Below are 57,671 nucleotides of genomic sequence, written 5' to 3'. Positions count from 1 at the left end.
ACAGGAATAGGTTTAAACATAAATCGGTAAAGCCCGTTTATCAGCTATTTTTCTTACTGCTAAATGTGTATGGATATCTTTAACACTTTTAATTCTATGTAGCTTATTAGTGAAAGCTTCATAGCCTGCTAAGTTCTTGCTAACTACCTCTAATAGATAATCGTAACGACCAGATACGATATGCGCATTAATCACTTCATCCATATCAAGCAATGCAGATTCAAAGACTTCAATTGTCTCTTCTTGATGCCTGTTGAGGCTTACTTCTACAAAAAAAGTCATGGTGATGCCAATGCGATCTTTATTTAAGTTCGCTTGGTAGTCTTCAATATAACCTTCGTCTTCTAAACGTTTTAAACGTCGAGCACAGGGGGAAGGTGACAAACCAACTTGATCAGCGAGATCTGCTATTGATATGCGTCCTTCATTTTGTAGTACTTCAAGTATGTGACGATCTATTTTATCCATGATTTTCCTTGGCTTATTAAAGCGTAAATATAGTTATTATTGATGTAATAAGTTAACAATCTTGTTTCAAGGAGGTTATTCGCCGAATAAGAGCGCCTATTTTGATTAATAATATTACTTAATAATTTAATGAATAGGAAGTTATTGAATGAACAAGTTACAACTGCTGCAGGCCAATAAAGTCAGTGATAGTGCTATATCGCCATTAACTTATGGTTATTTAGCTATGCTAGTGGTGCTATTAATTTGGTCTGGCTTCTCGTTGACGGTACGTAATATTGGCGCATCACCTCTTGCTATCGCAGATGTTGCGTTGATCCGTTTCTCTGTACCATTAGTTTTATTGGCTCCCTGGTTTATTAAGCATCTTGCAGTGATTAAAAAAGTGAGAATATCCGACTTTTTGCTTATTTTATTAGGCGGAATACCTTTCCTCTTTTTAGCTTCCTTGGGCGCAAAAATAGTCCCTACTGCCTATGTTGCAACAATACTGACCGGCACTCCGCCTTTTTTTGTGGCAATACTTTCTATGGTTTTTTATAAACAGGTTATTACTAAGCAACGATTATTTATGCTTTCTCTTATATTAATAGGAGTGCTTATTATGGTCGCTGGATTAGCGGATCAATTGTCGCTAGAAGTATTCACGGGTATTGGATTTTTATTGTGCGCTAGTTTGCTATGGTCCACTTATACGTTAGGGCTTAAACGAGCTGGCTTGAGTGCTCTTACCGTGGCCATTATTGTTTCTTATTTTTCATTCTTTATTATGCTGTTTTTAGTCTTGTCTGGTACTGTAGCAAGTAATTGGGGCTCTTTCTCACTGCAACAGGCGATGCCATTTTTATTAGTACAAGGTATTGGTGTTGGCATCGTTGCAACTATTGGTTTTTCCTATGCAGTGAGTCAATTAGGCTCGGCTAAGTCATCTATAATAGGCGCTTTATCACCCGGTATAACCTCGCTGTTAGCTGTGCCTATTTTTGATGAGCCTTTATCAATTGCTATTTTGTGTGGTATTAGCCTGACCATAACAGGTGTTATTTTATCAAATCGTGTTTAATTTTATTTAAGGTATTCAACTATGTTAGAAAACTTACCTAGCGTTCAAGGTGATCCCCTGTGGGCATTGTTACACCAATTTAATGCAGACCAACGAAATCACAAGATAGATATGCTGGTGGGCGTTTACCGTGATGAAACAGGTAAAACACCTGTTATGCAGCAAGTACAAAAAGCTGAACTTAAACTAGCAACCGCTGCACAATCAAAATCTTATAAAATGTTGGCCGGTAACCTTGAGTTTAATGATCATATGGCGAAGTTTTTATTGGGCGATGGTGCGCACTTTTCTGACCAATGCACTATTCAAACAGTTGGTGGCTCTGGCGCATTGAGAGTTATTGCTGATTTTATTAAAACACTTTCCCCCAATGCAGTGATTTGGAATACTGACCCCGGTTATTTAAACCATCGTCCTATTATGGAAGGTGCAGGTTTAACGGTTAAACCCTTTCGTTGGCAGCACAAAGGGGGGCTATTAGACATAGAAACCTGCTTTAAAGATTTAGAAAATGCTAAAGAAGGGGATATTTTGTTATTACATGCAAGTTGTCATAACCCTTCTGGCGTTGACCCTTTATTACAACAGTGGCAACAATTTATTGATTTCTGCAAAGCGAAAAAAATAATTCCTTTTATTGATATTGCTTATCAAGGTTTTGGCGATGGCCCTGATCAAGATGCAGCGGGTTTAAGACTGTTTGTTGATCAAGTTGATCTGGTCTTAGTTGCTGCAAGTTGCTCAAAGAATATGGGCCTATATTGCGAGCGTGCTGGCGTCGCAATGGTGGTCGCAAAAGATAATTCTCAGCATACAAAAATACGTATGCTATTAGAACGTATTACACGTATCAATTATTCTATGCCACCTAACCATGGCTCTGCTATTGCATCGTTATTATTTTCAGATCCTAAGCCTTGGTTGGCTGAGTTAGCTGTATGTAGAGAACGTATTAATAACTTGCGTAATGCATTAGGCAAGTTATTGGCTGAAATGGGGGCTCCCGACTCTTTCCAAGCGGTAACAAGGCAAAAAGGCATGTTTTCTTTATTGCCTTTAACAGCAGAGCAGATGATTGTGTTACGTGAAAAACATGCAATATATGGCATGTTGAATGGCAGAATTAATCTCGCAGGTTTAAAACAGGAGCAAGTTCAACATCTTGCTGACTCATTAGTTGATGTAATCAAAGATTAGGTTGATTTTACTCTAAGTGGTTAAATTAATATGATGATTAAAAAATCCCAGTGATAAACCTTATCATTGGGATTTTTTATTAGTGGGCTTTGTTCTCTATTATATGCTTTTATCATTTTCTTTAGATAAAGTTACATTATTTCTCCTGCACCAAATCGATACACGACTTTGCCTATCAGTTGCTGATGGTGGCTCTCTTCATCAGTTGTATAATAATTAACAAGGTCAGCCTGTAATGCCCATTTGGCATTTAAACGGTAATGAAGGCCGACGCCTGCGTTAAGTTGTAAATTATAACTGTCTTTATCTTCGTCCCAAATTTCTTCACCGATGCCTGCTGTAATGTAAGGGCGCAAATTAGAGTCCGTATTGAAATAATATTGACCATCAACACTAAAGGTTTCATAAGCGCTATATTGCTCAATGACTTCTTTTAATAGCTTAGAAGAAGAATAATTTAAACGCGTTGAAAAGCGTTTTGAGAAGTATAAACCTAAGGATATCTGCGCATATTTGTTATTTAACTGGCCACGTTTTCGGTCAAAGTTAAGATAACCTGTCCCAACACTTAAACCAATAATGCCGACATCAACAGGGTCTTTTGCATTGGCAAATGAGTAACGCTCACCTAGCTTACGTTTACCACTGATACCCGGTTGCGCTAAGCTATTGTCATCGCCAAACAAGTAATTTATTTCAAACATGACTTGTTTGTCCGTTTGTAAACCGCCGGGCGTACTTTGCTCTGATATTTTGACATAACCTGTACCGGCTTTGATTAAGTCTCTACCAAATAAGCGATTTACATTTCGACCTAAAGAGTCAACCGGATCTAATAAAAATAAAGCGGTATTACCTAAGTATTCACTGCCCCAAACTGTGCCGCCGCCAGCCCAAATCTCGCGCTCTGTATTAAAAGCCCATTCACCGTAAACCCATCCTAATACCGGCGTTACCACTAAATCTTGCATTGAAGGCGTTTCTGCGAATGCTTCAACACCATATTCCCAAAACACTGTAGACATTAATGCTGAGTATAAAAATGAATCCCACTGTCTATAGCCTGATTTACGTGCAGACTGATAATAAACGCCACCAAAATAAGGGTGCATAACATAATTTAAAATAGCATCATCACGGTCCCATACTGGGCCTTCTTTAACATTTTCTAGCCACTTTTCAGCGATGCTTTGGTCGTTATCACTATCCCAATTTGTCACTGATTCAGGTAATGCGGCTAATACGCCGACTACGCCTAATCCATAATAAAAGATAGAAGTAGTTTGTGACCAAAGTCGCTCTCCATCTTCACCATGTTGTGGAGAAAATAAAGACACTTGATATGGGTTATCGTAAAAATCCTGTTCAACCTTAAACTGTTCCCAAGCAGAGTTAGTAAAGGCAGGTTGGTAGTGTGTTTCTTCGTTTTTACTCAACGCTGCGCTGCTGATTGTTTGATTGCCTTGCCCATCTTGATTTAAGTTGTTTTTTAACTCAGCCCCTAATTCTTTATTTAATGGCGTTTGATCCGTTAATTTTGTCTCTAATATGTCTTCACTTATGGGCGTGTCATGAAAGTATTGTGGGATTGGCTGTAGTGCATTTTTTTCAGCTAAAGGTAATTTGCTAGATTGGAAATCAATGCGAGTTAACGGCATATCAAGCTGTTGATTATTTCCTTGTACATAATCCTCTGCATAGGCCTCTGTTATTAAAAATGGCAACACGGCAAATGGTAAATATAGAAAAGGGTTAGTCTTAATCATTGAAAATCCTTGTAGGCAACGGTGTTTTTCAAGACAGTTGCCTCTAAATTGCCTAATACAAACTAAATTTGCACCGTTGGCATATTCAATTAATTAAGCGATCTTAAGCACTGCGGGTTTGTGGGGTGGAGTATGTGACCATTATCAAGTTTTTTATCTTTTCCGCAATATTTATTGTGAGGTAGATGCTGCTAATAAAGGTGTTAGTTGCAAACGTATTTATACAAAGGTGTCGGTACATTTGGAACTGATTGTCTTGTTAATTGTCTTGTTGAGTGTCGTTAAATGTCTAGCGGGTAATTGGCGGCATGTTAGATGATGAGAATGGGATAAAAAGCGTATTTAACCTCAGTGTTGGATAATGGATGCGTGATACTCTTAAAACTCAGTCACTTAAAGCTCATTAAGTTAATATTTCAGGTCGTTGTAAGCGTAATGGTCAATATGGATGTTCAATTTCATTAACGTTACTTTTCTTTCTTCATTTGGTTTGTTTATTTATTTTGTTTGTTTATTTTTGTTAATAAGGTGCAGGTGAATACCATGACAGCAGCACGTCAGTCTATTTTCTATATCGATTTCTTACGTTTCATTGCCGCCATTGCGGTTATTATGATCCATGTGCTTGGTCCTTTTCGTTATTTATATGGTGAAATTCCTGGCAGTGATTGGTTAGCCGCCGCAGGGCTTAACAGCCTAACGCGCTGGGCTGTTCCTGTATTTATGATGATCAGTGGGGCGTTATTGTTATCATCAAAAACGTTATCATCAAAGGCATTATCACCAAAATCATTATCCCAAGACGCATCATCGCAAGAATCATTCAAATGGGGGCCTTACCTGATTAAGCGTGTCAGTAAAGTTGTTGTGCCATTTGTTGGTTGGACTGTCATCTTTGCTCTAGTTAGCGGTTATATGGTTGACGGTATTTTCACAGGAGAGTGGTCGAGTAATATTGCAATCGAGACATTAGGAAGCTCGTTGACAGAGCCTGTTTGGTACCACCTTTGGTTTTTTTACGATTTTATTCCTCTTTATTTTGTTATTCCTTTTTTGCTACCTTTACTTAAACAAGCCTCGGCTGATCATATTAAATTAGCCTTATCATGCTGGGCTATTTTATTGTTCATGCATTGGCTAAAAATAGGGGACTTTTTACAGCAAAACTTGGTGTTATATAGTGGATACCTCGTTTTAGGTTGGTATCTCTTTAATAGGGATAATCGTGATCACTTAAAATATTGGATAGCAGCGGGTTGTTTAATGCTTTTACTCAACTTTTTTGGTACTTGGTATGTCGCTACCGAAAAACAAGCGTACAGTTCATTATTTATGGGTTATAAAACCATTAATACTGCCATTATTGGTGGTATGTTATTTGTATTAGCACAAACTTATGCGCACAAAATACAAGGGCGTTTACGCGCTTTAGTGACCCTTATTTCAACTTATAGTTTGGGTATTTATTTAGTTCACCCTTTAGTATTGATCCCTATACGTAATTTAAATAATGGGGTTTATCAAGTATTTCAAAGTAACTGGATTGCGATCCCAATGCTTACCTTGTTGACCTTAGCGGCATCATTATTATTAACTATGTTGTTAGTTAAGCTGCCATTTATTAGACGTTTAGTGCCATAATAGTGCGGTAATTAAAAGCAAGGGGTGAACACTTGTTGATAAATCGCTGTATTGTCCTTCTTATACTACAATAAATACCTAAATAGAGAGTTGAGGATGGTTAAATCTATTTATTAATTTTGCCTGTTAGTAAGTGATTAATTTTCCATTCAAATTTACTGCAATTTAGTTATTAAGTAGCTAAATAGCTAGCTAGCTAAGTAACTAACTATATTGATGAAAATGGATTTTCCAGTTTTAACTCGAATAAGGGTTATCGTGTTATGAAAAAAAGTTACCCAACATGGACAGTATTCAGTGCCAGTTGTTTATTATCTTTGCCTCTTTTTGTATTTACAAATATGGCCGAGGCGGCATTTTTAGGAGAAAATAGTCGAGTATCCATTGATATGTCTTCGCGTGTTAGCAGTAACCTAGATACTCAAAATCATGCTTTTATGCATGTATTAGGTATTGATATACATAAAGTATTTAGTAGCGATACTGGAGATATCGGCACATTAATACTGCAACCGTATGTTGTAAAATTGAATAATGTTAACAACCCTCCTTTCATTTTTGATGATGGTAACGCTACAAAGCTCACATGGCGTATCGCAAACTTTAACTATACTGCTTTAAATCAAGGCAAGTTTAATATTAGATTAGGGCATTTTGAAGTACCTTTTGGACTCGAATATCAAATCGATACCAATGGCACGCTACGTCAATTAACTGCTATAGAACGAGGTATAAAAGCTGACTGGGGGGTATCGATTAATGGCATCATGCCTCGTTTTGAATATGAGGTTGCACTAACGCAAGGTTCAGGCGCTGAAATTAATAATAACGATGACTCACACTTATTTTCTGGTCGAATTGGAACACTCAGTACTAAAAATATAGTAACAGGCTTATCATGGTTAAGCGGCGACATATTAGCGGCTAATGGCGTTATTGAGCAGAAAAAAGTGGCCTTAGATCTTTCTTATTATTATTACCAATGGCGGTTTATGGCGGAATCCTCTGTTGGTAAAAAAGCAGGTAATAATGTCGCCAATGGTTTTGCTGAGGTGTTGTGGCGTACTCCCAAAGAAAACCTCTCTATCTACACTCAGTTGCGTTATCAACGTGCAGAAATAGATCATAACGTGAGTAGTGAAAGTAGTTCTGCAAGTCATTGGGTAGCTGGCGTGGAGTGGGTGAATGATCATGGTTTCGATGTTAGTGCACAATACAAGCATAAACTAAAAGAAATGAAAAATCAGAGCATTGAACCTATTTTAAGTGTGCAGCTAAGGTATAGAATGTAGTGTCACATAGTTTTAAGCGTTAAAATATTAAACAAAAAGACATTAAACGATAAGGCATTAACCCAAATAATATGAAACAGCGTAAACTTTTTACATTAATCGCCTTAATGGCGACACTGGTATTAATGAACTCTTCTGCTTATGCAGCTTTTTGTTCCTTAAGAGACCCTGTGTCTGCAATGCAAATACTCTATAAAGACGGATACCAATATCGTTCCATCGTCACGACTGTTACAGAGCAGGATAGATTAGCGGTTAAAGAAAAGTTGCCTTTTACTATTCATCAAAGTGAAGTCAGTAAACATACCCTGTACGTTCTTTATAAAGAGGGGCAACATGCTGGTTTTTTACAAGCTCGATCAGAATGGGCTAAATGGGGATTAGTTGAAATTGCATGGGGCATCAATTTAGATAGAAGCTTAAAAGGTTTCTATTTTCAACGTTGTAGAAGCTCTGAATGTAACGATATAGTCGTAGCAAGTATTAATAAACAGCTTCAAAATAAAAGTTTTAACGAACTAAAGTCATTACTGTCAGCTGATGGTGAGACACTGTCTGAAATTGGGAAAAAGACATTTAAAAAATCTCCAACTCTCGCTTTGTTAGTATTACGATCTGGATTAAAAACGTTAGCAATTACCGATATAAGTTGGGCCAGAGATATTAAAAAAATTGAAGGTAGTTAGCCTGAAGAAAAAGTAATGGCAGGTCATAAATAAATGAAAGCAATACGCAAAGTGAATGAAAAAACTAGTCTAAGTAAGTACTATAGTTAATGTAAATAATTGTAAAAATTGAAAAACGAATCAGAATAAATGAAAATACAGCTAATTGAGTGTACACACTAATTAAAGGTATTGAATGAGAATAAGAAGCTATTTAGCTATACTTGTGTTCGCCTGTTTACTCGGTGGTTACACGTTAGAGCAAGTCTTGGGGTACCACTTCAATCATGTTCAAATATTAGCCAGTAAACATACACAAAGTCTTTTACGAGCAAAAGATTTCGAACGCATTGAAAATAGCACGTCGCAATTTTTAGTCTCTACGGATTTGGTCATTGCCTCTGGCAATACTTACCTGATCTTTGGTGCAAAAAATATGGGCGATTACATCAGTACTGAATTGTCAAAAATACAAGATGCAAACCTTTCCCCTGCACTTAATGCAGAGATAAAACAAACCATTATTGCCCTCAAAAAAATTAATTCATATCTCGACACAATCGGTAAATTACCCGAAAAAGCCTTAATTGCACATTTGCAAAAGCTATTACCTGACTATGATGCTGTTAGTTTATCGTTGGTTAAAAGCATTCAGTTTATGATGTCTGAAACCAATCAGATTATTACTCAAGATGCATTGTCGTTAGAACAAGAAAAACACTTTATAAGCAATGCTAGTTGGATTGCTCGTGGAATATTTTTATTTTTAATAATCGCTACCTGGTGGTGGGCAAATAGAAAAATTTGTAATCCGTTAAACACGTTGATTGCTTCTTCACACAATGCTCTCGCTGGTAATGACTTTCAAGTTAGCGATGATGCGCCTACCGAGATCACTGAATTAAGTAATGATTTCAAGTTATTAACACAAACATTATGGCATCAAGCATCACATGACCCATTGACTGAACTTTATAATCGTCGTGCTTTTGAGCGTAATTTAAATGCTGCTATTGACCATAAAAAGAGAACATCAACGATAAATGAAGATAATCGGTTTTTATGTTTTATCGATTTAGATTATTTTAAAACCATTAACGATACGTGCGGACATGCGGTAGGTGATCAAGTCTTAGTTGATGTGGCTCGTATATTAAAACAAAAAGTGCGCAACTACGATACGGTGGCAAGATTAGGCGGAGATGAGTTTGCTATTTTGATTAATCGCTGCCCTGTAGATAAAGCACTTGAAATTGCTGAACAGATTAAACAAAGTATCAACCAGTTAACGTATCACTGGCAAGGTGAAAATTTTCAATTAAGTGCCAGCATTGGTATCGCTCCTCAAATCAATGACAGTAGTGCTACTGAGTTATTAAATTCGGCCGATATTGCCTGTGGCTTAGCAAAAAATGCTGGAAGGAACTCTGTTTATTTATACGATACTTGCGATCAAGTTTTCGCTGATAATAAGCAGAAATTATTGTCTGTGCACTACTTAAACCATGCATTAAATAACAATTTATTTATATTATACAAACAAGATATTGTGCCGCTACAGCAACAAAAAGTAGGCAAAGTCTTTGAAATATTATTAAGAATGTTAGGCAACGATGGAAAATTGTTGAGTCCTGCTTGTTTTTTACCCGTTGCTGAGCGCTATCAACTCACCGGTAAAATAGATCGTTGGGTGATTAATGCCGTATGCGACCATTTTATGGCACGTGCTGAGGAGCTTAAGTCGATTAAAACAATTGCGATTAACTTATCTGGGCACTCTTTAACTGATAATGAGTTAGAAACCTTTATTATTAATAAACTGACACAGAGCCAGATACCCGCTACGAAAATTTGCTTTGAAATCACTGAAACGGCGGCTATTAAAAATATCAATCGTGCTCGATTGTTTATGAATAATATTAAAGCGCTAGGTTGTCAGTTTTCCCTGGATGACTTTGGTAGTGGCCATTCTTCCTATGCTTATATCAAACAATTACCGACGGATAAGATTAAAATAGATGGTGCGATTGTGGCTAATATGCTCACCAACCCAATCGATTTTACCGCTGTTAAATCGATTTGCGAGATAGGCAAAGCAGCAAAACAAGAAGTTATTGCTGAGTTTGTTGAAGACTTTAGGCTGGTTGAAGCATTGACAGCATTAGGTGTAGATTATGCACAAGGTTATTATTTTGCTAGGCCGGAACCTTTAGTGGTTGTTTAAGCAGTATTCGATAAAATTGGATGTTATTACTATTGGATAATTAACAATCTTTGGTAAATTTGAGTGTTTTAAGGGAGTTGATTATACCGATTATATTAAATTAAGTGATCTAAATTTTGCGTAGGAAAAAATGACTTAGTTCAAGGCGTAAATTTAGCTAAGTCATTGTTATATTTGTGAAAGCAACAGCGAAGAAATCAGTTATTTTAACAAGTGAAATAGATCAGCTAATTAGTGTGATTGGTATTATTAAAAGGTCACACTGCACAGTGTGACCTTGTTTATAGTCAGGAGTAAAGAGTGTTAGGCTGACTTAGAAGTTGCCTGCGTTTCCTTTTCATCAGTATCCTGTGTTTCTGCGTCATCGGATTCTGAGCGATTAGACTCGTCTTGCTCAGCTTTTTTCGCTTGCTCAATTGAAGCCTGCTCCTGGCGTCGTGCTTTTTCAAGGGCACGTTGATCTGCCTCTTCTGCTTCTCGTATAGCGCGTTCTTCCGCACGTGCTTCTGCTTCTGCTTTTGCTGTAGCTTTAGCCTGTGCTTTGGCTTCACGCTCTGCTTCTTCATCTACAGCACGTTGAATTACTGCTAGATCCTGCGCTTCTTGAGGCAATAAACTAATCAACTCAATACCCACTGGATAATCAGCATCCGTTTCATTAGAAACAATCTTAATTTCGCCATCTTTAGTTAGGTATACTAATGGCATAGCCGAGTCGCCGTAACGTCTTTTAAAACGCTCAAAGGTAAAGTTTTCAGTGATGTTAGTCACCTTTAGAATACCGCCTCTTGCCATGATACTAGCAATCTTAGCGTAGGAAATGTTCTCTCCAAATAAGCTCAATCGTTTTAGATATGATTCTGATAATTGATGGCGTGCGCTGGCACTGTCAGCATTGTTCAAGCCATAAACTTTCTCTGAACCAAGTAAATCTTGGAAGTGAAAGGAAACTAATGGGTTTAATTGACGGTAAGGTGACATCACTAAGACACGACCTATACCGCTTAAATCCATATAGTTGGTCGCATGTTCTGAAGCAGGGTTACCAAAATAAACGGGAATATTTTCCATACGAGCTTTACGAATGCTATCCCAGTTATTGTCTGCTAATAGCACTTTCACATTTTTAGAGATTAAAATCGTCGCAAGTTCGCGTGAGAATTTAGAGGCACCAAACATCAGTAAACCTTCATTCGCACCTTGTTTCACTCCTAAAAATTTTGCCCATGGGCCAGCGGTTAAACTTTGAATAACCACAGTGCCAATAATAATTAAAAATACTAGCGGCACAATAGAGCTTGCACCTTCAAGGCCAACCGTTTCTAATTTAATCGCAAATAGTGATGAAATCGCTGCGGCAACAATACCACGCGGTGCAACCCAGCTGAGGAACCACTTATCCTTTGAAGAAACATTAGTACCAAGACCAGAAATCCAAATACTGAGTGGACGAGCAACAAACATCACCACCATCAGCACGCCTAATCCGCCAAAACCTAGGTCTAACATGGCGCTAGAATCAAGCCGTGCAGCAAGTAGAATAAACAGTGCTGAAATTAATAACACGGTTAATGTTTCTTTAAACTCTAAAATATCCGCAATATCAACACCACGCATGTTTGCTAGCCAAATACCCATTACAGTCACAGTTAATAATCCAGACTCTTCTTGGTAGATATTAGAGCCTACAAAAACGCCCAACATAATGGTTAATACCGCAGTATTACGCAAATAGTGTGGAAATAAGTTTTTACGAATCGATAACCCAGTTAAATAACCCGCAGCAGCGCCTAAACCAAAGCCCAGTAATAACGTATATCCCAATGCAGATAAAACATGAGAGGTAGGGTCCGCTGTTACAGCAATGTATTCAAAGACTAAAACTGCAAGTAGGGCGCCAATAGGGTCAATAACAATCCCTTCCCAACGTAAAATACTGGCTAAATTAGACTTTGGTTGTACGGTACGCAACATAGGTACAATAACCGTTGGCCCTGTTACCACTACTAGAGCGCCAAACAGCATCGCAATTGACCAATCAAAGCCTAAAATATAATGAGCCGCGGGTGCTATACAAGCCCAAGTGATAAAAGCACCGATGGTGACTAAGTGCGTGACCATTCGGCCATGCTCTTTAATTTCTTTAAAGTTAAGTGTGAGTGCGCCTTCAAAGAGGATAACAGCAACACCTAATGAAATAATCGGGAATAATAAATCCCCAAAAATAGCATCAGGATCCAAAATGCCAAGTGCTGGCCCTAATAATAAACCACATAATAATAGTGGGAGAATTGCAGGCAAACGTAATTTCCACCCGATCCATTGACACAAAAGTGACAGTACACCGATCAGTGCAAGCATGCCTGTGATGTGTTCAACCATATTCATTTCCTTTTTTTCAAACCATTGCAAATTAATTATCTACCCTGCAATGGGGGTCACGGTGATTCGTGAGCAATTTATACGTTTGGTAACTTGATTTGTACCATTTTGTTCATTAAATATTATTTACAGACTGGCAAGCTAATGAAAAATATTGCCGATACTTGTGTTCGTTCCTTTCATTCAAAAGCGTTTTTTTATTAAGTAAAAAAGCACAGTGCGACGCACTAATTATTAATCTAATTAGCAAAAATAATCAGTTATTAAATGGGAGTGTTTTTTAACTTATCTTTAAAAGTGATGTAGATGTTCAATCCAACGCTAATTAATAAAAGCCTACTATTATTTCTATCTATTAACTTTATATTACCGCTATCTCGTTATGTCTCGCTAGCGAAGTAAATAGACTTAAGTGCATCTAGCTAAGTACATCTTGTGAGATAAGGCTAGTTAATATCTATTAATAAGCATCATTATTTTTACAAAAATCATTGTTTTTTTATCATTAAATTTTGCTCTATAACATACTAATTCACGTATTGGAGCAAGTGTTTTTTTGATCTTAATCACGTTTTATCAAGGCTGTTAAATAAAACATTAATCTAATCAGTTAATTAGTTCCTTCTTCTTTGTTGGTATTTTATCCCTTTATGGTGATACTTTATTTAAAAACAAGCATTCAAAAACAAGTTGTGTTCAGCAGGGGGAGGAGTTTATAGCAAACCATTAACCAAATGACTAGAGCCTATTTGTTTATATCGAGTTGAACATATTGTGAAATGTATTGTTGAATGACTCAATAGGGCAGTGTCGATTCGGGGGATCAAGCTTTTAAATGATGTTGCAAATTGATAATCATCTGCGCAGTCGCACCCCAGATTAAATGGTTTTGATAAGCACAACAATAAGTAAAGTGACGTTGTCTATTCGCCACTAAATACTGTTTAGAAAAATTGTTGCTGTCTAATACATAAGAAAAGGGCACTTCAAAACAGACCTTGACTTCAGAGCGGTCAATGATCACTTGCTCTGTACTATTCACAAAACCAATAAAAGGTGTGACATGATAACCGCTGTTAGTAGTTAGTGAGGGTAAACTACCTACCAGTTGTATATTGTCCTGCTCAATGCCTATCTCTTCTTGAGTTTCCCTTAATGCGGTGGAAGCCAATGAATCATCACTTAACTCGTATCTTCCTCCGGGGAAACTTACTTGACCTGGGTGATGTTTAAGATGTAATGCACGTTGTGTGAAAATCATGTGTAAGCCATTTTCTCTTTGTATCAACGGCATTAATACCGCCGCTTTTTTTAATGGCTGTTGATGTTTGTTGATAGAGTGTAAGTAATGCGAAACAGGCGCACTGGACGTTGCTTGTTGTAAGATAAAACGATTGAGAAAACGTTGTCTATTCATCTCTTCCTTTTATACTCCTGCTCGTGAAACGCTTATAGTTTTTCGTTGAGTTAAAACTTATAGCTCTCTTCATTTCGTAAATAAGCAGAGCCATGTAATAAACTAAGTGATATTGCATTGTAATACAATGTTACTACTTGATTGAATCTTGATGTAGTCTAAAAGACACTGCTAGCCCTGATAAAACAAAGGCTAGCAGACAAGCTGTCGTTGAAGTTAAAACCTTTAAACTTAAAGTAGTGCGTTCAAGGCACTTTTAGTTAAGTGGTTTAACCGCTTTTTTGGCAATCAGTAAAGCACGTTTGGGTGCTGGGTGACCCTCCACTGTTTTGGTGGGATCGTTTGGATCTAAATAGTCTTCTAAAGATTCATTGGTCATCCAAGCGGTACTGCGTTGTTCGCCGGTTAATGTGTCGTTAATATCCGCAATACGAACATCTTCAAAACCACATTTTTCAACCCACAGTTTTAATGCTTTGGCGCTAGGTAAAAACCAAATATTGCGCATTTTAGCGTAACGATCAAAAGGTACTAATACATCATTTTCATCACCTTCAATCACTAAGGTTTCAAGCACTAACTCTCCGCCTTCAACCAATTGATCTTGAAGTTGTGTGATGTGATCCATTGGCGATTTTCGGTGATATAAAACGCCCATCGAAAAAACCGTATCAAAAGCTTCAAGTTTAGGTAACTCTTGAATACCTAATGGCAATAAGTGTACGTTTTGATCTTTATTCGCAAAGTGACGCACCGCTTCAAACTGACACAAAAATAACTCACTTGGGTCAATACCCACAACAAACTCAGCACCTTCGCCACGCATCCGCCACATGTGGTAACCACTGCCACAACCCACATCAAGTACATAACGATATTTAAGCGGGCTTATATGCGGTAAAACACGATCCCATTTCCAATCACTACGCCACTCCGTATCGATATGCACGCCATGAATATGAAAAGGGCCTTTACGCCACGGGTGAAACTTTTGTAATAAATTTTCTAATTTCTTGGTTTCACCTGTCGACAGCTCAGAACCATTGCCGATACGCACTTCATCTTTAAGTTCAATATGTTCGGTTTCGATCGTTGGAAATTTATTTAACACCCGTATCCAACTAGTTAATGTGCCATGGACATGGTTATTTTCCCATTCATGCAATTGTGCTGGTAACGTACGCAACCAATGGTTTAAACGGTTTTTCGCAATAATGCTGTAAAAGTTACTGAAGTCGATCATGTCAATGCCTTGCTACTGAGAATGTATTTAACGCTTATGAATTTATTTAATGCTAAGAATCGAACCAAAATTAAAATACTGATACCAAAGGTTGTTATGTTGAAATCCAGCCTGCTGTAAACGTTCGTAATGTTGTTCAACGGTATCGGAAATCAATACATTGTCGAGAGATGAGCGTTTTTGACTTATTTCTAACTCGCTATAACCATGGCTACGTTTAAAGTCTAAATGTAAATCCACTAATAGCTGGTTGCTTTTTTCGTCATCAAAAATAAATTTCTCAGACAGCACTAAAACGCCGCCAGGTAATAATCCTTGATAAATATTGGTTAATAAAGAAAGACGTTTTTCCGGCGTCAGGAATTGCAGTGTGAAATTAAGCACAACAACAGACGCGTTTTCAATCTTAATATTACAAATATCATCCTGTAATACGGTGACCGGAATATCTGACTTATAGGCTTTAATATGTTGCTGACAAGATTCTACCATTGCCGATGAGTTATCGACGGAGATAATATTACAACCTGCCTTTTCAGCAAGTCCACGACGCATCGACAAAGTGGCTGCGCCCAAAGAACAGCCTAGGTCATACAGGTTAGAGTTATCGACGGCACAACGCTGCGTGATCATCGCAATACTATTAATAATGTTTTCATAACCTGGTACGGAGCGTTTGATCATGTCAGGGAACACTTGTACCACTTGCTGATCAAAACTAAAGCTATCTACTTTGTCTAGTGGTTGACTGAAAATATTGTCGGTTTGGCTCATAAGGCTACCTAATTATTTAAGGTTTAATGACGTTACTCACTGAGTATTGCCGCGCATTTTACTTAAATTGTGTTGCAGGGTCATTTTTTTATTTAAGCATATGACTATCAGTGGTTTTCTTTTATAATACTGACAATTATTTTTAACGTATTTAAAACAGGAAACGATAATGCGCACTATGTATTGTGGTGAAGTGACCGAAGAAAATATTGGTCAAGAAGTTGAGTTAGTAGGTTGGGTAAACAAACAGCGCGATTTAGGTGGTGTAACATTCCTAGATATACGTGACCGTGAAGGTATTGTACAAGTTTTCTTTGATGGTGATACACCAGAAGCGACAGCTATTGCTGCAACAGTACGTAATGAATTTTGTGTGCAAATGAAAGGCCAAGTGCGTGCTCGTCCTGAAGGCCAAGTTAATAAAGACATGACAACGGGTGGCATTGAAATCCGTGGTCTTGAGCTAGAAATTTTGAATCGTTCTGAGCCATCTCCACTTGATAGCAACCAAAAGAACTCTGAAGAACAGCGTTTACGTTACCGTTATTTAGATCTACGTCGTCCAGAAATGGCTGAGCGTATGGTATTCCGTTCTAAAGTAAGTAGCTTTGTACGCCGTTTCTTAGATGACAATGGTTTCTTAGACGTTGAAACACCTATCTTGACTAAAGCAACACCAGAAGGTGCGCGTGACTATTTAGTACCAAGCCGTACACATAAAGGTCAATTTTTTGCATTACCGCAATCACCTCAGTTATTTAAACAACTGTTAATGATGTCTGGTATGGATAAATACTATCAAATCGTTAAATGTTTCCGTGATGAAGATTTACGTGCTGACCGTCAACCTGAGTTTACACAAATAGATATTGAAACTTCTTTCATGACTGGCGATCAAGTGATGGCTAAAACGGAAGAGATGATTGTTAAGCTTTTTGAAAAAATGCTAGATGTTGATTTAGGTGCTTTCCCTAAAATGACCTATGCAGAAGCAATGCGTCGTTTTGGTAGTGACAAACCTGATTTACGTATCGATTTTGAATTAGTTGACGTAGCAGACCTATTAAAAGAAGTTGAATTCAACGTATTTTCTGGTCCTGCTAACGATGCAGATAGCCGTGTCGCGGTTATTTGTGTACCGGGCGGCGCAAAACTGTCTCGTAAAAATATCGACGAATACGGTAAATTTGTGACTATCTACGGTGCTAAAGGGTTAGCATGGATGAAAGTCAATGAAGCGTCGAAAGGGCTTGAAGGTGTTCAATCGCCAATCGCTAAATTCTTAAACGAAGAGATCGTGGCAGAGTTACTTAAACGTACTAATGCACAAGATGGCGATATCATTATGTTTGGCGCAGATAAAGCAAACATTGTGGCTGAAGCAATCGGGGCATTACGTCTAAAAGTAGCTGAAGATCTTGGTCTTATTAAAGATGAGTGGAAACCACTTTGGGTGATTGAATTCCCAATGTTTGAACCACTTGAAGACGGTGCATTAACGCCATTACATCACCCATTCACTGCACCAATGAATATGACGGCAGAAGAATTAGAAGCAAGCCCAGTCGGCGCTATTTCTAATGCTTACGACATGGTATTAAATGGTTGTGAGTTAGGCGGTGGTTCTGTTCGTATTCATAAACAAGACATGCAAGCAGCTATCTTCCGTATCCTAAATATCTCTGATGAAGAAGCACAAGACAAATTTGGTTTCCTATTAGAAGCATTACAATTTGGTGCTCCACCACATGCCGGTTTAGCATTTGGTTTAGACCGTCTAGTAATGTTAATGACAGGGACTAGCTCAATTCGTGAAGTGATTGCATTCCCGAAAACAGCGTCTGCTGCATGTCCATTAACTAACGCACCTGGTTTTGCTAACCCAGCAGCTCTTGCTGAGTTAAATATTGCGGTTGTTAAAACTGAGAAAGAAGAATCTAAAGAAGGTTAATCTTTTTAAGATTTAGTTTTCTCTTTATAGAAAGGGAGGTGATGTTACTAGCGATAGTAATGTTATCTCCCTTTTTTTGTTTTTTGTTTTTCTTTATGGTTTAGATGTGGGTTCGTCTGCGCTCATCGGGGCTGTTTGGTGTTTATTAGCAGTGGTTTCGCTCTGTCGACGAGCCATTTTGTATAAGGGCTTATTACTCATTTATCGCTTGTAAATCAGAGAAAGGGCTACGTACACCATTTGCACCAGCTTGTAATACATGGGTATAAATTTGTGTTGTCCTAATATCCGAATGCTCTAATTGTTCTTGAACTGTTCTTATGTCTGCACCTCTTTGTAAAAGGTGTGTTGCGAATGAATGACGTAATGTGTGGCACGTGACGGGTTTATCAAAATTTAATTTTTTTGTTGTCTGTTTGATTGTTCGCGATTCAATTTATTGCCATTAATTAGCAACGTTATTTCAAATTTTAAATGAATGTCCAAGTTTACTGGTATTCGATATATGCAACTTCAGTAAATGTTTTGTGTGTATCTAACTCAATGAAAAGCATGCTATGTTTATTCATGCTAGCCTCCACATTATATTGTTGATAGATATTTTGGCTCTGGTTGAAAAACTAACCCACGGTAGAGGCTAGCACCTTAGTGGGAGTCATTATGTCTATAACGAAAGTGAGTATGGTCGAAGTATTTAACTATAATCTTAAAAATTACATAGCAAGCGAGTTGGCAAGGCAGTCTATGGCTTATTCTGAAGAGTTAGATCTTCGGGGTAATTTTATGCTTCTCATTAATCGCATTCGAAGAACGCCAATCGCCCAAAAGAGAAATGTAATAGAGTCATCGTTATTTAACTGCCCTCAAGAGCATATGTCTGCATATCAAAGGTTTATTCATTTAGCTGAAACTGGCAGTTCTCTTTTACCGTTTTGTAGTAGAGGTAACTTTAAAAACGCATACAAAGTAAAAGATCAATTGTTCGATGATTGGGGTATCGTTCATTTTCACTTCGTCGAAACTGGAACCAAAGAGGTGATGTTTGCAATAGTCGAGCCTGAAACTATTTACTTGTTGGCTGTATTCTCCCACGGACAAGGTTGCTATGACGTCTGGTCTAAGAAGCAACTAGTTGAAATTATTCATAATGAATTTCCCTTTTTGATTGCTCACTTAAAGCTCAACGACTCAAAAAAAGTAACTACTGATGAAGATCACAGACAGGCTCGTAAATTAGCGGTAAACCTACCTATCGTACTTGGTGATGGTTCCTCGTATTACCCAACAGCGATTGGGGTTATGAGTAACAGAGAATCACAGCATGATATTATGGCTTGGATGCACCTTTCTAGACAAATAGAAACGTATGCTCAATATACTGCTAAGTGCATGGGAAGCATCGCATATGATCATGGAGTTGAAGCCAGCAAGCTAAGTTTTTCTTTAGGTTTTGCTTACGATCAACATCAACAATTATTTTTCGTACAGTGTAAATCGAACTACGGTGTGGTAGTTTCGTTATAACAAGAACCTAAACCAGACGGCTAACACTGTCGCATTTTTGGCAAAAGAGACGCAAAAAACTGCGCCAGCACGCCGCAGGTTAGGTTGGCGTTAGTGTTCAAGTGGAGTATCGTGTGAATCAGAGAGTACTATTAATATTCATAGCATTAATTTTAATACTTCCAATAAGTGCATATATATATCAGTTTGGTTTTGGATTGTGGCAAACTCCTTCTGAATGGTCTGCTCTAGGTGGTTATGTTGGTGGTATCTATACCCCTATTTTAACTTTGCTAACTCTTACCGTTTTGAGCGTTCAAATTTACCTGCAAGTTATTCAACATCGTCAGCACCTTGTCAGCTTACAAGAGAAAGAGTTAAGTGATTATCTTAACGAGTTAAACTCTGAATTGGACAAGAAAATGGGGGAAGATCTTACACTACGCCAATTTCTAATTCATACTCTAAATGATAAAAATATAGATGCACTCAAATCTATGGATTTAGATATTATTTTTAATCTAAACCAAAGTCACCATAAACTTTATTCTATGTGGTGTGGTGCTATGGCCTGCTTAAAATACATAGAAAATCACTCTAAAATTAAGAATTATGAATCAGGTCATTACGCTATCCAAAAAAATAAAATAATTGCTTATATGAGCCCTCAAGTCTGTAGTTCGCTGGATAAGTTTAATTACGGAATGCACTTTTCATTAGAAAATATTACAGGTAACAAAAGTCGCGCCCTTGATTATGAGTTTTGGCTAGACAAATCGCAGTCTTGAACACTAATCGGGTAGCCGGAGGTATCTAACCCCTAGCCCCCACACCACCCTGCATGCGGCTCCGCACAGGGCGGTTCATTTTATGATGAATAGTGAATATTAATCCACAATTATTTTAATGATATCAAACCTTGTTTGGCTAAACACTCATTACTGATCGCTATATTGATCCCTTTGGTTTTCGAACTATCAAAGCAGCAGACATCCATAAACTTTGATCAATAAAATCGAGGACAGCCATTAACTTTGAGCATTATTAAGCTCTAAACTATCTTTTAATGGTGTAGTTTTAAATGCGCTCTAAAAATAATAATTATGCAGATTTCAGGACGGGATCAGACCATATAGTCGTAATTACACTTACGACTATATGGTCTGGGCTCTTATTAACTTTATTTTACTTCTTCTTTTCTAACTTCATTTACAGCTGTTTCAGCTTGTTCTGCTTTCATTTCAGTTACCGTTGCTTCATCTTGTTCAGATTTAACTTCAGTTACCGTTGCTTCATCTTGTTCAGATTTAACTTCATTTACCGTTGCTTCATCTTGTTCTGATTTCACTTCATTTGCAGTAGGTTCAGCTTGTTCTGCTTTAACTTCAGTTACCGTTGTTTCATCTTGTTCAGATTTAACTTCAGTTGCAGTTGTTTCAGCTTGTTCTGATTTAACTTCATTCACAGCTGTTTCTGCTATTTCAACTTCTTCCGATTCACTACTTTCTGGCTTGACAACTTTTTCTTGATCAGTGTCATCTACTGTTTTTAATAACGGAAAATGAGTTGTTGCAGTGTCACCTAATAATGACTCTGATTGGTCTGCCATATGATTGTAAAGAGCTTGGTAGCTACTCGCCACTTGTCCCATTAATTCAGCGCTATCATTAAAGTGAGCATTTACTTGTGCTTTGTATTTTTCTAATTCTATTTTGTTTTTATCAAGCTCTTTTTGTTGTTCAGAAGCTTTGCTTTTTCCAAGTGTTATATGATAAATAATAAAGCCAATAAGACCACCGGCAAGAAGTGTGAAGAATAAAGGTAACAATTCATTTGATTCGTTCATATTTATTTCCCTATATTGATATTGTTGTAGGTTATAAGCATCAAGGCTAATTAATGATGAAAGTTATTCTGTAATTATTGATTAACTATACTATAAATAGTTTCCATATAAGGTGATAAAAATACATTAACTTTGACCAATAAATGAGTTTTGATTAAAATTTTTTACTCTTGGAGTTTTAAAAAGTAGGTGTGATTGGTTAGGTGCATATCAAATTTCATGTATTCAGTAATTTTTAAACTAAATTGAGCTTAAAAAGCGAAAGTAAGTTTGTTATTTATCAATATCTTGCTGTAAAATGTAATTTAATTACAGTTTGCTTATTTTTTAATAAATACAGGACAGTCATGCGTATATGTGAATTTTGCAAAGAAGAACTCCCCCTTATGAAAACTCGCCGAACTTGGAAAGAAAAATATTTAAGCCATAGAAATGAATCTAAATATCAATGCCTTCATTGCAATAAAATAACATTTATAAAAACAATATTGTAGATATGGAAAAGTGTAGAGCTGGACATTCACTCACTTTGTAGCTAAAAGTAGCGAAGACTAAAGAGGCAGTGCTCACTGCCTCTTTTAAATATATTAACGTTCACTCGACGCGTTTATAGTTTACATAAACACATGCCATTTAGGCGACTTTATCTTTACTGTTATCATTAATTACCTTTTCTTCTTTATGGTATGTTAACGATTTATCTATTTGATTAATGGAAATCTTCTTCGGCTTCATGGTTTCTGGGATCTCTTTGACTAAGTTTATATTCAATAGGCCATTGGAGAGATCTGCACCTGTCACTTCAACATAATCTGCTAAGTTAAATTTACGTTCGAACGCTTGATTTGGAATGCCTTGGTGCAAGTATTTACGATCATTGTCAGTGTTTTGTCTATTACCAGAAACACTTAAAACTCCTTTTTCAACTTGAATATCCAGTTCCTCTTGTGTAAATCCAGGTACAGTGAGTGAAATTGTGTATTTATTTTCACCGAGTACTTCGATGTTGTAAGGAGGATAACCAGTTGCTTTTGTTTCTGAAGTTAATGCGTTATCAAGCAATGATGCTAAACGGTCAAAGCCAACACTGTTGCGATAAAGGGGAGTTAGATCAATTGTATTCATAATAAGTTCTCCTTATAGTAAATAACTTCAGTTCTGGATAAGCAAAGCAATACAACACCGTTATTTCCGCGGATTTCTTGGTTAAATTATCTCTCAATAACCAGTTATTGCTTCAATAATTCGCCTTGAACTCCACGCCTTGAACTACGCAAAACTAGCGGCACTGCATAGCCAAAAAATATAGTCTTATGATTTTAAATATAATTCCACTTTCATTAACCAGAATTGAGGTTAAATAAAATAAACAATAAGCGATGAGGTGTTTTCAACGTGTCATCGCATCACATTTATATATTTAGGGACACTAAAAATTATTTTCAATAGTAGAAGTAAAATTTTTTAAAAAATTGTTTTTACCCTTCAAACCTCTTTATTTCTAAAATGATCCTAGTATAGTTAATCGTTAATCGACGATTAACTATGTAGAGGGTTTATGAATACAAAATGTATGGTTGTAGATAAACAATTTTTACAGGTCAGCGAGCAACAGTTAACTAATGAACAACTGCTGGCTGCTCAAGCAAAAGCATTAGCACATCCTGCTCGGTTACGAATACTGAGTATCTTAGTCGCGGTTGATAAGTCAGGAGGATGCTTAAATAGTGACTTAGTCTCTGAACTTGGTCTAGCGCAATCAACGGTTTCAGAGCATTTGCGGATCCTAAAACAAGCTGAATTTATTATTGCGGAGGCGATACCTCCAAAAATGTGTTACCGCATTAATAAAAAACAATTCAAGCTTTTTTCAACTCTATTTGCTGAACTATATGACTAAATTAATAGCTAAAGTAGGTCACAGCTAAAGTAAGGCGGATAGTTGTGATTAATTTTAAACGAAATTTGATCAATTACTTTTAACAAGGCCATCACCATGAGTAATAATATAAGCACCGATACTCCCATTGCAAAACTGAGTTTTTTAGATCGATTTTTAACACTATGGATATTTGTTGCTATGGCAGTTGGTGTTGCTATCGGTTTTTTATTTCCACAGGTAGCCGCATTAAATGAAAGAATGTCCGTTGGCAGCACTAATATTCCATTAGCGATTGGGCTTATTTTAATGATGTACCCGCCATTGGCGAAGGTAAATTATCGTTTGTTAGGTAAGGTTACAAAAGACAAACGAGCGATTACTTTATCATTAATAATGAATTGGTTAGTTGGGCCTATTTTAATGTTTGTTTTAGCATTAACATTTTTGGGCGATCACCCAGGTTACATGGTTGGTATTATCTTAATCGGTATTGCTCGTTGTATTGCCATGGTCTTGGTATGGAACGATATTGGGGGCGGAAATAAAGAGTACGGTGCCGCATTGGTTGCATTAAATAGTGTATTTCAAATTGTGACTTATAGCTTTATGGCATGGTTATTCATTACCGTGTTACCACCAGTGTTTGGGTACACCGGTATGATGGTTGATATATCGATGTTGGATATTGCCCATAGCGTATTAATTTATCTCGGTGTGCCTTTTTTAGCAGGGTTCCTTGGCCGAGAAATATTAGTAAAAGTGAAAGGGGAAGATTGGTACAACAATACGTACATTCCTCGTATTTCACCTATTACTCTGATTGCTTTGCTGTGTACCATTGTGCTGATGTTTAGCTTAAAAGGTGAAATGATTATTGAGTTACCGATAGATGTATTGCGCATTGCCATTCCGTTAACTATCTATTTTGTCTTGATGTTTTTTATTAGCTTTTTTATCGGTAAAAAGATGGGGATCGAATACGATAAAAATGCCTCTATCGCTTATACCGCAACGGGTAATAACTTTGAATTAGCGATTGCTGTTTCCATTGCTGTATTTGGGATCAGTTCTGATCAAGCCTTTGCAGGTGTCATTGGTCCTTTAATTGAAGTGCCCGTATTAATTGCATTGGTTAATGTGGCATTGCGAATGAAGAAGAATTACTAACGAATTAAAATGACCAAACTCCGCCTGTGTCAGATTAGTTGTCACCCTTAGTTTTTACTTAATAATAAAGACAGGGAGCGGTAATTTAGATGGAAAAAGTAACGAGTAATTAACTGCTCGACAGGTATAAACTTTGTAACTACTCAGGCCGTCACTATTTAAGCCTATTTCTTCGTTGAAAAATGCTCATTTAAACCACTAAACTGCGCTTTTTCGCCTTGAAGTAAGCATAAATAGCTTAGCCCTGAGCATTTACGTTTTTATTTTGGTAAAAAGCACTCAGTTTTAATGAGTGCTGAGTAGTTACTAAACTTTAATCAATATCCAAATATAAACTATCTTTTAGTGATCTAGTTTTAAACGCTAAGAGGTAGTTTGTTATCACGCAATATCAACAACCCAGAGCTTGCTAATACACCTTATGGTTTTGCTAAATCTTATCGATGCTAAATAGGAGGCAAGCATTAAGCGTATTTGTTGAACATGCTTAATGATCGCTAGCCAGTAAAATCAATGACGGCTTGGCTTTCTAATATGGAGTTAACGTTTAAAAGTATTCTTTTTTATCTTGGTAAGCTTGTTTAATGTGCGCAATAAGTAACCTTAGTTTTTCTGGTAAGTGCTTGGTGAAAGGGTAGATGGCATAAACGCCAAGTTGTCGGGGTTTATAGTCAGGCAAAATACTGATCAATGTGCCTTTTTGTAAATCTTCATAAACACAACAACGGGGCACGTAAACAATACCAAACCCTGCTAAGGCGGCTTTACGTAATGCTTGTGCATTATTGGTCGCTAAACTGCCACTAATACGAACCGTTTCTTCTATTCCTTCTTTCGTGAACCGCCAATCAAATGAACCTTGAGCTTGATAAGTATAAGCAAGGCAGTTGTGTTTTTTGAGCGCATCAATGGTAGTGACTTCACCATATTTATCTGTGTAGCTTGGTGAACAGCATATTACCCAGTTAGATTGGATCAATGGTTTCGCGATTAAGCTAGAGTCTTCCAACTTACCGGTTCGCACGGCTAGGTCTAAGCCTTCTTCAACAAGATTAACGAAGTTATTTTCAAGGCGCATATCCACGCTGATATTAGGGTATTTCTGACAAAAATCAGCAATAGCCTCGGAGAGTAATAATTCTCCTGAGATAGTAGGGACGGATATTTTTATATGCCCGTTTAAACCTTGGCTAAAAGCTGAAACAGAAGCAATGGCATCACTGACTTGGCCTTCTATATTTTTAGCGTGAATATAAAGATTTTCTCCTGCTTCGGTTAAGCTTAAGCGACGTGTGGTACGGTGAATAAGCTGTACTCCCAGAGATCGTTCTAATTTCGTAATTCTTTTACTTAAGGCGGGGGTCGATAAGTCTGCTTGCTGTGCTGCTTTACTGAATGATCCGGTATCTGCAACATAGGCAAAAAGCGTTAAATCTGCTGAATTCAATTTATTAGGCCGTTTTAGGAAAGAGTTTATTATTTTATGTTGTATTTATTAGAAATCAATCAAGGACTATAGTGGGTCACAAGATCCTATTCACAAAAAATTAAAAAGATAAGGAAGATCGTAATGAGATTAAAGGATTGCCATAACTTTCAAGATTTTCGTACCTTGGCGAAAAAGCGTTTACCTAGTCCTATTTTTAATTATATCGACGGTGGGGCCGATGATGAAACGACCTATCGACGCAATACTGCAGCGTTTGAAGGTTGTGATTTGATACCGAGTGTATTGGCCGGCGTTAAAGATGTCGACTTATCGGTCACTGTGATGGGACAAAAGCTAGCGATGCCTGTTTATTGTTCTCCAACGGCATTGCAGCGTTTATTTCATCATCAAGGTGAGCGAGCCGTTGCTGCTGCTGCAGAAAAGTATGGCACTATGTTTGGCGTCTCTTCCCTGGGGACGGTGAGTATGGAAGAAATTGCGCAACAAACGAATACTCCTCAAGTCTATCAATTTTATTTTCATAAAGATCGAGCGTTAAATAAAGCAATGATGGAACGTGCAAAAACGGCGGGAGTACAAGTGATGATGCTAACGGTTGATTCAATTACTGGCGGTAATCGTGAACGTGATTTACGTACGGGATTTTCAATTCCATTTAAATTGAATCTAAGTGGCATGTTGCAGTTTGTGCTTAAACCCATGTGGGGCATTAATTATGTGACCCATGAACCTTTTAGTTTACCGCAACTGGAACAGCATGTTGATATGGGCTCTGGCGCGACGTCGATCGGTGATTACTTTACGAATATGTTGGATCCATCAATGAACTGGGACGATGTCGCGGAGATGGTGAAATTTTGGGACGGACAGTTTTGTTTAAAAGGCATTATGAGCCGAGAAGATGCTCGAAAAGCCGTTGAGATTGGTTGTACTGGTATTGTTATCTCTAATCATGGTGGACGCCAATTAGACGGCTCACGTAGCTCTTTTGATCAGCTCGCAGAGATAGTGGCAGAGGTGGGTGATGAAATAGATGTTATTTTTGATAGTGGCGTACAGCGGGGAACACATGTCTTAAAAGCATTGTCACTCGGAGCCAAAGCAGTGGGTATTGGAAGAATGTATTTATATCCGCTTGCTGCCGCAGGGCAACCTGGAGTTGAAAGGGCGTTAGGATTAATGCGGGCAGAGCTAGAGCGTGATATGAAGCTAATGGGCAAAACTGCAATTGATCAGTTATCCAGTGATAATTTACGTTTTCGTACTTAAGCTTAGTATTATATAAAGAGAGCTATAAAAAAAGCCAGTTTATGAACTGGCTTGTTTTTATTTGACGGTTTTATAGCAAATTAAAAGGCGTTACGGTTTGCTAAATAGTTTTCAGCGAACGCGGTAATTGAATCATGGTCGTAGGGTTTTAATCCGCCAACAACCACTGTTTTAACACCTCGTCCAATGACTTTATCACCGTCATAAATATCAAAGTGTAAGAACTCATTGGCACGTTTGGATTCAACTTCAAGCTTACTTTCTGCTAATTCAACATGCAGGGGATTAGTAAATGTTAAACAATCTAATTCAAAGTTCATGCTGTTATACATTACAAGCGGGCGCGCTGGATTGAACATCACTTGGTGTTTTTCCATCAATGGCATTAATAATGTCGGAAAATTTTGTCCCGAAAAAACCACATAGTTTTTAATTAATGATTCAAGTAATTCTAGATCGTAGCTTGTGGCACCACTTTTTGTTATTTCTAATACACTTTTACCTTGTCCATTAGTCACAACAATATTGTCACCTTCGGCAGCTGGAAAGTTAAGAGGAATACTATCGCCAACCATATTGGTAAAAGTAAAACTCATTGATTCACTGACACCGTACTCTTTTAAAGCCAATGAGAATAATAAATCACCAGGAACACAAAAACGTTTTGAATCAGGGTCATGAATAGGATTGAAATCTTGGCATTCTTTTTTAGCAAAATGACTTGCTTGCTCTGCGCTAATCGTAATGGTGTCGTTTTGCTGGGTATAATACGGATTTAATAACATTTCAGCTCTCTAATATAAAACGATAAAAGTTTATCAAGGAAAGAAAATAAGTGCCAAATACAGGCGTAACATCACATTTTATAAAAAAAAAGCCTTTTAGGGAATAGTAAATGTTAATAAATATCATGCAGGAAATTGCAAGAAGGGAGTTCGTCTATAAAAAACAATATGATATTGTTGAATATTAATCATTAAATTATTTTTATTGTCGTTGAATTGTCTTATCTTGATCGTGTATTTTAAATTTAACAAAGCTAATTCTCACAAGGTGAACACTTCAGTAGGCCACTTAACTGATTTAGCTAATTAAGTGACCTAACTAAATTACTTCAATAGATAGGTTATCCAAATAACTTAGCTAAAGCAGCTAATTTAACCTCCTCACTAAAGTCTTTAGATAAGCGACTCAAAGAAACAACCTAAGCAAAAGGTAAGTGGCCAGTTTTAACTAAGATAATTGTATCTTGTTCAACAAAAGGTTGATGTTGACTCATGTGCGGGCTACGTATCCATGTGTGTCTAGGATAACTTGCAAATTCATCTTTAAACTCGCCTGAAAGCACTAATATTTCTTCTCCGCCAAAGTGCTTATGAGGTTGAAAATGTTCTCCGGCTGGCCATTTGACCAAAGCGGTGTGCTGCGTTTCAAAGCTATGTAAAGGCATTACCTGCAAATTGCCTATTCCTGGTAACCATTGTGCTTGAGTTGTATTAATATTGACTGGTGTAAGGTCTGTGCTCGCAAACTGATTAAGTTTTACAAAGATAAGGCAACCCTGTTCACTAAAGGGTTTATGTCGACTATTAGGGGGATTACGAAGATAAGAGCCGGCGGGATAATCTCCATCTTGATCTGAGAATACGCCCTCTAATACAAAAATCTCTTCACCTTGCGGGTGAACGTGTTCACTAAAATATGAGCCCGCTGCATATTCTACAATGCTAGTGATGTGAACTTCATCATCGGCGCGTGCTAAGGGTTTACGTCGAACGCCTGCCATTGGACTATTGATCCAAGGTTGTTGTTCTGTATCGATAATAACTTTTTTTGCAAAGTCGAGGTTTATATTTGCCATGTCATGCCTATTTGTTTGAAAATATCTATTGTTCGCGAGGGAGGTTGAGTTTTCTAACAACCATTATACTCAGTAATCGCGTTGAGGGATCAATTTAGCTACTGAGCTATGCTGTTACATTTTTACAATCTTGTATCTTTTTTTAAGTTTATAACGCGTTAATAAGTAGCGCCCCATGGTCTCAGGGCTACTTTGAGGCTAATGCTTTTTTTGTAGGTTAAACGTTATTTATAATTTATTCACTGCTGCTGAGTCGTTACACAGCTTATTCTTTCGCCATACATCTATTGATAGGTCGCAGTGGTTATTTCATTGGATAAAGCAGTCAGTAAATCAACTACTTTGAAACTTGCATTTTCCATCAAGGTTAGGTTTTTAATAGCTTCTTTTTCATTACCGTCTGCAAAGGCTAATAGTGCCGCTAGACCATTTTTATGGACTTCTGAATACGGCCCTTCTATTTTTTTGAATGCATCATGGCTTGTGTATTTTTGACTGCCTTCACCTTCATAATACCATTTACCTAATCGACACATAGTATGGTCTGCAAAGTCCTGTACAGATTTATCTGATATGCCCAGTATCACTTGGTAAACTTCAAACTTCCAAACTACATGATCCATTTTAACGGTTTGAATAAATGAATCGGCTGTGGAGTGTGTGATCACTGAATACATATGTTGCGATAAGTTTACAATTTCATTCGCGGTGTCTTCGATTGATGCTGTGCTTGCTGAAATATCACTGCTTTTCTCGCCCACATTATTAATGCCGGAGATAACGTCAGTCATATTTTGGTTCACTTTTTCTATCAAGCTAGATATCTCGTTAGAAGCGGTCGAAGAACGTTGTGCCAATGTTCTGACTTCATCGGCCACTACTGCAAAGCCTCTGCCTTGTTCGCCAGCACGAGCAGCCTCTATTGCTGCATTTAAAGCTAATAAGTTTGTTTGATCTGAGATGCCTTTAATGATGTTTACAAAATTATTAATATCGCTGATCACGGTATTTAATTGGCCAACGGCAACTGATGAGGTTTCCGTGTCGGTGGCTATTTGGGAGGTAGAGTTAATGGTTTCGGTAAGCATCGACATGATTTGTTCAAAGAGTGCTTGCGAAGAGTGGAAACCATCTCGATGGTCAATTAACTCAGAGGTCGAGTGTGCCAAACTTTCTCTAATTTGGTTTACTAAATCCGATGATTGTAACCACAGATGATTTAACTCTTCTTGATTTTGGTAGCGACTCACTGTGTTCGATAATTCTGCTGACAGTGCTTGGTTAGACTGTGTTGCTTGGTCGAGAGCATCTTGCATAGTACTATTTTGTGTCTTCAAGCTGTCTATTTCTGCTTTTAATTGTTCTATTTCTCTTTTTTTGTTGAGATTAAATATCATGCATACCTCTAGAAGCGCCGCTTCATCTTATTATATTATTATTTAATCTTGAGCGTAGGCAGGTTTAACTTAAACAGCAAATACCTATAAAGGATTATTTTGGTTTGATGGAAAAGATTTGATATTGCTCAACAAAAAACTGCTCTATTATAGAATAGAAAGGAGAGGGGGGGCAGAGAAGGCATCATTAAACAAAGGGTGTACAACAAAGTAAAGGTAAGTAAAGATAAGGTAAAGAAAGGTGCAATATTATTTGAATAAAGTGCTTTTCATCAAAGCACTTGATCGTCATGCTTTAAACAACTTATATCGCTGTATTACACCGAATTCTATTGCGTAAAAAGTTGCTCGCCTATTTTTTGAACAAGTATTTTTCACAAGCCTTTTTATGTGCAACCACTCTTATGAGGAACAACTTTTTACATCACTTATTACATCATTTTTGTATCGCTGTTTAGCGTTTCATTGGTTGTTCATAGTCAATTGGGTCTATGATGTTGTTTTTTTCAAATGCTTGTAAACGCTCAACACAGCTACCACATTCGCCACAGGCTTTTTCTCTACCGTTATAACAAGTCCAGGTTTTGCTGTAATCTAGCCCCATTCTTAGGCCATCTTTTAATATGCCGATTTTATCTGTTTTTAAATAAGGCGCATGAACCTCTGTCTTTTCATAATTCGCAACAGCCGCAACATCATTCATTTTTTCAAGAAAAATAGGGCGACAATCTGGGTAAATATCATGGTCTCCGGAATGAGCGCCATAATAAACTTGCTCAGCCTTTAATGACACGGCATAACCAATCGCTAATGATAATAAAATCATATTGCGATTAGGCACCACGGTATTGAGCATGTTGCTTTCTTCGTAATCACCTTGTGCAACGTCTATTGTGTTATCTGTTAATGATGACCCGCCTATGATTTGATTAATTGAAGTAATATCAATCACCTTGTGCTGCACACCCAACTCCTGGCAGACTTGTCGAGCTATTTCTACTTCTTTTACATGACGCTGACCATAATCAAAGGTCAATGCGTAGGGGGTTAACCCTTCTTCAATGGCTTTGTGTAAAACAGTGTATGAGTCCATTCCACCTGAATATATAACCACGACTTTTTTGCTCATAGCACTTATTTTTCCTATTGGTATTGTTTGATAGCGTGCCGACTTTTTTAAAACTGAAACACGATAGCGGCATAATACGCTATTTATGTTGCTGGCTTTACATCTTGCGATATCACGAGTATAAAAACAGCCCACTAAAAGAGTGAGCAAGATCAAATAAGGTATTTTACGTCAATGACACAAAACTATAAAGTAAATGAACTGTTTCAAACCATCCAAGGGGAAGGTTTTTACACCGGCGCCCCTGCAATTTTTGTTCGTTTACAAGGTTGTGATGTAGGTTGTGCTTGGTGTGATACTAAACACACTTGGGATATTGACCCGGCAAAACAATCAGAGTTAATTCTATTAACTGACAAAAGTACCGAGTCTGATCGCTGGGCTGATGTTTCAGCAAAAGAGATTGTTGATGAAATTAAACGTTTAGGTTACACCGCTAACCTGATCGTGATCACCGGTGGTGAGCCTTGCATGTTTGATTTGCGAGAGTTAACTCAAGTATTGCATGAGTTTGGGTTTCAAATACAATTAGAAACGAGCGGTACATATCCCGTATTAGTCGATGATCAAACTTGGGTTACGTTGTCTCCTAAAATTAATATGCGTGGCAAAAAAGAAGTGCTAAAAACAGCATTAGTCAGGGCCAATGAAATTAAACATCCAGTTGGAACGGAAAAGGATATTGAACAATTAGATGCGTTATTACAGCAGCTTAAATCTGTAGATGATAAAACTATCTGCTTACAACCGATCTCTCAAAAGCCTAAAGCAACTGCTTTATGTATGAAAACATGCATTGAACGAAACTGGCGCTTATCAATACAAATGCATAAATATTTAGATATTGATTAAGCCTTTTAAGTCATTGTAATGGCTTTACTACTTGGCCATTGATACGTTTTAAATTGTATTTGCGTTTATATATAAATAAACGCCTATTTTCTGAACTGGTTGCTTTGACAGTGACATGATTAACCATCAGCAATAACTATCGCTGCATGGTGAGTTTTAATGTAATGTGAATGTTTGATCCTTGTTCATTTTCGCGAAATATTAACTAAAAATAGCTTATTATTTGCAGATCCTTGATCCGCTATTGTCATCTATTGATAGGCATCACTAATTCGAGAGCGTTATATGTTTTTTGAGTCACTACAATTTTCATTTTCTATTATTGGTCCCATTTGCTTATTACTCTTTTTAGGCTGGTTGCTAAGAAAAACCGGTACTATTAACGATGCGTTTATCGAAACAGGATCGAAGGTTGTTTTTAAAGTCACGCTACCGACTTTGTTATTTCTTGGCATTATTAATACAAACCGTGATGCAGAGATCGACTTCCCTTTAATTGTTTACTCTATTATTGCAAATTTTACTTTTTTTCTGTTCAGCATCTTAGTAACCAAGTATTGGGTCAAAGATAGGCAGGATCATGGTGTGATCATTCAAGGCGCGTTCCGAAGTAATACGGCGATCATCGGTTTAGCCTACGTAGCAAATGTTTATGGTGATGCGGGTATTGCATTAGCGGCTGTTTATGTGGCTTTTCATACCATGCTATACAATATTTTATCAGTGATTATATTATCGCCTAAAAAAGAGGGCGTTAATCCAGTGATGTTAATCAGTGTGTTTAAATCAATTGTTAAAAATCCCCTTATTATTGGTATTATGCTCGGTTTGGTGTTCTTTGTTCTTGCCATTCCAGTACCGGACATTGTGATTAATACCGGACAGTACTTTTCAGATATGACCTTACCGTTGGCACTATTATGCACCGGAGGCAGCTTAAATATTCAAGCATTAAAAGATAATAGCTTTAATTGCCGATTTTCGACGCTATTAAAAATAGTAGTGGGACCGATATTTATAACGGGAGGCGCCTACTTGTTTGGTTTTACTGGCGTCGAGTTGGGGATTGTTTTCTTTATGTCTGCTGCACCAACGGCAGCCGCAAGTTATGTGATGGCGCGTGCGATGGGCCATAATGCAGATTTAGCGGCAAATGTGATTGCAATGACGACAATAGGTTCACTGCTTACTTGTAGTCTTGGCGTGTCATTGTTGTATTGGTTGCAGTTGATGTAAAGCAACAGGGCTGGTCATACTATGTTGAGGCTTAACAATCGTTTTAATGCTATGCCTCAATACTTATTTCAATGCTAAGCGCTAATCTTAACAACTTTTTTGCCGGTAAAACTACCATCAAGTTGCCCTTGTAGCGCTGCTGAAACAGCATCAGCTGTAAAATCAACCGTGCTTATTTGTGGCACTTTAATTTCTCCGCTAGCAACACCTTCAAGTAATACATTGCTCATAAAGCTCATTTTTTGTTGTGCACATAAGCTCTTTGCAAGCCAAGCGCCAGCAAGCGACACAATGCAGATGGTTGGACCTTTACGGAACATTTGCTCACGTTCAAAGGTTGGGAGTGCTTTTAAACAAGCAATACGACCACAAAAACGCATCAACTCTATATTACGTACGGTGTTTTCACCGCCAATGGTGTCGATCACTGCATCAAATCCCTGTGGACCTAATTCTCGACGAATTTTTTCACAGAACTTTTTGTCGTGATAATCAAATACTGCATCGGCACCTAATTTTTTAAGTAATTTGTGATTATGTGGCGAAGCTGTAGCAAAAACCGTAGCACCACGTTGTTTTGCAAATTGAATCGCAAATTGTCCAACGGCACCTGCACCTCCGTCTATAAAGATCGCTTCACCATCTGTAACATCAAGCTTTTCTAATGCAATTAATGCCGTCATACCAGCGCAAGGTAAGGCTGCTGCGGTAATAGCAGGTATGCTATTTGGCACAACGGAAACTGCACAATTAGTCACTTTTGCATAACCACTTAATACGCCTTGATCAGCAAGGCTAGCATGCCACATAACTCGATCACCGATATTGGGATAAACTCCTTTTTTGGCATCGACCACCACACCAACAGCGTCTAACCCTAAGACATGAGGGTATTGCCACTGAGCAAAGCCTGTTGTTGCGAAGAGTGCATCGACTGAGTTTAATCCTGCATACTCTACTTTAATCAATAATTCGTTATCAGCGCATTCAGGTATCGGTAAGGTCACTTTTGATAAAGTGATCTGTTGTTTAGGTTCATCTAGTACAATGCCGGACATTGTTGATGGAGTGTTTATTGTAGTATTTGCTATTGTCATGGTTAAACTCTATCTCTTAAGGCCTATAAGGAAAGCACCTATATAAGCAATGTTAAAATGTACGATTTGTAATTTCGTACGGTGACAACATCCTGTTTTATATTCAAAAAAATGCTTTAAATTAGGTTATAACGACGTTAGGAGTCATCCTATCGAGTCATTTATTTATCGACTTACTCAACCTTACCTTTACTGACATTTTGATCCGCTTTGAGGCAGGTATAACCTGCTTGTATAATCTAATTAATGCTAGTTTGAACTAATTTATATTAATATATCAGCTCTTTACTAAGAACTAACATATTGATTTAAAATAATTTTATCTAATAAATTGATGTGCAATATTGATGTGAATAACAAAAGCACAATATTTATGTTTTTCTTTAAAAACTTTTAATACAACAAAATAGTATATTGATGAAAACAGTCTGAATGTTGATGTGTTTCAGGCTGCTGAGTTGACGATGTATAACTGATGCATAATGACTTTATCACCAGGTAAAAAAACATCAGGCAAAGCATTATCATTAGGTAAAGCACTATCATCAAAATACAATAGTAAGCTAGGTATATATCCCTAGCTTACCAATTTGTTTTTACTGTATTTGTTTTTGTTTCTGCTTAGTTTTACTCATTAGCATATAAAATACTGGCGTAAATAATAAACCAAACACTGTCACTCCGATCATTCCTGCAAACACTGCATTACCCATGGCATGACGCATTTCTGACCCAGCACCAGTGGCTAAAACTAATGGAACAACACCCGCAGTAAATGCGATAGACGTCATTAAAATAGGGCGTAAACGCATACGACACGCTTCAATAATGGCATCTAAATGAGAGAGCCCTTGCTCATTTCTATCTTTAGCAAACTCGACCATTAATATTGCATTTTTGGACGCTAACGCAACTAATACAATCAACGCAATCTGAGTAAAGATATTATTATCTGAGTCAACTAACCACACTCCTAATAGTGCTGAGAAGATGGTCATTGGTACAATCAATATAATAGCTAACGGTAAACGCAGGCTTTCATATTGCGCAGCTAGCACCATAAACACTAACAATACAACCAACGGGAATACATAAACCATGGTATTACCTGCTAATATTTGTTGGAAGGTAACATCTGTCCACTCGTATGTGATACCTGACGGTAACGTATCCGCTAGAATCTTTTCAATCGCTTGTTGCGCTTGGTCTGAGCTGTAACCAGGTGCTGGGCTACCATTTAGTTCAGCACTTGGGTAACCGTTGTAATGCATCACACGGTCAGGACCAATTGCTGGTGTAACAGTTAACACTGAACCTAATGGCACCATATCACCGCGTCGATTACGCACTTTCAAATTAAGAATTTGCGAAGGATCTTCACGGAATTCAGCTTCTGCCTGTGCATTTACTTTATAGGTACGGCCAAATAAGTTGAAATCATTAACATATACCGAGCCTAAGTAGACTTGTAGTGCGTTAAATACTTCATCTAATGGAATACCTTGAATTAATGCCTGCTCACGGTCGACGTCAATATCCATTTGTGGAACTTGAATGCGGAAGCTTGAAAAGAGTCCTGTCAGAGCTGGATCTTGACGTGCTTTGCCTATTACTGCTTGTAAGCTATCAAATAAAGCTTCAAAACCTTTGTTGTTACGGTCTTCAATCTGTAATTTGAAACCACCTGTTGTTCCTAAACCTTGGATTGGCGGTGGTGGGAATACGGCAACAAAAGCTTCATCGATAGCAGTAAATTGTTGGTTTAATTTTCCAGCAATAGCCATCGCAGATCGACTTGGATCAGTACGCTCAGAAAATGCATCTAATGTGGTAAATATAATGGCGCTGTTGGGGCTATTAGTAAAACCATTCACCGATAAACCAGGGAAAGCAACGGTATGCGCTACACCGGGCACTTTCAGTGCAATTTTTTCCATCTCTTTCACTACTGCTTCAGTACGATCTAAACTTGCAGCATCCGGTAATTGCGCAATCGCCACTAGGTATTGTTTATCCTGTGGAGGAATAAACCCACCCGGTACAGAGTTGAATAAGCTAATCGTTCCACCTAATAAAGCAACATAAGCGACCATTACAACCACTGCCATGCGTATTAGTTTTTTAACTAGTTTTTGGTAACCTTGTGCACCACGGTCAAACAATTTATTAAATGGTTTAAATAACCAACGTCCAAATAGTGCATTTAAAAAGCGAGTGAGTCGATCCGGTTCGCTATCGTGAGACTTAAGCAGTAATGCAGATAAAGCCGGAGATAGCGTCAATGAGTTAAATGCCGAGATCACTGTTGAAATAGTAATCGTCAATGCAAACTGCTTGTAGAATTGACCCGATAAACCGCTGATGAATGCTGTTGGAATAAATACCGCACATAACACCAATGCAATCGCAATAATGGGGCCGGTTACTTCACTCATTGCAACACGCGTTGCCTCTATTGGTGATAAGCCTTTTTCAATGTTTCGTTCAACATTTTCTACCACCACAATCGCATCATCCACCACAATACCGATCGCCAGTACTAAGCCAAATAATGACAGTGTATTAATAGAAATACCCAACCAGTTCATAACTGCAAAGGTACCAATTAAAGAAACAGGTACAGCAATAAGTGGAATAATAGATGCCCGCCATGTTTGTAAAAACAGGATAACAACAATCACCACCAGTGCGATAGCTTCAAGTAATGTCTCAATAACGGCATCAATAGAATCACGAACAAAAATAGTTGGATCGTAAACGATATCGTATTCTACCCCAGCCGGAAAGGCTTTAGATAGTTGCTTCATTGTCTCACGCACTTGATCTGATAAGTCGATGGCATTGGCATCAGGGCGCTGGAAGATGGGAATAGCCAATGCAGGTTGGCTGTCTAACATCGACCTAAGAGAATAATTATCTTGTCCTAACTCAATGCGAGCAACATCATTCAGACGGGTTAATTGGCCATTTTCACCGACTTTAATAATAACTTGTTCAAATTCTTCAACACTTTCAAGACGACCTTTTACATTCAATAAAATTTGAAATTGACTGTCCGTTACCGCGGGTTGAGCACCTAAACTACCAGCTGCAACCTGTTGGTTTTGCTCACGTAATGCAAGTATAACGTCCATTGCTGTTATTTCTCGAGCGGCTAATGCATCGGGATTTAGCCAAACGCGCATTGAATATTGACCACCACCAAATAAGCGTACATCACCCACCCCCCCTAAGCGCGCTAACTGGTCTTTTACATATAAGTCAGCATAGTTAGATAAGTAGGTTGAATCGTGTGTTTTTTCAGGTGAAAAAAGATGCACGACCATGGTTAAATCTGGCGAAGATTTTTCTGCTACCACACCTAATCGTTGCACTTCTTCTGGTAAACGTGGCAATGCACTATTGACGCGATTTTGTACTTGTGTTTGTGCACGGTCAAGGTCAGTACCCAGAGCAAAAGTAACGGTTAGTGTCATGCGTCCATCACTGGTTGCTTGAGAAAACATATACAGCATGTTTTCTGTGCCGTTGATCTCTTGTTCAAGCGGTGTTGCTACCGTTTGTGCAATAATCGTTGGATTAGCACCAGGGTAATTAGCAGTCACCACCACAGTTGGAGGCACAACTTCAGGGTATTCACTGATTGGTAATTGAAATAACGAGATGCTACCCGCAATTAAAATTACCAATGACAGCATAGCCGCAAAAATAGGGCGCTGAATAAAAAAGTGTGAAAATTTCATTATGGTTCCTTACGGCTTGCTGCTAATTGTTGTTCTGGTTCACTTAACGTAAAGGAAGCATTGCTACTATCAATCATGGTGACATTTGGAGAAATTGGCATACCCGGACCGACACGTGCTGGGCCGTTAACCGCAATAACATCACCTTTCTTTAAGCCTGATGAAATTGCGCGAAGATTACCGTAACGCTCGCCAACTTCTACTAATTTATATTGTAAAATATCGCCTTCACCGACGGTTAAAACAAAGCGATTTTTTAAATCGGTACCAATGGCACGATCCGGTATTATTACCTGTTTAGTTACTTCATTTGCCGCTAATCGAATACGTGCAAATGAGCCTGAACGTAACTCATCGCTTGCTTCATCGAAAATAGCACGGATACGTAATGTACCTGTTGCAGAGTTAATGCGGTTATCAATGAAGTTGATATAACCTGAATACGGAAAGTTCTCTTGACCTACTTTTTGCATCACAACTTGTTGCTTACTTGATGCAGTTACATCATTAAATGAACGGTTCCAAGTACGTTCATCAACATCAAAGTAAGCGTACATTGCTTTGTTTGATACAATTGACGTCAATACGCTTTGCCCTGCAATAACATTATTTCCTTTGGTGATATTAGCGCGAGAGATCACGCCATCAATAGGGGAGCGGATTGCTGTAAATTCCAAATCTAATTGTGCAGCTGTCAGCTGTGCTTGTAATGCTGCAAGTTGTGCTTGGCGTTGACGCAATGTTGATGTGCGCGATTCAGCTTCTTCTGTTGAAATAGCTTTACGTTGACTCAAGCTAACGGCACGCTTTGCTTCACTTTTTGCTTGGCTTAATGCCGCTTGTGCGCTCATCACTTGCGCTTTTAAGCTAGCCACTACCGCAGCAAAAGGGCGGCTATCTAATTTAAATAATAAATCGCCTTGCTTAACATGGTCGCCTTCTTTAAAGCTAATTTCTTCTATTAATCCTGAAATACGCGGCATTAATGCGACTTCTTCAGGTGACTCTAAGCGAGACGTGTAGGTGTGCCAACTTTGAGTTGGTTTAATTAAAACCTCTGCAACATCAATCGATTGTAACGGTGCTTGGCTTACTGCCGGTACAGGTTCTTCAGCACAGCTGATTAATGTAAAGCTTGCCGCTGCAATAGACGCGGCGATTAGGTGTTTCTTCATGACGAGGCTCCAATAAAATATTGCGAGCATAATACGAAACTAAGTCGTGATAAAAAAGAATGGTTTTTTAATTTCATTAATGCCAATATCGCATCAATGTTTTAATAATTAACTATTTTGGATGAAAAAATGGATACGACGAGTCGCCTTTTGATGTTACTTGAAGTGGTTGAGCAAGGATCTTTTGCTAAAGCCGCTGAAGCTCGCAATGTAGATCGCTCTGTTATGTCAAAACAGATAGGCCGTTTAGAAGATGAATTAGGCGTGAGATTATTGAATCGTTCCACACGATCATTTTCATTGACCGCAGCCGGTGCTGAAATGATTAAACAAGCCACTGAGTTACGGAAGGTATTATCAGAAACATTGCGGATGGCAGAAAATTACCACCAAGAACCCCGTGGTTTATTAAAAATTACCGCCTCTGCTATTATTGGGCAACGTTATTTACAACCTGTGATTAATGATTTTCAAAAACGTTTTCCACAGGTTGAGGTAGAAATGCGCTTAGATGATCGTTTGGTTGATATTGTTTCTGAAGGATTTGATTTAGCATTTAGAGTGGGTAAACCAAAAGATTCTTCATTGATTGCTAGACCTATTGCGCGTAATCGTTGGTTAATTTTAGCAACTTCAGAATTCATTGAAACCTATGGGCTTCCAAAAAACATTGAAGATCTAAGTGACTTTCCCGCTGCCAGCTATGCTAACTCCCAGGTCAGAGTAGATCGAATCTCCTATATAGATGAAGATGGCAGAGATTGTGAGCAAAAGATGCGTAGTATTTTTAGGGCCAACGACGGTGAAGTATTAAAAATGAAAATACTCTCGGGCACCGCTTATGGTTTATTACCTTCTTTTCTAATTAAAGATGAAGTAAAAGATGGCACCTTAGTCCCTTTGTTAACGGATCTTAAAATGGTTGAATCTAACCCAATGTATGCCGTTTACCCGCATCGTGATTTACCGGTTAGAACGCGTTTATTTTTAGATGCGGTACGCGAGTTTATTGGTAAGGATAAGCCTATTTGGGAAGAGGCTATCCCAAATTTTGATAACCTTTATAAGGGATAAAATAATACTGCTTATCCCGGCGTATTCTTGGCCTATGGGTCCTGAAATATTTAGGCTCTAATAGATTTAGAAGCTCTGACACTTTTCGCAGTTAAGTTTATATTCGCATGTATTTTTTAGAATTGTAGGCGTAAAGCTATTGTTTGCTCGCATGTTTTGAAAAGCTGGCGGCTTTTTCAACAATGGCTATATCTTCCTCCACATCAAGGGCTCGTTGAGCTCGCTTTAATGCTAAACGGGCATGATATAATGCCGCTTCATTCATTTCAGTATCTCCGATTGCAGACAGCGTATTTAATGCTTTTTGCAAACGTACAGACACTTCTATCGCGCCCGCTCCATCTCGCGCAATCGCTGTGAATGCATCATCAAACATATCTTGCATGCAAAGAGTCGGGACTGCTATTCGCTCATATTTGCATTGCTCTTCCTCACTTTCTGTTTCTTGGCCTGGCTGAACATTCGCCCCATTCCACAGAGTTAACAATCGTAATAGAGAGCTGATAACGGTGATCGCCGTGCCTGAGTCATTGACTGCTGGCGACAGGGCGCGCGCGGCTATTTCAGATAAAACCACCAGACCAAAACGAGGATCGTCTTCAAACAGTCGATTATTTCCAATCTGAAACGCTTTAATCACACTGCTGCAGTCTATGGCTGATTTATCATGAGATGATTTATTCTGTGCAGCGCTATTGACGAGGTTATCAGAACTACTGATGTAAGCTAATGCTTGGTCTGGAGCGGCTAGCGTTCCGGGTAGTGCTGCAATTAAAATCTGTGAGTGGGTTTCTTCTGCCCAACTTTGAATTGCGGCCATATCAATATGTTGAACATATCCGACGCTGGAGGTAAATATAGGTTGTCCTTGTAACTCGGTACTTGTTTCTGGCATTGCACACAAAGTGGGGAATTTTTTGCGCTGTTGTAAAGCGCGTGCAGTGGCTTTTTCGACTTTGTCGATGGTTGAGCCAAGCCTCCCTAAGCGAGCAATATTATCTACCCAACGTACAAAAGTGACAATAACGATAGCGAAAACCATTGCCGTGAGAATAAATAATATGAATAAACCAGGCTTTTCAAAGTAAGCATTTTTAACGGCCATTAATGCTACTACGCTAAAAATAAAAGCACCTACAAAGGTCGATAATGCATTTTGTGATACATCATCTGCGACCACTAAACTAAAGGATCGTGGTGTTGCTGTATTACTGGTTGATGCATAGGCTGATACCATCGAGGATACAGAAAAAGTGGCGATCATTAACATGCTGCTTGCCATGATCGCTAACAGCGTTTCGATTGAGTCTAGCGTGACTTCGGGAACAAAGTCTGCTAACCCACTATCATCAGCCAGTTTTGCGGTAAAAACTGCTGCAATCGATATTAAACAAACGGCTAATGGTCTGACCCAAAGGCGCTCCCGTAACCTATTGAGTAAAAAGCGCAAACGATCTGTTGAAATAGGAGATTGCATGGTGATTTCCTTTACGCAGTCTAATGAAAGTGGAGAGTGTGAGCCATTATGTCCATGACTATGTTGATAACAGTGATCATGGCTATGTTATAACAGTGCTCATGACGATGTTAATGATAGCTCTCATGGCTATGTTGATGGCAATATTCATAATACAAAAAAATACAGTAATTTACATTTACTTGATCTTCAATGATTTCTTCTATTTTCAGCCATTGTTTGATTAAACTGTGTCGTGGGTAGAGATTTGCTAATTCAACTCTCTATTGTCGTGAGTGTATTGAAGCTTTCGTTTGCTGATTTTTGTGCAGGCTAATTTTGCTACTACTGTCAATACTACTCTCAAGGTTACCTTTATGAGGCGGGGGAGTTTCGTTACCTGAAGTGTGCGCGGCTTTTTTATCGGCTTCACGTTTCATTAATAGAATGGTTAAAAATATTTTAGTGGGTAAGGAAAATATTAATCCTATTGCGATACAGGTTGCACTGATAATAATGCCTGTGGCACCAAGTTGATGCATTTTTTCACTGAAAAAATGTAAGTAAATACCCAATGCGATTAAACATAAGCCGATGGTGATTGATATTTTTAGCATATTTAATAACGTATTTTGGGTCATTGATAGATTAACTTTCATTGCCAACGAGTATTAAGCAACATATCTTTTTTAACAGTAAAAGAAGTTAAGCTACATCAATGCGAGCTTCATAATATTTAGACTTTTGATTGTTTTTTACACATTTCTGTTTTTAGTCACTTAATCTATTTAGACTTTGGTTACTATTATTATGTTTATTTCCATTCTTATGTTTATTTCCATTATTATTCCTGTTGCTATAAAAAAACCAATCGCTTGGATTGGTTTTTTGTTGAGTGGCGCAGTCTGGCATTATTGCCTTATGTGTTTTACTTATCTTCAAGTACCTATTGGTAATTACTTATGAACAAGCATTTATAGACCTCTGCTTATGAAAATTGACTCATAGTATTATTGACACCGGATGCTTTCAGCGCTTGATCTCCTGAGAAGTACTCTTTGTGATCATCACCAATGTTAGAACCAGACATGTCTTGATGTTTCACAGAAGCTAATCCTTCTCTGATCTCTTTGCGCTGAACATTATCAACATAAGCTAGCATGCCTCGCTCACCAAAGTACTCTTTGGCCAAGTTATCTGTAGAAAGTGCTGCCGTATGATAAGTCGGTAGGGTGATCAAGTGATGGAAAATCCCTGCCTGCTGTGACGCTTCCTTTTGGAAGCTTTGGATTTTAAAATCCGCTTCTATTGCTAATTCGGTAGCATCGTACAACTGACTCATTAAATCACCACGTTGGTATGAGGATAAGTCTTTACCAGCGGCTTGCCATGCATCAAATACTTGCTGACGGAAGTTAAGCGTCCAGTTAAATGATGGGCTATTGTTGTAAACTAATTTAGCATTTGGCACCACTTCTCTAATACGGTTTACCATACCGGCAATTTGTTGCACGTTAGGGGCTTCTGTTTCAATCCATAATAGGTCCGCACCGTGCTGCAATGAGGTAATACAATCTAATACCACTCTGTCTTCGCCAGTATTAGCTTTGAAGCGCACTAAACCATTTGCTAAACGGTGTGGTTTAATCAGTTCTCCACCTCGACTTAATACCATATCGCCTGATTGTAATTGATCTAACGACGTTAACGATTCACCATCAATGAAATCGTTATATTGTTCAGCTAAATCACCAGGATATTGCGAAACAGGAATTTTTTGAGTTAAGCCTGCACCTAATGAATCAGTCCGCGCAACAATGATTCCATCTTCTACTCCCAACTCCATAAACGCGTAGCGTACGGCATTGATTTTTGCCAAGAAGTCTTCGTGTGGTACCGTTACTTTACCATCTTGATGACCACATTGTTTTGCATCAGAAACTTGGTTTTCGATTTGAATACAACATGCACCTGCTTCAATCATCTTTTTCGCTAATAGGTAAGTTGCTTCTTCGTTACCAAAGCCGGCGTCAATATCGGCAATGATTGGCACAATATGTGTTTCAAATTCATTGATGCGTTTATGAATGGCTTGTTGTGCTAATTGATCGCCACTCTCGACGGCACTGTCTAACTCCTGAAAAATATGGTTTAACTCGCGCGCATCTGCCTGCTTGAGGAAGGTATATAACTCCTCGATAAGCATAGGTACAGTAGTTTTTTCATGCATTGATTGGTCGGGTAGTGGACCAAACTCAGAGCGCATCGCTGCCACCATCCAACCTGATAAATACAAATAAGTACCTTTAGTGGTTTGAAAATGCTTTTTAATGGAGATCATCTTCTGTTGACCTATAAAACCATGCCAACAACCTAATGACTGCGTATAGTTGCTGCTGTCAGCATCATATGCATCCATGTCTTCACGCATTATTTTTGCAGTATACTTGGCAATATCTAAGCCCGTTTTAAAACGGTTTTGTAAGCGCATACGTGCAATATATTCCGGATTAATGGCATTCCACGTTTGTCCTTGTTGTTCAGTAAACTGGCGAGCATTATTTGTTTCAGTTCTATAGTTCATGATATTTCTCCATTTGATGTCATTAAGTTATGTAAGCACTTTAAGGGTGTTATAAACGCTAGCGAAAATTAGAAAGAGCAATAGGCGCTAGTGATTTTTGGCAAATAATCGATATTCATGTAATAAAGGTTCGGTATATCCGTTAGGTTGTTGTGCGCCTTTAAAGATTAAATCTCGGGCTGCTTTGAATGCCATATTGTTAGAAAAATTCGGCATCATATTTTGGTAACCCGCAACGCCTTGGTTTTGTGTATCCACTATGCTGGCCATATTCTTCAAAACTTGTTCAACCTGCTGGGCACTACATACTTTGTGGTGTAACCAGTTGCAGATATGTTGACTAGAAATACGTAATGTTGCGCGGTCTTCCATTAAGCCAGTGTTGCTAATATCTGGTACTTTTGAACAACCCACGCCTAACTCAACCCAGCGCACCACGTAACCTAAAATCCCTTGAATATTATTTTCTAATTCGTTGATAATTTGATCTTCAGTTAGGACCATAGATGCAGGCATCACTGGCATGCACAACAAATCGCGTAATTTTGCTGCGGGCTGTTGCTGAATTACTTTCTGCTGCTTAAAGACGTCAACACTGTGATAATGCAATGCGTGCAAAGTAGCTGCAGTAGGGGAAGGTACCCAAGCTGTATTAGCGCCCGATTGCGGGTGTGCGATTTTTTGTTGCATCATTTGTTGCATTTCATCGGGCATTGCCCACATGCCTTTGCCTATCTGTGCTCGGCCACTAAAACCACAACGTAATCCAACTTGTACATTATTGTCCTCGTATGCTTGGATCCAAGGTTGTTGCTTGATTTGTGCTTTTGGGTAAAACGGACCCGCTTCATTACTGGTATGGATTTCATCACCTGTGCGGTCTAAAAAGCCGGTGTTAATAAATACCACACGTGATTTTGCGGCTTTGATGCAGGCTTTTAAATTAAGCGTGGTTCTTCGCTCTTCATCCATAATGCCCATTTTGATGGTGTTTTCTGGCAGGTTTAACATCTGCTCGACACGATCGAAAAGTAGGTTAGTAAAAGCAACTTCATCGGGACCATGCATTTTGGGCTTAACGATATAGATACTGCCAGTGCGTGAATTACGCAGCCCAGATGTTTTTTGCAGATCGATACTTGCAATCAATGAGGTCACTACTGCATCAACAATGCCTTCCGGCGCATTATTACCTGCACTGTCTTTAATCAACTCTGTACCCATTAAGTGCCCAACATTGCGTACTAATAACAATGAACGGCCATGTACGTTATACGGGGTGCCACATTTACCAGTGTAACTGCGGTCAGGGTTCATATTGCGAGTGATTAACTGATCTTGCTTTTTAAAGGTCGCGCTTAAATCTCCGTTAATTAACCCTAGCCAGTTTTTATATGCATCGACTTTATCTTCTGCATCAACCGCCGCAATAGAGTCCTCAAAGTCAACAATCGTGGTTAAGGCAGATTCGACTTCAATATCGTCAATATTTGCAATATCGTTTGCGCCTATTTTTCCGTATTTATCAATGGTGATGCCGACGTGTAAATCATTGTTTTTAAGCAATAAATATTTTGGTTCATGCTTTGAACCATCAAAGGCCACAAATTGACAAGGACTACGTAAACCACTTTCTGAACCATCGGGGAAAAAAGCTAACAGATGTTGAAAATAAACTAAGTAGCTAGACACATCTTTGTGCGAACCTTTATTCAATGGGAAAGCTTCATCTAAAAATGTTTTAGCTGCATCAATAACAGTTGCCCCACGTTGAGGATCAAAACCTAGCTCTGTAGAAAGTGGCGCAATTGCATCGGTACCGTAATAGGCATCGTATAAACTACCCCATCTTGCATTGGCTGCATTTAGTGCAAAGCGTGCGTTTTGAACGGGTACTACTAATTGCGGTCCTGCCATGGTTGCAATTTCTGCATCAACATTTTCTGTTTCAATACAAAAATCTTCTACTTCTGGTTGTAAGTAACCAATTTCGCGTAAAAAAGCTTCGTATTCAGTCGGGTCATTTGCAGGGTTGTTACGATGCCATTGATTAATTTGTTGTTGCATGCTTTTGCGAATGCTAAGTAAGCTGACATTCTGTGGTGTTAAATCAGTAATTAAACTATTAAAATCATACCAAAAGTTAGTTGGATTAATCTCTGTTTGGGGTAGCACTTGGTTATTGATGAAATCGTAAAAACCAAGGTCTATTTGATTCTGTTGCTGTTGTAGTAGGCTCATCATTTAATTCCTTATATGGGGTAGTTAATGCGTTGTTGGTGATTGTTGAAAACCGACACTTGAAACGGGCCATTCGCTCTCATTGATCACAAACTTGCTTTTCATCGCGTTAACCGTTCACTACTGATTGCTTGCTTTGTGACCGATGTGAGAGATATTAGATTATTTTTTTATATAATTTCACAAAGAAAATTACACAGTGTGAATTTTACAAATGAAATCAAATAAAAGTTTAACTAGACAGTCGCATTTTCTCGGTACAAAAATCCGTAACTTGCGGAAACGTAACCATTTAACTTTGGATGATTTATCGTCTAGGTGTGTGAAATTAGCACCTGAAAATGCACCATCCGTTTCTTACCTTTCCATGATAGAGCGCGGAAAACGTATCCCTAGTGAAGAAATGTTAGAGGTGATTGCACAGGTTTTTCAAAAAAATGTGCAATGGTTCTTAGATGATGCACCAGCGCCCGATGAATTAACGCCTGAAAAAGGTAGTCGAGGCGGCATTAGTGGCATGGCGCTTGAGCCTAGTTTTTTGTTTTCTCAAGATATTCTGCAAATAGCAATTCCTGAAATGCTATCTCAAACGGGGACCACAGGACGCCAATTTGCACATCTATTAATACGTGCATACCAAGAGCACCATCAAAATCATTTTCCTGACCTAGAGCGTGCAGCAGAGGAGGTTGGGCAAAAAAGAATGCCGTTATATGTGGAAGATTTACAAGAAATTGCTGAACAAAAAGGCTTAAGCATTCGCTGGTTTAGTGATCTTAAAAATCAAAAAAACTTATCCGAGGACGAGCAATCTCAAAGCATGAAAAGCATGGTGACCTCTTATCTACAACCTCCATCTACGGTATATTTAAATAAGAAATTGAAAAAAAATTTGGCACGTTTGAAATATGAATTAGCGGTACATATTGCACATTGTGTTTTACATAACAATGATGGTGAAAAAAGTATTATGGTCGCGGGGGATAGAGCTCAATATGACGTTCAAAAGAAGCGACCAAACAATTCGATCCCATCTACCCAGTTAGAATCTCAAGATATTTTACATGCCTGGCGTGACTTTGAATGCAGCTTTTTTGCCGCTGCCTTGTTATGTCCTAAAGTTGCTTTTAGACAATTATTGGATAGGCACGGTTATGAAATTAATATCGGTAAAGTGATTGATGTTTCTTCATCGGTGGTGATGCGCAGAATGACAGCGGTCTCCGCTTATCCTCATTGGCATTATTTTGATGCCTATAGTCCCGGTAAACTAAAAGCGGTCTATCGCGGAAATGGTATTCCACTGCCTTGGGGAAATATGCGTATTGTCAATGACCCTTGTCAGCATTGGTCTGTGTTTCGTATGTTGGTGGCTAATCAGGAAGGCACGGCAGCACAACTGTCTATTTTGAATGATGGTGACATTCCAAAAATATATTGTTGTGAGTCGATTAAAGTCCAAGATTTAACCGATGCATCGCATGTGTTGTGTGCAGGTATTGAGTTAAGTCCAGCGATTACTGCGCAAGGTTATGACGCTTTAGCTTTAGTTAACGAATTAAAAAAATTGTGTATTGAGAATGGTGGCGAGGCAGTGATCCCCGCGCATATAAAAAAGGTGTTAATTGCCGTTGCTCGTATTCTTAATATTAATTGGATAGAGCGAGGAATCGAAGAAAAAGCGCGTTTAATTTGCTCGCGTGGTGCTGTCTGTCCACGTAAACCTGGCTGTTACTCAATACCAAAAATGTAGTATTACTCACATCAAGTTTTTGGCACTTTAGAGACGATGCTATTTTAACTAGTTTTTATGACTTAGATTTAAACTACGAGGGTTTTAAGAAGAGGGCTGCAATAAGAGGGGATGAGATTAATAGTATGGCCATCGATAAAAACAGATACACGACGACTAAAAATAGTCTGTGTTTGTTTCGGTTGTAGGGAACTGGTCTGCCTGTAAGTAAGTCTGTTTGATAGTAGTATTTAGCCGTCAACATTCCCACTAAACAGATTAAATAAGTACTTAATAAAACCAATGCCCAATAATCATCTATTTTCACTAAAAAACCTGCTAATACGGGTAATAAGACAGCTGCTCCCATGCACATAAACCAGAGGGTTAATATAGAGTAATTGCTTAACCATTTAAACTGGCGAGCTAATAATTTAGGGAGGTATTCCATCTTATTTCCTTTTTATACGTTAACGGTTTGAAAAGCGTTATGATATTTTTGTACATGCAGATATTTTTGTAACCGAGTTGATATTTCTTACCTAATTTCTGGTGTTATTAAAAACAGTTTTCCTAGGCGCTTGCCGTAGGATCGTTTATGCTATTTATACCCTACAAAGCAACTTTTTAAAAAGGAAAAGACTATGCGTATCACTGCTAATTTCGATGCAGGCAATATTGAAGTTATTAATTTAGATGATAAAAAAGATATTCAGCTGGCTATTCGTCCTGATGTTGGAAACGAGTTCTTCCAGTGGTTTAACTTCCGCATAGAGGGTGAGGTTGGCGAACAATATATTCTTAATATTCTCAATGCTGGTCAAGCCTCTTACCTTGAAGGTTGGGAAAACTACCAAGCGGTCGCTTCCTATGACCGTCAACATTGGTTTAGATTGCCAACATTTTATAAAGATGGAAAGCTCACTATTGTCGCCGATATGGATTGTGAAAACATTCAGATTGCTTACTTTGCACCGTACAGTTATGAACGTCATCAAGACTTATTAGCTGCCGTACAAATGCACCCCTTAGTCAGCTTAGAGCATCTTGGTGAAACCATTGACCAACGTGATTTAACCTTAGTTAAAATCGGAGACGGAGATACTAACAAACGTAATATCTGGATCGCTGCTCGTCAGCATCCCGGTGAAACAATGGCTGAATGGCTGGTGGATGGGCTCTTACATAGTTTGTTAGATAGCGATAATTCAACTGCGAAACTATTGTTAGATAAAGCGAATTTCTATGTAGTGCCAAATATGAATCCTGATGGCAGTGTGCGTGGTCACCTGCGTACTAATGCTCTTGGCGTGAATTTAAACCGTGAATGGTTAAACCCAAGTTTAGAAAAAAGCCCTGAAGTATTTCATGTTGTGAATAAGATGCAAGAGACTGGTGTGGATCTTTTTTATGATGTGCACGGTGATGAAGCGCTACCGTTTGTTTTCTTAGCGGGCTCTGAAGGAACACCGAGTTATAACGATCGCCTTGCTCGTCTACGTGAACGTTTTTCTGACGTATTCAAACTAGCCAGTGCTGATTTCCAATCTCAATTTGGTTATGACGTAGATGCGCCTGGTGAAGCAAATATGACCGTTGCAACTAACTGGGTTGCAGAACGATTTGACTGTCTTGCAAATACTTTAGAAATGCCATTTAAAGATAACGATAACTTACCCGATCCAACTATGGGATGGTCACCTGAGCGTTCAATAAAACTAGGTGAAGCATCATTAGTGGCGATGTTAGCCGTCGTTGATGATTTACGTTAATCTACGCTATTTAAAGCGTTGAATATAATGTATCAAATGAGTCGTTTACAAAGGCGACTCATTTGATTGCTATTATTAAGAAACTCGTCGTATTCTAACTTTTAAGAATACAACCCTTTAAAGTGTAATAATCCTCTGTGTGCCTATCTTTGGTAACACAAATACTGAGTAAATCTGCAATGAAATGTATTAATGCACGATGCTCTATCTCTCTAATCACAGTTTGAATTTCAGGCGTTAGCATGTGGTACATACTGGCAGCTCCAAAGTCTCCAAAAATAATATTAGCTTGCTGATCAAATAAAGTATTGTGTGCGTACAAGTCACCATGACAGACTTGATTATCATGTAAGTGCTCAAAAACTTGTTGCATTTGCTCCACTATTTTTTTAATCGCTGTTATCGATAAGCTAAACTCGGGATCAAAGGTATCGCGAGTACAAGTATTAAAATCCGGTGGCAACCCTAAGTTTTTAAAGTGTGTTGGGATCAATGCCATGATCAAGGCAAGGTAGCCTTTTTCATTAACCTGCGCGATAGACTGAATAAGGTTGTTATGACCACCTACTTTTAAACAAGCTTGTAATTCATCTTGAGGGTAACCATCACTAGTAACTTCGCCTTTGAATACCTTCACTGCTACCTGTTCTGGAAAGTCAGAGAGACTGGTTTCAGCTGTTTCATGCCATTGTGCTTTATAGATAACGCCCGATGCGCCCTGGCCAAGCACTTCTAATAATGTGTAATGATCCGATGATACTTCGGGCACGGTTTGAATATGCAAATCGGTTTGACAAAAAGGGTTGCCAGCAAAAGCAAACCAAGCCAGCTTAGGCAGAGTTAATAACTGTTTTGGAAATGTGCTTAGTTGGTTGGCTGAAATGCGTAATAAGGCTAAATTCTCTAATCGACTTACACTTTCAGGTAGGTGGGTTAAACGATTTCCTGCTAAGGCAAGTTTTTGCAAACGAGGGCGTTCACCTAATGTTTCTGGTAAGGTAACTATCTGATTATCTGTTAAAATTAACCAACGTAATAACAAGGGCAATGAATTTGCTGGGACCTCTTTTATTTGGTTTGATTTAAAACCGACCATTTCTAATAATGGGCATGCCCCTAATGCAAGGGGTAATACTTCAAAACAGTTGTTAGAGGCAAAAATAATCTTCAGTTTAGTGAGTTGAGATATTTGGTCGGGCAGTGTGCTTAGTTGATTATTGGATAGATCTAATATCTCCAAAGTATCTGCGAGTGTTAAAATTTCCATTGGAAATTCAGTTAATTTTTCAGAAATTTGCAGGCGCTTAATACCTATTAATTGACCTGCTTTAAGTTGTGCAATAGTGTGCAAATTGTTTCCTCATGAGCATAACTGATTATTTTATTAGTACATAATATAATAAATAAGCAGCTAATACCCACATCAGAATAGCAATCACAATATCAATGATCTGTTGGCTTTTAGGTTTGGATAAAATAGGTGCTAGTTTTTGACCTAATAAAGCCAGAGAAAAAAACCATATAAACGAAGCACTCACTCCTCCTAATACAAACCATGGGCGTTGATCGGCTGTTAAATTAGCAGCAAAACCACCTAAAATGACAATAGTATCAATGTAAACATGCGGGTTTAAAATGGTGAATGCACAACAAGCAATTAAAATGGCTTTAAAGCTGCGATTTTTATTATCCGTAGTGAGGTTGTTTTTTCCTTTAAATGCGCTTCTAAAACATAAAAAACCGTAATACCCCATAAAGAGGGAGCCGATCACTCCAATACTGGTTAATAACCAAGGGTAAGCATTAAATACTTTTGCCCCGCCCCATACACCAGCGGACATAAATACAGCATCGGCAATGGAGCAGAAACTGGCAACAAACAGGTGAAATTGACGCTTAATACCTTGGTTTAATACAAACGCATTCTGCATTCCAATGGGCATTATCAAGGTTGCCATCAAAGTGAGGCCAGTAAAATAAGTGCTTAACATAATTGCTCATTAATAGTGTTTACCTGAAATAGGGCATTACTATAAATATTTTCTCCATGTTAGTATAATTAATGTATTTAATGTTAAATTAGTTTTGCTAATAAATTAACCATGTGATCAAGTCATTTAATGATTAGATAATGAGTCGTTTGCGTAAGATAAGTGCTAATGAGCTTGGTTTAGTAATAGTATGTTTTGAATAAGGCCATCCATATCGGCTTAGGTGATAGGATTAAGCTTAGTGCTTAAGCTCAATATTTAAGTTCTGAGCTTAAATTATAGTGTTAAGTGAAAGGTTTAAATGAAAGGTTTAAATGATGGATTTAAGTAATATCGATTATAAGCTACTAAAAGCACTCGATGCAGTAGTGACCGAGCAAAGTTTTGAGCGAGCAGCCCAGCGCCTTTTTATTACCCAGTCTGCAGTATCGCAGCGAATTAAATTATTAGAAAAGCACTTTGGTGAGCCATTATTAATTCGCTCTACACCACCACAGTCATCCAATCTCGGGCGCTTGTTATTGGGACATTATCAACGTGTTTTACAATTAGAAGTTGAGTTAAATCAACAACTAGATCTGCAAAGTAATAAAGCACAAACCTTACCCTTAGCAGTCAATGCAGACAGCTTAGCCAGCTGGTTAATTACTGCATTAAGTCCATTGTTACAGAAAAAAAATGTACAGCTTAATTTATTTGTGCAAGATGAGTCGACTACCTGGGAAAGAATGCGCAGTGGTGAAGCCTTAGCTTGCTTGAGTAGTAAAGCTAAGGCGATTAGTGGTAGTGATAGCCATTTTTTGGGGTATATGGAATATGTTTGTGTTGCTAGCCCTGATTTTATTAAGCGATTTTTTAAACAGGGAGTCAACAAACAAAGTTTACAGCTTGCTCCTGCTATGTCTTTTGACCAAAGCGATGATATTCATTTAGCTTTTTTACGTGAACATTTTCAATTACAAATGGGCCAATATCCTTGTCATACAGTACGTTCATCTGAAGCTTTTGTAGACATAACATTAGCCAGTGGAGCTTATAGTTTCAACAGTATATTTAGCGTTCAAACCCACTTACAAACCGGTCGTTTGGTTGATATTTTACCTGACTATAAGTTACGAGTTCCCTTGTATTGGCATTGTTGGCAGTTAGCAGGAGAGATGATGCAACAACTAAGCGATCAAGTAATAAGCTATGCTAGGCAAGTATTAAAGCAGTAATAAATAGCCCTTAGCGCTGGCTATAAATAGAGCTATTGTGGCTGCAAATTGTTATTATTTATGATAGTTTTAACTGCCACACATCATTATTTTCATTGATACAAATATCTGCAAGTGTATATTTTTTTAATTCTTCAATAAATGCATTCATTGCGTTATCTAATATAGGTTTTACTAAGCAAGCACTTCTTAATCGACAGGGAGGTTCGGCACAGTTGACTGGGTCCAATGACTTTTCCATCACTTGTACGACTTCACCTAAGTTAATTAAGTGAGCAGCTCTGGCCAATTTTACGCCACCACTTTTGCCTCTAACCGTATCAATAAAACCTGCTTGCCCTAAGTGTTGTACGACCTTAGTCAGGTGATTAAAGGAAATATTAAATACCGATGCAATATCCGTTGCTGTCGATAATGTACCTTTTCCATCCTGCGTTTCAATATATCGCTTTTCTAAATAAATTAAAACGCGAATCGCATAGTCCGTATGTTTAGTTAACTGCATTTTAATCCTTTACACGCACATAGGTATCGGGTGTGTTTATTATTTCAAGCGACTCATTCAAAATGAGCGACTTTTTAGTGAAACTTATTATGCATTTAGTTTGCATGTTTTAAAAGAAGCATTTAAGATGCGTATTATAAATTTTGAACAAGTATTTAAAATGCAACTTATGGAGTAGGTCATGTTAACTGATAACGAGATAAAAATAATCAAAGCAAGTGCACCAGCATTAGCGGAATATGGTGAGCAGATCACTGGACGTTTTTACCAAATTTTATTGCAAAATAATCCTGAACTATGCAATATTTTTAACATGACCAATCAAAAAACGGGTAATCAAAAACAAGCGTTAGCAATGGCGGTATATGCGTTTGCAAAGTACGTTGATAATTTATCGGTTATTTTAGGCGATGTTGAGCGTATTGCTCAAAAGCATGCGAGTTTAGGTATTAAAGCCGAACATTACCCATTAGTTGGCAGTGCCTTATTAGCCGCTATTAAAGAGATATTAAACCCAGGTGATGAAGTGCTCGCTGCTTGGGCGAGTGGTTATGGTCTGTTAGCCAATGTATTTATTGAGCGAGAAAAAGAGCTGTATCAAGAAAGTGCAGAAAAAGAAGGTGGTTGGGTAGCAACACGCGAATTCACTGTCGTTTCAAAGCAACAAGAAACGCCTCTAATAACATCATTTTATTTACAACCTACAGACCAAGGTGCAGTGAGCCAATATCAAGCTGGGCAATATATTGCACTGCATTTACATCCCGTTGGTCATAAGCATCATCAAATTCGCCAGTACAGTCTTTCGGGCGCTTTTGATGCTAAAGGTTATAGAATTTCTGTTAAAAAAGAAGCAAGTGAGCAAGGTGAAGGCGTTATTTCTAATTACCTACATAACCAACTCAATGAAGGGAATGTTGTTCAAGTGTCTAATCCCTATGGTGAGTTTGTATTAACAGCTTCGCAAAAACCAGTAGTATTGATCAGTGGTGGTGTAGGTATTACGCCAATGCAAGCAATGTTAGAAACAATAGCAGTTGATTACCCGACTCGAGAAGTGCATTTTGTACATGGAGCGTTAGATCAAGAACATCATGCGTTTAAACCTTATTTAGATAAGTTAATCGCAGATAATAAAGCCAACGCACATATTTTTTATCAACAAGCAGAAACCGTTAACCAAGGGCATCATCAAGGCATGATCAATATCGATACTATTAAAGCAGCCTTGCCAATAGCGGAAGCTGAATTTTATCTGTGTGGTCCATTAGCGATGATGAAAGCTGTTTATCAACAGCTTAAAACCTTACAAGTAGCAGATTCACAAATTTTCTATGAAGTGTTTGGTCCAGCTAAAACATTAGCTGATTAATGAGGTTGATGGCCTGCTTTATCCTGCACAAGATAAGGTCGGCTGTACAAACTACTACTTTTTAAGTGTTAACTATGCAACAACTAAGCACGAATTAAGTGTTAATTAAGCTACTTAACCTTTGCTCTAATCTCTGCTAATTCTTGCTGTAACGCTTTTAAACGTTTTGCATACTGCTCAGGTAAGTGCGTATTATTAAGTAATGTAAAACTACTTTGACATTGATTAATTAGCGCTTGATGATCTTTTCGTTGTGGCATTTCTTGCAGCATTTTAATAAATACCTGTGAGCGATTTAATAATGCACCGGTATTCACTGGCTCTAATGCTAATGCTTGATCAAAGCTTTCAATTGCTTGTGAGAATTGCTTTTCTCTAAAAAACTTAATCCCTGATTTATTATAATTAGTGAAACTGTTAATACGGTTATCCAGTAACTCTCCAGTATGTTTTTTAATACTAAGCTGAGTGCTTTGATCTACAATATTACGTTGCTCAAGCTCAGCTAAAAAAGGGCTAGCCTCTTCAAATTCGCCTATATCTAGCAATGAAAATAAACTTTCGGTCAAAAAAGTGGTATCAAAATCTACGATCTCTCCATTAGTATTTTTTAAAGTATTAAATATACGACGCTTTGCTTTTAATGGTTCATTAAGCGCAAGGTGAACATTTGCTTGGTATATTTGGTCAAAACCATCAAAATTAAAATCTCTATTTTTACCCTCTTCAAAACGGCTTTGGTAAAGTGTTGAAGCAACTTTTTTCAGTATTTCTTTGCGTTTTTTCATATCATCTTCTGTTTTTGCAAAAGCAACAATGCTACGCAAATAATTAGCAAGATGACAGGGATCTGGATAAAACGAGTTACGACTTAAGTGCAAGATAGAGGCATAACTACTTAACATTAAAATGTATTCTTCCATCTCTGTGGCTAATAATGCGACTTCCTGATGGCGTTCAATACTATGATGTGTTGTTGTGGCCGCATGACTCAATATATTCAAGGCATTTTGCAATTGCCCATCATTTTTGTAAGCACGGGCTAACCATTGATAAGCTTCCATTTGCATCGGTGCATAGGAAATTAAGCGCGTTAATACTTCAATAGACTTTGTATACTCCTTCTGCAAAAAGTATAACCTGCCTAAACTGATGCTCGAGTGTACTAATGGTCTTAGGTCCACCATTGGTTTTAAAATTCTTTCCGCATTACTAAACTGTCCCATTTGAATATAAATGTCAGCTAGTACATTTTTACATAGGCCGCGAAATCTAGGTTCTGCATCAATTTTTTGTTGGCAAAGTGAAATTGCCACCTCAAACTCATCATTGTTGATTGCTTCATTTATTTCTTGCAATACTTGTTTTCGTTGCATTGCCGCAGTGAGACGATTACTCAACTGTATTGGTGAAAATGGTTTCATTAGGTAGTCATCGGGCGATTTTTCCATCGCGGTCAAGACCATTTTTTTATTACTATCTCCGGTAATAATAAAGCACAGAGCATGCTCAGGGATTAAATTATTTCGCTTTAGGTAATCAAATAATTGCACACCATTCTTACCGCCACCTAAGTTGTAGTCCAACAGGTAGATATCAAATTGGTCAAGATTAGCGATGCGTGCTGCTTGCTCAGCTGATTCCGCAAATGCAATGCATTCTGCCCCTTGGTTCATCAGCATTGCTTTAAGCATTACATGGAATGCTTTTTGGTCATCGACGATGAGTATTTTTTTATTACGATAGCTATACATTGTGAGGGTCTTTAATTAACAGAAAAAAGTAATAACAAAGCATTCAATATTGCACGATTTATACCCGTTAAAGAACTACCACTTGCTAAACACAGTTTAACGTTGATAATTATTAGATATAAAGCACTTAATTTAATTAGGAATGTAACAATAATTAATACCATTGATTTTATCAAATCATTAATTAACATTCAGTAAAGCAGATCAAAGACTAAAGGCAAGGCAATAATAAAAATAGATGAATTTTAAGTGAATGAATAAACACTAATCGGGAGAAAAATAA

Annotated in this window: 44 protein-coding genes and 2 pseudogenes; 19 read left to right on the top strand and 27 right to left on the bottom strand. The window is 38.0% G+C overall.

The genetic code is table 11. The features are described 5' to 3' along the window. Positions 1–12 precede the first annotated feature (12 nt). Complete coding sequence (locus H5084_RS09685; RefSeq protein ID WP_028868252.1) at positions 13–468, bottom strand: Lrp/AsnC family transcriptional regulator; 456 nt, start codon at positions 466–468, stop codon at positions 13–15. 148 nt (positions 469–616) lie between these two features. Here H5084_RS09685 and H5084_RS09680 point away from each other — a divergent pair, with 148 nt between their 5' ends. Beyond that, entirely contained in the window at positions 617–1,531 is a 915-nt protein-coding gene (locus tag H5084_RS09680) for a DMT family transporter (RefSeq protein ID WP_028868253.1), read from the top strand. A 21-nt stretch (positions 1,532–1,552) separates the two neighbouring features. After that, positions 1,553–2,728 (top strand): aromatic amino acid transaminase, encoded by a 1,176-nt coding sequence (locus H5084_RS09675; RefSeq protein WP_182690320.1) that lies wholly within the window; start codon positions 1,553–1,555, stop codon positions 2,726–2,728. Positions 2,729–2,859: 131 nt separating this feature from the next. Here H5084_RS09675 and H5084_RS09670 read toward each other — a convergent pair whose 3' ends face one another. After that, a complete protein-coding gene (locus tag H5084_RS09670; protein ID WP_182690319.1) occupies positions 2,860–4,494 on the bottom strand; it encodes a DUF3943 domain-containing protein in 1,635 nt (544 codons plus the stop codon). A gap of 543 nt (positions 4,495–5,037) precedes the next feature. Here H5084_RS09670 and H5084_RS09665 point away from each other — a divergent pair. From H5084_RS09665 to H5084_RS09650, 4 genes are all read left to right on the top strand, one after another. Beyond that, entirely contained in the window at positions 5,038–6,135 is a 1,098-nt protein-coding gene (locus tag H5084_RS09665) for an acyltransferase (RefSeq protein WP_182690318.1), read from the top strand. Positions 6,136–6,398: 263 nt separating this feature from the next. Continuing rightward, the gene (locus H5084_RS09660) at positions 6,399–7,427 is read left to right on the top strand and encodes a hypothetical protein (RefSeq protein WP_182690317.1); all 1,029 of its coding nucleotides are present in this window, start codon (positions 6,399–6,401) and stop codon (positions 7,425–7,427) included. Between the two features lie 71 nt (positions 7,428–7,498). Further along, positions 7,499–8,113, top strand: coding sequence for a hypothetical protein (locus tag H5084_RS09655; RefSeq protein ID WP_182690316.1), 615 nt, complete (start codon positions 7,499–7,501; stop codon positions 8,111–8,113). A gap of 175 nt (positions 8,114–8,288) precedes the next feature. Further along, the gene (locus tag H5084_RS09650; protein WP_182690315.1) at positions 8,289–10,316 is read left to right on the top strand and encodes a bifunctional diguanylate cyclase/phosphodiesterase; all 2,028 of its coding nucleotides are present in this window, start codon (positions 8,289–8,291) and stop codon (positions 10,314–10,316) included. A 303-nt stretch (positions 10,317–10,619) separates the two neighbouring features. Here H5084_RS09650 and H5084_RS09645 read toward each other — a convergent pair whose 3' ends face one another. The 4 genes from H5084_RS09645 to cmoA form a co-directional block, all read right to left on the bottom strand. Next, complete coding sequence (locus tag H5084_RS09645) at positions 10,620–12,698, bottom strand: sodium:proton antiporter (RefSeq protein WP_182690314.1); 2,079 nt, start codon at positions 12,696–12,698, stop codon at positions 10,620–10,622. An 823-nt stretch (positions 12,699–13,521) separates the two neighbouring features. Continuing rightward, entirely contained in the window at positions 13,522–14,115 is a 594-nt protein-coding gene (locus H5084_RS09640) for a CoA pyrophosphatase (RefSeq protein WP_182690313.1), read from the bottom strand. 256 nt (positions 14,116–14,371) lie between these two features. Further along, positions 14,372–15,358, bottom strand: a complete 987-nt coding sequence (gene cmoB, locus H5084_RS09635) for a tRNA 5-methoxyuridine(34)/uridine 5-oxyacetic acid(34) synthase CmoB (RefSeq protein WP_182690312.1) — start codon at positions 15,356–15,358, stop codon at positions 14,372–14,374. 42 nt (positions 15,359–15,400) lie between these two features. Next, positions 15,401–16,132, bottom strand: a complete 732-nt coding sequence (gene cmoA / locus H5084_RS09630) for a carboxy-S-adenosyl-L-methionine synthase CmoA (protein ID WP_028868262.1) — start codon at positions 16,130–16,132, stop codon at positions 15,401–15,403. A gap of 169 nt (positions 16,133–16,301) precedes the next feature. Here cmoA and aspS point away from each other — a divergent pair, with 169 nt between their 5' ends. Next, a complete protein-coding gene (aspS, locus tag H5084_RS09625) occupies positions 16,302–18,083 on the top strand; it encodes an aspartate--tRNA ligase (RefSeq protein WP_182690311.1) in 1,782 nt (593 codons plus the stop codon). A gap of 193 nt (positions 18,084–18,276) precedes the next feature. On the opposite strand, the pseudogene H5084_RS09620 reads toward aspS, so the two are convergent. Then, positions 18,277–18,498, bottom strand: a pseudogene (locus H5084_RS09620) (tyrosine-type recombinase/integrase); the annotation flags it as partial. A 245-nt stretch (positions 18,499–18,743) separates the two neighbouring features. Between H5084_RS09620 and H5084_RS09615 the strand changes: the two are divergent. Beyond that, positions 18,744–19,607 carry a hypothetical protein gene (locus H5084_RS09615; RefSeq protein WP_182690310.1) on the top strand — a complete coding sequence of 288 codons (864 nt, stop codon included), beginning with the start codon at positions 18,744–18,746 and terminating at the stop codon, positions 19,605–19,607. Positions 19,608–19,720: 113 nt separating this feature from the next. Continuing rightward, complete coding sequence (locus tag H5084_RS09610) at positions 19,721–20,374, top strand: hypothetical protein (RefSeq protein WP_182690309.1); 654 nt, start codon at positions 19,721–19,723, stop codon at positions 20,372–20,374. A 392-nt stretch (positions 20,375–20,766) separates the two neighbouring features. Here the strand turns inward: H5084_RS09610 and H5084_RS09605 are convergent, their stop codons facing one another. Further along, positions 20,767–21,432: a YhcB family protein gene (locus H5084_RS09605; RefSeq protein ID WP_182690308.1), complete on the bottom strand. Its 666-nt coding sequence runs from the start codon at positions 21,430–21,432 to the stop codon at positions 20,767–20,769. Positions 21,433–22,065: 633 nt separating this feature from the next. Further along, positions 22,066–22,557, bottom strand: coding sequence for an Hsp20 family protein (locus H5084_RS09600; RefSeq protein ID WP_182690307.1), 492 nt, complete (start codon positions 22,555–22,557; stop codon positions 22,066–22,068). Between the two features lie 433 nt (positions 22,558–22,990). Here H5084_RS09600 and H5084_RS09595 point away from each other — a divergent pair, with 433 nt between their 5' ends. Together H5084_RS09595 and arsB are read left to right on the top strand one after the other, a co-directional pair. After that, a complete protein-coding gene (locus tag H5084_RS09595) occupies positions 22,991–23,332 on the top strand; it encodes a helix-turn-helix transcriptional regulator (RefSeq protein WP_182690306.1) in 342 nt (113 codons plus the stop codon). A gap of 96 nt (positions 23,333–23,428) precedes the next feature. Continuing rightward, positions 23,429–24,481: an ACR3 family arsenite efflux transporter gene (gene arsB, locus H5084_RS09590; protein ID WP_182690305.1), complete on the top strand. Its 1,053-nt coding sequence runs from the start codon at positions 23,429–23,431 to the stop codon at positions 24,479–24,481. Between the two features lie 547 nt (positions 24,482–25,028). Here arsB and H5084_RS09585 read toward each other — a convergent pair. After that, the gene (locus H5084_RS09585) at positions 25,029–25,928 is read right to left on the bottom strand and encodes a LysR family transcriptional regulator (RefSeq protein ID WP_028869690.1); all 900 of its coding nucleotides are present in this window, start codon (positions 25,926–25,928) and stop codon (positions 25,029–25,031) included. Between the two features lie 123 nt (positions 25,929–26,051). Here H5084_RS09585 and H5084_RS09580 point away from each other — a divergent pair, with 123 nt between their 5' ends. After that, a complete protein-coding gene (locus tag H5084_RS09580) occupies positions 26,052–27,200 on the top strand; it encodes an alpha-hydroxy acid oxidase (RefSeq protein WP_028869691.1) in 1,149 nt (382 codons plus the stop codon). Positions 27,201–27,280: 80 nt separating this feature from the next. Here H5084_RS09580 and H5084_RS09575 read toward each other — a convergent pair whose 3' ends face one another. The 5 genes and pseudogenes from H5084_RS09575 to queC form a co-directional block, all read right to left on the bottom strand. Beyond that, positions 27,281–27,985, bottom strand: coding sequence for a DUF3581 domain-containing protein (locus H5084_RS09575; protein WP_028869692.1), 705 nt, complete (start codon positions 27,983–27,985; stop codon positions 27,281–27,283). A 419-nt stretch (positions 27,986–28,404) separates the two neighbouring features. After that, entirely contained in the window at positions 28,405–29,061 is a 657-nt protein-coding gene (locus H5084_RS09570) for a cupin domain-containing protein (protein WP_028869693.1), read from the bottom strand. 284 nt (positions 29,062–29,345) lie between these two features. Further along, entirely contained in the window at positions 29,346–29,684 is a 339-nt protein-coding gene (locus H5084_RS20055) for a CZB domain-containing protein (RefSeq protein ID WP_409077634.1), read from the bottom strand. Between the two features lie 96 nt (positions 29,685–29,780). Then, positions 29,781–30,035: pseudogene (locus tag H5084_RS20050) on the bottom strand (methyl-accepting chemotaxis protein); the annotation flags it as partial. A gap of 877 nt (positions 30,036–30,912) precedes the next feature. After that, positions 30,913–31,587 carry a 7-cyano-7-deazaguanine synthase QueC gene (queC, locus tag H5084_RS09560; protein ID WP_182690303.1) on the bottom strand — a complete coding sequence of 225 codons (675 nt, stop codon included), beginning with the start codon at positions 31,585–31,587 and terminating at the stop codon, positions 30,913–30,915. Between the two features lie 174 nt (positions 31,588–31,761). Here queC and queE point away from each other — a divergent pair, with 174 nt between their 5' ends. Together queE and H5084_RS09550 are read left to right on the top strand one after the other, a co-directional pair. Continuing rightward, positions 31,762–32,439, top strand: coding sequence for a 7-carboxy-7-deazaguanine synthase QueE (gene queE / locus H5084_RS09555; protein WP_182690302.1), 678 nt, complete (start codon positions 31,762–31,764; stop codon positions 32,437–32,439). 285 nt (positions 32,440–32,724) lie between these two features. Further along, on the top strand, positions 32,725–33,675 hold the full coding sequence (locus H5084_RS09550) for an AEC family transporter (protein ID WP_028869697.1): 951 nt from the start codon (positions 32,725–32,727) through the stop codon (positions 33,673–33,675). 74 nt (positions 33,676–33,749) lie between these two features. Here H5084_RS09550 and H5084_RS09545 read toward each other — a convergent pair whose 3' ends face one another. From H5084_RS09545 to H5084_RS09535, 3 genes are all read right to left on the bottom strand, one after another. Beyond that, entirely contained in the window at positions 33,750–34,772 is a 1,023-nt protein-coding gene (locus H5084_RS09545; RefSeq protein WP_037072007.1) for a zinc-binding dehydrogenase, read from the bottom strand. A gap of 596 nt (positions 34,773–35,368) precedes the next feature. Further along, positions 35,369–38,515 (bottom strand): efflux RND transporter permease subunit, encoded by a 3,147-nt coding sequence (locus H5084_RS09540; RefSeq protein WP_182690301.1) that lies wholly within the window; start codon positions 38,513–38,515, stop codon positions 35,369–35,371. Continuing rightward, positions 38,515–39,690: an efflux RND transporter periplasmic adaptor subunit gene (locus H5084_RS09535; RefSeq protein WP_182690300.1), complete on the bottom strand. Its 1,176-nt coding sequence runs from the start codon at positions 39,688–39,690 to the stop codon at positions 38,515–38,517. Before H5084_RS09535 ends, H5084_RS09540 begins: the two co-directional genes overlap by 1 nt. A gap of 129 nt (positions 39,691–39,819) precedes the next feature. Here H5084_RS09535 and H5084_RS09530 point away from each other — a divergent pair, with 129 nt between their 5' ends. Then, positions 39,820–40,764 (top strand): LysR family transcriptional regulator, encoded by a 945-nt coding sequence (locus H5084_RS09530; RefSeq protein ID WP_182690299.1) that lies wholly within the window; start codon positions 39,820–39,822, stop codon positions 40,762–40,764. A 136-nt stretch (positions 40,765–40,900) separates the two neighbouring features. Here H5084_RS09530 and H5084_RS09525 read toward each other — a convergent pair whose 3' ends face one another. From H5084_RS09525 to H5084_RS09510, 4 genes are all read right to left on the bottom strand, one after another. Then, positions 40,901–42,241, bottom strand: coding sequence for a DUF2254 domain-containing protein (locus H5084_RS09525; RefSeq protein ID WP_182690298.1), 1,341 nt, complete (start codon positions 42,239–42,241; stop codon positions 40,901–40,903). Between the two features lie 263 nt (positions 42,242–42,504). Next, entirely contained in the window at positions 42,505–42,861 is a 357-nt protein-coding gene (locus H5084_RS19950) for a hypothetical protein (RefSeq protein WP_310735746.1), read from the bottom strand. A gap of 347 nt (positions 42,862–43,208) precedes the next feature. Continuing rightward, positions 43,209–44,804 (bottom strand): isocitrate lyase, encoded by a 1,596-nt coding sequence (locus tag H5084_RS09515; protein WP_182690297.1) that lies wholly within the window; start codon positions 44,802–44,804, stop codon positions 43,209–43,211. A gap of 87 nt (positions 44,805–44,891) precedes the next feature. Beyond that, positions 44,892–47,048 carry a malate synthase G gene (locus tag H5084_RS09510; RefSeq protein ID WP_409077633.1) on the bottom strand — a complete coding sequence of 719 codons (2,157 nt, stop codon included), beginning with the start codon at positions 47,046–47,048 and terminating at the stop codon, positions 44,892–44,894. 211 nt (positions 47,049–47,259) lie between these two features. Between H5084_RS09510 and H5084_RS09505 the strand changes: the two genes are divergently transcribed. Then, a complete protein-coding gene (locus tag H5084_RS09505; protein ID WP_182690295.1) occupies positions 47,260–48,798 on the top strand; it encodes a DUF3612 domain-containing protein in 1,539 nt (512 codons plus the stop codon). Between the two features lie 73 nt (positions 48,799–48,871). Here the strand turns inward: H5084_RS09505 and H5084_RS09500 are convergent, their stop codons facing one another. Next, complete coding sequence (locus tag H5084_RS09500) at positions 48,872–49,228, bottom strand: hypothetical protein (RefSeq protein WP_182690294.1); 357 nt, start codon at positions 49,226–49,228, stop codon at positions 48,872–48,874. 193 nt (positions 49,229–49,421) lie between these two features. On the opposite strand from H5084_RS09500, the gene H5084_RS09495 reads away from it, so the two are divergent. After that, positions 49,422–50,549, top strand: a complete 1,128-nt coding sequence (locus H5084_RS09495) for a carboxypeptidase family protein (protein WP_182690293.1) — start codon at positions 49,422–49,424, stop codon at positions 50,547–50,549. Between the two features lie 94 nt (positions 50,550–50,643). Here the strand turns inward: H5084_RS09495 and H5084_RS09490 are convergent, their stop codons facing one another. After that, positions 50,644–51,900 carry a leucine-rich repeat-containing protein kinase family protein gene (locus H5084_RS09490; protein WP_182690292.1) on the bottom strand — a complete coding sequence of 419 codons (1,257 nt, stop codon included), beginning with the start codon at positions 51,898–51,900 and terminating at the stop codon, positions 50,644–50,646. A gap of 25 nt (positions 51,901–51,925) precedes the next feature. After that, complete coding sequence (locus tag H5084_RS09485) at positions 51,926–52,540, bottom strand: LysE/ArgO family amino acid transporter (protein WP_182690291.1); 615 nt, start codon at positions 52,538–52,540, stop codon at positions 51,926–51,928. A gap of 317 nt (positions 52,541–52,857) precedes the next feature. Here H5084_RS09485 and H5084_RS09480 point away from each other — a divergent pair, with 317 nt between their 5' ends. Next, a complete protein-coding gene (locus tag H5084_RS09480) occupies positions 52,858–53,757 on the top strand; it encodes a LysR family transcriptional regulator ArgP (RefSeq protein ID WP_028869709.1) in 900 nt (299 codons plus the stop codon). Between the two features lie 58 nt (positions 53,758–53,815). On the opposite strand, the gene H5084_RS09475 is transcribed toward H5084_RS09480, so the two are convergent. Then, positions 53,816–54,262, bottom strand: a complete 447-nt coding sequence (locus H5084_RS09475; RefSeq protein ID WP_028869710.1) for an Rrf2 family transcriptional regulator — start codon at positions 54,260–54,262, stop codon at positions 53,816–53,818. A 181-nt stretch (positions 54,263–54,443) separates the two neighbouring features. Between H5084_RS09475 and hmpA the strand changes: the two genes are divergently transcribed. Next, positions 54,444–55,634: an NO-inducible flavohemoprotein gene (gene hmpA / locus H5084_RS09470; RefSeq protein ID WP_182690290.1), complete on the top strand. Its 1,191-nt coding sequence runs from the start codon at positions 54,444–54,446 to the stop codon at positions 55,632–55,634. 110 nt (positions 55,635–55,744) lie between these two features. Here hmpA and H5084_RS09465 read toward each other — a convergent pair whose 3' ends face one another. Then, positions 55,745–57,388, bottom strand: coding sequence for a response regulator (locus H5084_RS09465; RefSeq protein ID WP_182690289.1), 1,644 nt, complete (start codon positions 57,386–57,388; stop codon positions 55,745–55,747). Between the last annotated feature and the right edge of the window lie 283 nt (positions 57,389–57,671).

It is taken from the genome of Psychromonas sp. SR45-3 (assembly GCF_014163575.1).
In the GTDB taxonomy this organism is placed as follows: Bacteria; Pseudomonadota; Gammaproteobacteria; order Enterobacterales; family Psychromonadaceae; genus Psychromonas; species Psychromonas arctica.
The sequence above is the reverse complement of the archived record's forward strand: the minus strand, read 5'-3'. Positions and strand labels throughout refer to the sequence as shown.

Coding starts and splice junctions, on each gene's coding strand:
- H5084_RS09685 (WP_028868252.1), bottom strand. CDS start 468: ATGGATAAAATAGATCGTCACATACTTGAAGTACTACAAAATGAAGGA.
- H5084_RS09680 (WP_028868253.1), top strand. CDS start 617: ATGAACAAGTTACAACTGCTGCAGGCCAATAAAGTCAGTGATAGTGCT.
- H5084_RS09675 (WP_182690320.1), top strand. CDS start 1,553: ATGTTAGAAAACTTACCTAGCGTTCAAGGTGATCCCCTGTGGGCATTG.
- H5084_RS09670 (WP_182690319.1), bottom strand. CDS start 4,494: ATGATTAAGACTAACCCTTTTCTATATTTACCATTTGCCGTGTTGCCA.
- H5084_RS09665 (WP_182690318.1), top strand. CDS start 5,038: ATGACAGCAGCACGTCAGTCTATTTTCTATATCGATTTCTTACGTTTC.
- H5084_RS09660 (WP_182690317.1), top strand. CDS start 6,399: ATGAAAAAAAGTTACCCAACATGGACAGTATTCAGTGCCAGTTGTTTA.
- H5084_RS09655 (WP_182690316.1), top strand. CDS start 7,499: ATGAAACAGCGTAAACTTTTTACATTAATCGCCTTAATGGCGACACTG.
- H5084_RS09650 (WP_182690315.1), top strand. CDS start 8,289: ATGAGAATAAGAAGCTATTTAGCTATACTTGTGTTCGCCTGTTTACTC.
- H5084_RS09645 (WP_182690314.1), bottom strand. CDS start 12,698: ATGGTTGAACACATCACAGGCATGCTTGCACTGATCGGTGTACTGTCA.
- H5084_RS09640 (WP_182690313.1), bottom strand. CDS start 14,115: ATGAATAGACAACGTTTTCTCAATCGTTTTATCTTACAACAAGCAACG.
- cmoB (WP_182690312.1), bottom strand. CDS start 15,358: ATGATCGACTTCAGTAACTTTTACAGCATTATTGCGAAAAACCGTTTA.
- cmoA (WP_028868262.1), bottom strand. CDS start 16,132: ATGAGCCAAACCGACAATATTTTCAGTCAACCACTAGACAAAGTAGAT.
- aspS (WP_182690311.1), top strand. CDS start 16,302: ATGCGCACTATGTATTGTGGTGAAGTGACCGAAGAAAATATTGGTCAA.
- H5084_RS09615 (WP_182690310.1), top strand. CDS start 18,744: ATGTCTATAACGAAAGTGAGTATGGTCGAAGTATTTAACTATAATCTT.
- H5084_RS09605 (WP_182690308.1), bottom strand. CDS start 21,432: ATGAACGAATCAAATGAATTGTTACCTTTATTCTTCACACTTCTTGCC.
- H5084_RS09600 (WP_182690307.1), bottom strand. CDS start 22,557: ATGAATACAATTGATCTAACTCCCCTTTATCGCAACAGTGTTGGCTTT.
- H5084_RS09595 (WP_182690306.1), top strand. CDS start 22,991: ATGAATACAAAATGTATGGTTGTAGATAAACAATTTTTACAGGTCAGC.
- arsB (WP_182690305.1), top strand. CDS start 23,429: ATGAGTAATAATATAAGCACCGATACTCCCATTGCAAAACTGAGTTTT.
- H5084_RS09580 (WP_028869691.1), top strand. CDS start 26,052: ATGAGATTAAAGGATTGCCATAACTTTCAAGATTTTCGTACCTTGGCG.
- H5084_RS09575 (WP_028869692.1), bottom strand. CDS start 27,985: ATGTTATTAAATCCGTATTATACCCAGCAAAACGACACCATTACGATT.
- H5084_RS09570 (WP_028869693.1), bottom strand. CDS start 29,061: ATGGCAAATATAAACCTCGACTTTGCAAAAAAAGTTATTATCGATACA.
- H5084_RS20055 (WP_409077634.1), bottom strand. CDS start 29,684: ATGGATCATGTAGTTTGGAAGTTTGAAGTTTACCAAGTGATACTGGGC.
- queC (WP_182690303.1), bottom strand. CDS start 31,587: ATGAGCAAAAAAGTCGTGGTTATATATTCAGGTGGAATGGACTCATAC.
- queE (WP_182690302.1), top strand. CDS start 31,762: ATGACACAAAACTATAAAGTAAATGAACTGTTTCAAACCATCCAAGGG.
- H5084_RS09550 (WP_028869697.1), top strand. CDS start 32,725: ATGTTTTTTGAGTCACTACAATTTTCATTTTCTATTATTGGTCCCATT.
- H5084_RS09545 (WP_037072007.1), bottom strand. CDS start 34,772: ATGACAATAGCAAATACTACAATAAACACTCCATCAACAATGTCCGGC.
- H5084_RS09540 (WP_182690301.1), bottom strand. CDS start 38,515: ATGAAATTTTCACACTTTTTTATTCAGCGCCCTATTTTTGCGGCTATG.
- H5084_RS09535 (WP_182690300.1), bottom strand. CDS start 39,690: ATGAAGAAACACCTAATCGCCGCGTCTATTGCAGCGGCAAGCTTTACA.
- H5084_RS09530 (WP_182690299.1), top strand. CDS start 39,820: ATGGATACGACGAGTCGCCTTTTGATGTTACTTGAAGTGGTTGAGCAA.
- H5084_RS09525 (WP_182690298.1), bottom strand. CDS start 42,241: ATGCAATCTCCTATTTCAACAGATCGTTTGCGCTTTTTACTCAATAGG.
- H5084_RS19950 (WP_310735746.1), bottom strand. CDS start 42,861: ATGACCCAAAATACGTTATTAAATATGCTAAAAATATCAATCACCATC.
- H5084_RS09515 (WP_182690297.1), bottom strand. CDS start 44,804: ATGAACTATAGAACTGAAACAAATAATGCTCGCCAGTTTACTGAACAA.
- H5084_RS09510 (WP_409077633.1), bottom strand. CDS start 47,048: ATGATGAGCCTACTACAACAGCAACAGAATCAAATAGACCTTGGTTTT.
- H5084_RS09505 (WP_182690295.1), top strand. CDS start 47,260: ATGAAATCAAATAAAAGTTTAACTAGACAGTCGCATTTTCTCGGTACA.
- H5084_RS09500 (WP_182690294.1), bottom strand. CDS start 49,228: ATGGAATACCTCCCTAAATTATTAGCTCGCCAGTTTAAATGGTTAAGC.
- H5084_RS09495 (WP_182690293.1), top strand. CDS start 49,422: ATGCGTATCACTGCTAATTTCGATGCAGGCAATATTGAAGTTATTAAT.
- H5084_RS09485 (WP_182690291.1), bottom strand. CDS start 52,540: ATGTTAAGCACTTATTTTACTGGCCTCACTTTGATGGCAACCTTGATA.
- H5084_RS09480 (WP_028869709.1), top strand. CDS start 52,858: ATGGATTTAAGTAATATCGATTATAAGCTACTAAAAGCACTCGATGCA.
- H5084_RS09475 (WP_028869710.1), bottom strand. CDS start 54,262: ATGCAGTTAACTAAACATACGGACTATGCGATTCGCGTTTTAATTTAT.
- hmpA (WP_182690290.1), top strand. CDS start 54,444: ATGTTAACTGATAACGAGATAAAAATAATCAAAGCAAGTGCACCAGCA.
- H5084_RS09465 (WP_182690289.1), bottom strand. CDS start 57,388: ATGTATAGCTATCGTAATAAAAAAATACTCATCGTCGATGACCAAAAA.